The following is a 42734-nucleotide window of genomic DNA, read 5'->3' as shown; positions in this document are numbered from 1 at the left end:
GGTCGTTTTCGGTGGGGTGGGGGGTTGGGGGTTCGTTGGCGGTGCGCAGCGGGATCTCCTTGATGAACCAGGCCAGCACCGGCACCGCCACGGTGCACAGCACCGCCCACCAGAAGACGTGCGAGATGGCGTCGGCGAGGCCGCCGAGCACCAACTCGCGGGCCTGCGCCGGCAGCTGCTTGAGCTGCGCCAGGTCCATCCCGACCCCGGCCTCACCACCGCCGCCGGTGAAGGCGCCGCCGGCCGGGGAGTCGGCCAGCCGGTTGGCGAAGATCGCGCCGAACAGCGAGATGCCGAACGAGCCGCCGATCGAGCGGAAGAAGGTGGCCGCGCCACTCGCCGCGCCCAGGTCCTTCTGCTCCACGCTGTTCTGCGCGATGAGCATCGAGGTCTGCATGAGGAAGCCCATGCCGACGCCGAGCACGACCATGTAGAACGAGGACTCCAGCTTGCCGGTGTGCACGTCGAGCAGGGTCAGCAGGGCCATGCCCGCGACCATCACCGCGCCACCGATGATCGGGTAGCTGCGGTACCGCCCGGTCCGGGTGATCGCCCGGCCGACCAGCAGCGAGACCACCAGCATGCCGAACATCAGCGGGAGCAGCAGCAACCCGGAGTTGGTCGCCGAGGCGCCCTGCACGGTCTGCTGGTAGAGCGGCAGGAAGTTCATCGCGCCGAACATCGCGAAGCCGAGCAGGAAGCCGATCACCGAGATCAGCGCGAAGTTGCGGTTGGCGAAGAGCCCCAGCGGCAGGATCGGCTCGGCGGCCCGCCGCTCGACCACGCCGAAGGCCGCCAGCGCCAGCACGGCGAGCACGGCCAGGCCGAGGATCTGCGGCGAGGTCCAGTCGTACTCGTTGCCACCCCAGGTGGTGATGAGCACGATCGCGGTGATGCCGACCGACAGCAGCCCGGCGCCGAGCCAGTCGATCCGGTGCTCGGTCCGGTACCTGGGCAGGTGCATGGTGGTGGCGAGGACCAGCAGCGCGACGCCGCCCAGCGGCAGGTTGACGTAGAACGCCCACCGCCAGGAGAGGTGGTCGGTGATGAAGCCGCCGACCAGCGGGCCGGCCACCATGGCGATCGCCATGATGCCGGCGATCATGCCCTGGTAGCGGCCCCGCTCCCGGGGCGGCACCAGGTCGCCGATGATCGCCATCACGCCGACCATCAGGCCACCCGCGCCGAGGCCCTGGACGGCCCGGAAGGCGATCAGCTCGACCATGCCGTCGCCGGGACCGCCGAACATCTCGGAGCCGGCCATGCCGCAGAGCGCCGAACCGACCAGGAAGATCACCACGGAGGTGAGGAAGACCGACTTGCGGCCGTAGAGGTCACCGAGCTTGCCCCAGATCGGGGTGGAGACGGTGGTACCCAGCACGTACGCGGTGACCACCCAGGTGAAGTGGTCCAGCCCGCCGAACTCGCCCACGATCCGCGGCAGCGCGGTGCTGACGATCATGTTGTCGAGCATCGCCAGCATCATGGCGATCATCAGACCGAAGAGCACGACCCGCACGTTGGGTCGTCGCACGGCCTGGGTGGCCTGAGTCATGGGTAAGCTCCCCCCGAGAAGTGACGCACTTACTTGCCGACCGGCTAGCTACCTTACTAGCCGGACGGTAAGTTGGGCAGAGCAGCCGGTCAAGCGGATTGAGGTGTGTTGGTGAGGGAGAGCACAGGCGGCACGCGGGAGCGGATCAAGGCCGTCGCACTGGAGCTCTTCACCGAGCAGGGGTACGAGAAGACCTCGCTGCGGGAGATCGCCGAGCGGCTCGAGGTGACCAAGGCTGCGCTCTACTACCACTTCAAGAGCAAGGACGAGATCGTCACCAGCTTCGTCGAGGACCGGCTGGAGCTGATCGACGAGCTCATCGCCTGGGCCGAGGCCCAGCCCGCCACCCTGGAGACCCGGCGGGCGCTGATCGCCCGCTACGCCGACGCGATGTTCGCCAGCGAGAAGCCCTCGGTGATGCGGTTCTTCGAGCAGAACCAGACGGTGCTCAAGAGCCTCTCCGCCGGGCAGCAGATGCGCGGCCGGATGATGAAGCTGGCCGAGGCGCTGTTCCGGGGCGACGACTCACCGGCGGCGCAGCTGCGCGCGGCGCTGTCGCTCTTCGCCGTGCACAGCAGCTGGTTCGCCGTCCGCACCCCGCACATCAGCGACGAGGAGCGGCGGCGGATCGCCCTGGAGGTCGCCGACGAGCTGCTCGCCCCCATCGGCCAGCCGGCCGGACCCGCCCGGTAGCCCCGGGCCGGGCCGCCTGCCGGCCAGCCGGACAGCCGCCGGCGCGGTCCAGCCCCTGCGAAGCCGCCGGGAGCGCGGGTCAGTCGGCCGGGGTGAGGTCGAGGCGCAGGCCGAGCAGTTCCACCCCGGGCACCGGCGACCAGTCCAGCTGGGGCGTCCGGACGAAGCCGCGCCGCTGGTAGAGGCGGTGAGCCGCGGTGGCGAAGCCGCTGCGTACGCAGATCACCACGGCCGAGCAGCTCAGCTCGGTCGCCCGCGCCACGCAGGCGTCGACCAGGGCGAGCCCGACGCCGCGCCCCTGGGCGGCCGGGTCCACGGCGAGCATCCGGAACTCCGCCTCGCCCGGGGCGGACAGCTCGGCGTACCGGGTGCCGGGCAGCACGAAGGTCACCGAGCCGAGCGTCTCGCCGGTGGCCTCGTCGACGGCGACCAGCACCTCGCCGTGCTCCGCCCGGGTCGCCACGTCGGCCAGCGTCGCGGCGTAGCCGTGCTCGCCCTTGAGCTGCCCGTCCGCCTCGTACGCGGCCACCGTCAGCCGGGCCACCGCCGGGAAGTCGGCCGGGGTGGCCCGGCGGACCAGCAGGCCACTCAATCGATCACCGCGATCAGGTCGCCGTCCTGCACCACGTCACCCTCGTTCACGGCGAGCTGCCGCACCACGCCGTCGGACTCCGCTACGACCGGGATCTCCATCTTCATCGACTCCAGGATGACCAGGGTGTCCCCCTCGGACACGGTGTCCCCGGCCGACGCGACGACCTTCCAGACGTTCGCCACCATCTCGGCGCGGATCTCCTCGGCCATCTCCGGCCCTCCCTCTCGCGGGTTACCTGCCGACGTATCCAATCATGAGCGCGGCGCCCGCGGGCGCGGAGCGGGCGGCTGACGGCGGGGCGTACCGCTGCCGCCCCGGGCGACGGCGGTGGGTGCCCGCCGCACTAGCATCAGCAGGTCGGACCTGGCGCCGGGCGGACCGGTGCGTGCACCGGCGCCGAGGTCGTGCGCAGGCGGATCCGACCATCACGAGGAGGTCACCATGGCGAAGAAGGCCCGGAAGAAGAAGGCCCGCAAGAAGAGCAACGCCAACCACGGCAAGCGCCCCAACTCCTGAGCGGCGTGCCGGCGGGGTTGGGGCGGCGAACCGCACCGGCCCGATGCCGGAGACACCGGTGGCCCGGGTCGATCTCGACCCGGGCCACCGGTTTTCCGTCGTCACGCCGAGCTCAGTCGGTCAGTTCCCGCGACTCGCTGCTCTCGAAGACCACCAGCTCGGAGATCCGGACCCGGAGCCGCTCGCGCAACTGCTCGGGCGCGGTCTCGTTGCCGCAGCAGCGGGCGACCAGCGCCCGGACCTCCTGCTCGATGCCGTACTCGCGCAGGCAGGGTCCACACTCGTCGAGGTGGTAGCGGATCAGCGTGCGCCGCTCCTCGGCGCACTCGAGGTCGAGGTAGAGGTAGACCTCCTCGAGCACCTCGCGGCAGTCCGTCTCGTGCGGCTTCCCACAGCTCACGTCACACCTCCCGGCCGGCGGCCGCGGTCGAGCCCTTCGACGACGAGGCGGCGCTGAAGCCGCGCTCGGCCGCGTACTGCTCGAGCAGCTTGCGCAGATTACGACGGCCGCGGTGCAGGCGCGACATCACCGTGCCGATCGGCGTGCCCATGATGTCGGCGACCTCCTTGTAGGAGAAGCCCTCGACGTCGGTGAGGTAGACCGCCAGGCGGAACTCCTCCGGCAACTGCTGGAGGGCCTCCTTGACGTCGCTGTCCGGCAGCCGGTCCAGCGCCTCGGTCTCGGCCGAGCGCAGCCCGCTGGAGGTGTGCGACTCGGCCTCGGCGAGCTGCCAGTCGGTGATCTCCTCGGTCGGCGCCTGGATCGGCTGGCGCTGCCGCTTGCGGTAGGAGTTGATGTAGGTGTTGGTCAGGATCCGGTAGAGCCAGGCCTTCAGGTTGGTGCCCTGCTCGAACTGGTGGAAGGCGGCGTACGCCTTCAGGTAGGTCTCCTGGACCAGGTCCTCGGCATCCGCCGGGTTGCGGGTCATCCGCAGTCCGGCAGCGTAGAGCTGATCGACGAAGGGCATCGCGTCCCGCTCGAAGCGGGCCCTGCGCTCGTCCGTCTTCTCGGTGGTCAACCGCACATCCCCTCGCGTCGGATGCTTTCCCGCCGAGGATACGCGTCCCGACGGGGTGGCAGATCCACTTCCGTCGGGTGTGCCGGTGCTCACCGCCGAACCGGCCGGCGGCACCGCCGCGGGCCAGTCCGGACCGTCCAGCAGTTGACGCAGCCGCCGTGCTTCCCGCTCGTCCCGTTCCCGGGCCCGTGTCTCGGTCGGCACCGGTCACCCCCCTCGCCAGAAATGTCGTCCGCGGGGTGCAACGCGAACCGCCGGCCCGATCATTCCGGCTCCGGCCCCCGTTCCTGGTCCCGGCCCCGGTCGGGACCGGCGCTGGGACCAGGAAGGGCCTGGGAGGACCGGTGCCGCCGCCCGAACCGGGCGAACGGCACCAACCGGTGCAACGACCCGGCTCCGCCGACGGAAACGGCCCGCCCGGCGCGCCGGGTCGCCCGGGTCAGGTCACCGCCCAGCCCCGCTCGCGCAGCCAGCCGAGCACCACGGCGGCCGTACCGGCCGGATCGCCGCGCAGGTCGTGCCGCTGCCCCGGTCGGGTCACCACGCGCACCGCCGCCCCCGGCTCGGGCACCCCGAACGGGTCACGGTCGCCGTTGACCACCAGCGTCGGCAGGCCGGTCGCCAGCTCCGCCGCCCGGGACCGCTCCGGCCGCCCGGGCGGGTGCAGCGGGAACGCCAGCGCCAGCACGCCGGCGGCGCCCGTCGCACGCGCGGTGCGGCAGGCCACCCGCGCGCCGCTGGACCGGCCACCCACCAGCAGCGGTACGCCGGGATGCCGGTCCCGCAGCACGGCCAGCACCGCGGTCCACGCCTCGTCGAGGTGCCCGGCCGGAGCGGGCGCGCGGCGACCGGCGACCCGATAGGGCTGGGTCACCCGGCACACCACCAGCCCGGCGCCGACCGCCGCGTCGCGGACCGCCAGTAGGTCCGGCGCGTCAACCGCGCCGCCCGCGCCGTGCCCGAGCACCAGCAGGGCGGCCGGCGGCCCGGCGGGCAGGTCGGTGTCCACCCGGGCGGGGCCCCGTGGCGTGGCGATGTCGTCGCTGGTCGGCACCGGCTCATTCTGCGCCCCGCGCCGCGGGTCCGGCCGCGGAGTCCCGGCGGGCCCGCCGCCCGACCGGGGTGGACCCGACGCCGGACGACCCACGACGAACGACCGGCCCGTGATCCACGGGCCGGTCGCGGTCGACTCAGTCGGCGGTCAGCTCAGCGGCACCAGGGTGAGCAGGCGGTCCCGTACCGGCGGCCCGGCCTCGTCGGCGGCGTCCGGATCGGGCTGCACCTCGGAGCGCCAGGCGACCAGCATCGCCCGCCGTTCGCGCGGGGTGGTGCCGCCCCACACCCCGTGGCAGTCGCCCACCTCCAGCGCCCAGGCCAGGCAGGAGCCCTGCACGTCACAGCTGCGGCAGAGCGCGATCGCGGCGTCCGCCGGCTCGTTCGGCGCCGGAAAGAACGTTTCCGGGTCGACGCTCTGGCAGGTTCCTCTGGTCCGCCATGCCTCGTCCTGGCGCCGCTCCCGCAACGCACGCAGCAGTCGCGGATCTCGTCGTGCGGCGGCCACCTCGTGCGGGCGGGGCATACGTGCCCGTGTCATCCACCCACCTCCCCCGTGGGACCGGCAAGATCGATGGCCGTCGTCCACCCCGTGCGGATCGACAGCCACCACCGGCGCTGTGTTGTATCGCACTTCCGGAGGCCGGGACAAGACTCTGCCGTAAAGTTGGCGGAATATTCGGGCGACGATTCACCCGCAACACTGGCAAATCAGTCGGCGACAATGTGCCGACGGCGTCAGAACAGCGTCAATTCCTCCGGCTCGGCGGATCGCGCCAGCGGCACCCGGGCGGTCAGCTCCGGGCCGTCGTTGCGGACGTCGCCGACCGCCAGGCCCACCGGGCGGATCTCCAGCCCACCGAGCCAGTCCAGCGGCGGCGGGCTGAGCAGCGCGTCCGGCTCGCCGCCCGGGGCCAGCCACCCCGCCCACCGCTCGCGCGGCAGCAGCAGCGGCATCCGGTCGTGCACCTCGGCCAGCTCGCCGAGCGCGGCGGTGGTCAGCACGCTGCAGGTCAGCAACGGCCCGGCCGAGCCCTCCCAGACCGACCAGATGCCGGCGAAGGCGAGCACCGAGCCGTCCAGCGGGGTCATGTAGTAGGCCTGCTTGCCGCCGCCCGCCAGGCGAACCCACTCGTACCAGCCGTCGGCCGGGACGAGACAGCGGCGGCGGGCGAACGCGCCCGCGTACGCCCGGCTGGTGGCGACGGTCTCGGACCGCGCGTTGATCATGCGAGCAGCGCCGGCCGGCGACCGGGACCACGCCGGCACCAGCCCCCAGCGGCCGACGGACAGCGCGCGGTGCCCGTCGGGGGTGACCCGGACCAGCGGCACCGGATCGGTCGGCGCCACGTTGTGGTCGGGAGCGAGCCGGCCGTCGGTGTCGTCGTACGACTCGAACAGCGCGCTCAGGTCGCCCGCGCTCCGGGTCGTCGCGTACCTCCCGCACATGTCGCACACGCTATCCCGCCGGCCGCCGCTCGGCTGTCCCGCCGGCCGCCGCTCGGCTGTCCCGCCAACCGGGAGCGCACGGATCGGCCGGCGCCACCGGTCGGCCGACACGGCAGAATGTAACCGTGGGGAACCTGACAGCGACCCGGCCGCCGCAGCCGTGGACCGCACCGACCGCCTCCGATCCGGTCGCGGCCAGCGTGCGGCTGCCCGGCTCCAAGTCGATGACCGCCCGTGCCCTGGTGCTCAGCGCGCTGGCCAGCGGGCCGTCGACGCTGGCCGGGCCGCTGCGCGCCCGGGACACCGAGCTGATGGCCGCCGGGCTGCGGGCGATGGGCGCGCACATGTCGATCAGCGACGACGACCGCTGGCTGGTCCGGCCGCACCGGCTGGTCGGCCCGGCCCACGTCGACGTCGGCCTGGCCGGCACGGTGATGCGCTTCGTCCCGCCGGTGGCCGGGCTGGCCGACGGGCGGATCACCTTCGACGGCGACCCGCAGGCCCGGATCCGCCCGCTCGGGCCGCTGATCGGCGCGCTGCGCTCGCTCGGCGTACGGATCGACACCCCGCCCTCCGGCAGCCTGCCGCTGACCGTGCTCGGCGCCGGGCGGGTCGCCGGGGGTGAGGTGGTCATCGACGCCTCCGCCTCCAGCCAGCTGGTCTCCGGGCTGCTGCTGGCCGCCCCGCGCTTCGACCGGGGGGTGGTGGTCCGGCACGTCGGCCCGCCGGTGCCCTCCGCGCCGCACCTGCGGATGACCGTGCAGATGCTGCGCGCCGCCGGCGCGGCGGTGGACGACACCACCCCCGACGTCTGGACGGTCGAGCCGGGCCCGCTCACCGGGCGCGGCTGGACGATCGAGCCCGACCTCTCCGGCGCGGTGCCGTTCTTCGCCGCCGCCCTGGTCACCGGCGGCGAGGTGACGTTGCAGGGCTGGCCGCGCAGCAGCGCCCAGCCGGTGGAGCGGCTGCGCGAACTGCTCCAGCTGATGGGGGGCGAGGTGACCCTCTCCACCGCCGGGCTGACCGTGCGGGGCACCGGCGTCGTGCACGGCCTGGCCGCCGACCTCTCCGACGTCAGCGAGCTGACCCCGGCGCTGGCCGCGCTGGCCCTGCTGGCCGACTCGCCGTCCCGGTTCACCGGGGTGGCGCACATCCGGGGCCACGAGACCGACCGGATCGCCGCGCTGGCCCGGGAGTTCAGCGCGCTCGGCGCCGACCTCACCGAGTCCCACGACGGGCTGGAGATCCGCCCCCGCCCGCTGCGCGGCGGGGTGTTCCGCACCTACGCCGACCACCGGATGGCGCACGCCGCCGCGGTGGCCGGGCTCGCCGTGCCCGGCATCGAACTCGACGACGTGGCGTGTACCTCGAAGACCATGCCCGAGTTCCCGGCACTATGGTCAGCAATGGTGACCGGCAAGAGCTGACGGGTAGAGGGGACGGGTCCTGGCGACCAGGCGGCGGGAGTACGACGAGGACGACGTACGGGTCCGGCCCGGGAAGTCCTCGCGCCCGCGTACCCGCACCCGACCCCGGCACGCCGACGCGGTGGACGGCTTCGTCATCGCCGTCGACCGGGGCCGCTACACCTGCGTGCTGCCCGACGCCGGGCCGGACGCACCGACGGTCACCGCGATGCGGGCCCGCGAGCTGGGCCGCAAGTCGGTGGTGGTCGGCGACCGGGTCGGCCTGGTCGGGGACACCTCCGGGGCGGCCGGCGCGCTGGCCCGGATCGTCCGGATCGCCGAGCGGCGCTCGGTGCTGCGGCGCACCGCCGAGGACGACGCGACCACCGCCGAGGGGCGGCTGGAGCGGGTGGTGGTGGCCAACGCCGACCAGTTGGTGATCGTCAGCGCGCTGGCCGACCCGCCGCCGCGCACCGGGTTCATCGACCGTTGCCTGGTGGCCGCGTACGACGCCGACATCGAGCCGCTGCTCTGCCTGACCAAGGCCGACCTGGCCGGCCCGGAGGCGGTGCTCGGCTACTACACCGAGCTGGAGCTGCCGTATGTGCTGATCCAGCCGGACGCCGAGCTGGACGCCCTGCGCAGCCTGCTCGCCGGGCGGGTCTCGGTCATGGTCGGGCACTCCGGGGTGGGCAAGTCGACGCTGGTCAACCGGCTGGTGCCGGAGGCCGCCCGGGCGGTCGGCGAGGTCAGCGCGATCGGCCGGGGGCGGCACACCTCGACCAGCGCGGTGGCGCTGCGGCTGCCACCGGCACCGGCCGGCGACGCCGACGGCGACCCGGGCTGGATCATCGACACTCCCGGGGTGCGCAGCTTCGGGCTGGCGCACGTCTCCGCCGACAGCCTGCTGCACGGCTTCCCCGACCTGGTGGAGGGCACCGTCGACTGCCCGGCCAACTGCCCGCACACCGCCGAGGCGCCGGACTGCGGCCTCGACGCCTGGGTGGCCGCCGGCAAGGCCGACCCGCGCCGACTGGCGTCGTACCGCCGGCTGCTGACCTCGCGGGCCGGTGAGGGCGACCCGCGCGGCGAGCCCGAGCAGCGTGGCGAGCCGCCGACCGGCGGCTGACGCCGGATCGGCTAGGTTGCCCACATGACCGGGTACGCCGACGACCTCGCCCTCGCCCACCTGCTCGCGGACGCCGCCGACGCGGTGTCGACGGCCCGGTTCGGCGCGCTCGACCTGCGGGTCGAGGCGAAGCCCGACCTGACTCCGGTCTCCGACGCGGACACCGCCACGGAGCGGGCGATCCGGGCGCTGCTCGCCGAGCACCGCCCAACCGACGGGCTGCTCGGTGAGGAGTACGGCGTGGCGCCGGCCACCGGCCCGGACGACCGGCAGTGGGTGGTCGACCCGATCGACGGCACCAAGAACTACATCCGCGGGGTGCCGATCTGGGCCACCCTGATCGCCCTGCTGGAGGGGGGCCGGCCGGTGGTCGGGCTGGTCTCCGCTCCGGCGCTGGGTCGTCGCTGGTGGGCCGCCCGCGGGGCGGGGGCGTACGCCGGACCGGACGCCGCCGGCGGTGTCCCGATCCGGGTCTCCGGGGTGAGCGCGCTCGCCGACGCCAGCTTCTGCTACTCGTCACTCGACGGCTGGACGGCCAACGGGCGGCTGGACGGGATGCTCGGGATCATGCGGGACAGCTGGCGCAGCCGGGCGTACGGCGACTTCTACGGGTACGTGCTGCTCGCCGAGGGCGCACTGGACGTGATGGTGGAGCCGGAGCTGTCGCTGTGGGACGTCGCCGCGCTGGTGCCGATCGTCACCGAGGCCGGCGGCACGATCACCGACCTGCACGGCGCGCCGTCCCCCGCGGTGGGCACCGACGCCGACCAGAGCGTGGTGGCCAGCAACGGCGCGCTGCACGCCGACATCCTCGCCCGGCTGGGTCGGCCCACCGCGCGCTGACCCCGGCCAGCCTCTATCCTCGCCAGGTGTCCACCTCCGGCTGGTGCTTCCTCGCGTCGATGATCGTCGCCTACGGCATCGCCAACCTGCTCCAGTCGGTCGCGGCCGCCCGCACCACGGTGCACCACACCTTCGATCCCGGCCTGCTGCTGCGGCTGGCCGGCCACCGCACGTACCTGGTCGGGCTGCTCTGCCAGGTGGTCGGGTTCGTGCTCGCCTTCCTGGCCCGGCGGGACCTGCCGCTGTTCCTGGTCCAGGCCAGCGTGGCCGCCGGGCTCGGGGTGACCGCGCTGCTCGGCGTACTGCTGCTGAAGTGGCGACTACCGGTGGCCGAGGTGGTGCTGCTGGTGCTGCTCTTCGGCGGGATCACGGCGCTGGTGCTGGCCGCCCGGCCGGCGCCGTCCCGACAGCTCGGTACGGCCGGCACGGTGGCCCTGCTGGTGGCGCTCCTCGGGATCGCGGTACTGGGCTTCTTCGCGGTGCGGCTGCACGGCGCGCCCGGTTCGGTGGCGCTCGGCTCGCTCGCCGGGCTGGCGTTCTCCGCCGCCGCGGTCGCGGCCCGGCCACTGGCGTCCGCGCCGACCGCCGAGGCGTTCCTCGGCAACCCGCTGCTCTACCTGCTGATCGCGCACTCCGTGGTCGGCCAGCTGCTGCTCGGCCTGGCCATGCAGCGCGGCTCCACCACGGCGGCGGTGGCGGCGATGGACGCGGCCGGGGCGGTGCCTGCGGCGATCATCGGCCTGCTGCTGCTCAACGACAAGATCTGGCCGGGCCGGGAGTGGCTGGCCGCGGTGGGTTTCCTGGTCACCCTGGCCGCGGTGATCGGGCTGACCCGGTACGCCGAGCCGCAGCACCACCACGCGGTCGCCGGGGAGCGGAAGCGGGCCCTGGTCGGGGCCACCCGGGTCGGCTGAGCCGCAGCGCCACCGGCGGTCGGAACCGCCGCGCCGGGACGGGTGGTCAGGCCGCTTCGACCGGCTTGCGGCGGCGGACCACCCGCTCGTAGAGCCGCTCCAAGGCGCCGGCTGTCCGCTCCCAGGTGTAGCTGCACCGCACCCGGTCGACAGCGGCGTGCCCGTACGCGAACCGGCCGGCGTTGTCGGCGAGCAGCCGGCGCAGCGTCACGCCCAGCGTCCGCACGTCGCCGGGCGGGACCAGCCGGCCGGTGACCTCGTCGACCACCGCGTCGGCGATGCCGCCCATCGCGTACCCGACCACCGGCACGCCGCAGGCCATCGCCTCCAGCGACACCCGGCCCGCCGAGGAGTAGTGCGGGGTGCAGGCCACCACGTCGGCCGAGCGGTACCAGGTGGCCATCTGGTCGTGCGGCACCGCGCCGACCAGCTTCACCTGCTCGGCCACCCCGTTCTGTTCGGCCAGCTCGCGCAGCCGGCGGGCCTCGGCGTGGTTGGCCAACTGCTCGGCCGGCGGCCCGCCGGCGATCACCAGTTCGGCGTCGCCGACCAGCCGCATGGCGCGGATCAGGTCGTCCTGGCCGTGGCCGGGCGAGAGGCCGCCGACGGAGAGGATCCGGGCCCGCTGGTCACGCGGAGCGGCCTCCCCGTCGGGGTGGAACTGCTCGGTGTCGACCCCGGCCGGCACCATCGCCACCGCGGTGCGTTGCAGGCCCATCCGGGTCAGCTCGTCGACCTCGTCGTTGCACTGGGCGACCGCGATGTCCACCGCCCGGGTCAGCGCGCGCTCCAGCGGGATCCGCTCGCCGGGGCCGCCGTACTGCTGGCCGAGGTGGCGGAGCTGCTCCACGCCGAGCGAGTGGAAGGTCTGCACCACCGGGATGTCCGTTTCGCGTACCGCGTGCGCGGCGGCCAGCCCGCCGATCCAGTAGTGCCCGTGCACCACGTCCGGGGTCCACTCGCCCGACCAGCGGTCGGCCAGCCAGCGGCCGAACTCGGCCACGTACGGGACCAGTTCGGCGGTGGGCAGCACGGCGGCCGGCCCGACCGGGACCCGCTCCACCCGGTAGCCGTGCACGTCGGCGGTTTCCGGCAGCCCCGGGTCGTCCCGGCGTTCGTACACCCGGACGTCATGACCTCGTGCGGCCAGTTCCGCGGCGACCCGCGCGATGTGCTGGTGGGTGCCGACGGCCGGGCCGTCGGGGTGGCTGGACGGGCCGGCGTGCGCGCAGACGAGGCCGACGCGCATGGGTCACCTCCATGCGATCTTCTCCAGCGGTGGTCCTCCGGTCAGAGGGTCCCATTAACCCAGCGCTCGGGAGCCGAAACCTGGCAGATCGGGAAGAGGCCGGCGGGTAGTTGCGCGGTGGCAAGTGTTGTTCCGGCCTCAGCGGGCCACCCGTCACCCGCACCGGCAACCCCGCGGGCGCCACCGGGTGTAGCGCAGCCGGCGGCCCGACCTGCGTCGAGGATCCGACCGGTGCCGGTCGCATGACCCCCGGCCAGCCGGGGTACCGGCCAGGAATGCCGCTCACCCGCAGCCTCACCGACGCCACCGTGGTGATCACCGGAGCCTCCAGCGGGATCGGGACCGCGACCGCGTACGCCCTCGCCCGCCGGGGCACCGCCGTGGTGCTGGCCGCCCGCAGCGAGACCGCCCTGCGCGAGGTGGCCCGCAACTGCCGTGACCTGGGTGGCCGGGCGCTGGTCGTGCCGACCGACGTCACCGACCCGGCAGCGATGGAGCGGTTGGCCGCCCGGGCGGTGGAGGAGTTCGGCCGGATCGACGGCTGGGTCAACAACGCGGCGGTCAGCGTGGTGGGCCTGTTCGACGAGATCCCGGTGCAGGAGTTCCGCCGGGTGCTGGAGGTGAACCTGCTCGGCGCCGTGTACGGCACCCGGGCCGCGCTGCCCCACCTGACGGCGGCCGGCGGCGGGGTGCTGGTCAACAACGCCTCGGTGCTGGCCGAGGTGGCGATGCCGTACCAGTCGGCGTACAACGCCACCAAACACGGCATCCGCGGGCTGGCCGACACGGTCCGCCAGGAACTGCGGGTCACCGGCCGGGGCAACATCTCGATCTGCACCGTCCTCCCGGCGACCATCGACACCCCGTTCTACCGGCACGCGGCCAACCACAGCGGGCGGGAACTGGTGCCACCGCCACCGGTCTACCCGCCGGAGGTGGTCGCCCAGACGATCGTCCGGATGCTGCGCCGTCCGCGCCGGGAGGCGTACGCCGGCGGCGCCGCCCGACTGATCGGCCTGCAGTGGCGGCTCGCCCCGGCCCTGGTCGAGCGGACGCTCGGCTGGTACGCCCACCGCACCCAGTTCGGGCCGGCGCCCCGGCTGGACACCGCCGGAAACGTCTTCGATCCGGACGCCGCGGCCCAGCGCGACGGAGGCTGGCACGGCCGGCGGCGGCAGCTGGTGCGGATGACGGCGGCCTTCGGCCTGGCGGCCGCCGGGACGGCGGTGGGCACGGTCGCCGCGATGGCCCGACGAACCCGGACGGACCGCTGATGGGTCCGGCCGGCCGGTCGGATGCGGGGTCCGCGTCGGGCAGGCAGAATAGGGCGATCATGCCGACCGACGTGCGTTGCCTGGTGGAGACGGACCGGTCGTCCGCCGTGATCCGGGTGACCGGGGTGCTGGACCCGGCCGGGGTCGGCCCGGTGCGCGACGCGCTGCTCGCCCGGCTCAGCGACCGGCCCGGCCCGGTCGTGGTGGACCTCTCCGGGTTGCGGGTGGCCGAGCCCGCGGCCGCCCGGGTCTTCGCCGAGGTGCGCCGGGAGGTCCTCGACTGGCCCGCCGCCGACCTGCTGCTGCACGACCCGTCCGGCACGGTCGCCGGGGTGCCCGCCTGGCCGACCCTGGACGAGGCGATGGCCGCGCTGGCCGCCGCGCCGATGGCCGCCGTGCTGACCGCCGACCTGCCGCCGACGGTCGGCGCCGCCCGGCACGCCCGGCAGCTGGTCACCGACGGCTGCCAGCGGTGGGGGGTGCCGCGGCTGGCCGAGCCGGGCTGCATCGCGGTCACCGAGATGGTCAACAACGTGGTCGCCCACGCGCACACCCCGATGACGGTCCGGCTGGCGCCCCGCGACAGCGAGTTGCACCTGGCCGTCCGGGACCACTCCGCGCGCCAGCCGGCGTACGCCGGGCTGGCCCCGCTGACCTCGACCGGCGGCCGGGGCCTGCTGCTCATCGACACGGTGGCCCGGCGCTGGGGCAGCAGCCCGATCCCGGACGGCAAGGTCGTCTGGTGCGTGCTGCACCCGGACGACGAGGCCGCCGCCCGGGGCTGACGCCCAACCGGAGCGGTACGCGCGGGGCGGGGCCGCCCAGCCGGCGGGGTGCGCGGGGTCCGGGCTACCGTTGCGCAGTGGGCGGGCGGTGTGTGGTCGGCCGTCCCCGATCCGACCCGAAGACCGGCTGCGCGGCCGGTGGTGGCGGTTATGGGGGTGCCGGGAGTGGGTAGTGACCGGTCATGCGCGACGACGAGTACCCGACCCCCGTGTCCGATCCCGAGGCGGAGGGGCTGCCCGACACCGCCGACGACGACTCGACCGCCAAAGACGACGTCCTGACCGGGCGCGAGGCGGACGGTCCGGAGCCGGCGCAGCTGCCCGCCGACCGGGACCCGGTGGCGGTGGACCGGTTCGGGACCACCGCCGAGGAACAGCTCGACGGCGAGTCGCTCGACTACAAGCTGGCCCGGGAGTCGTTCGAACGCCCGGTCGACGATCCGTTGGCCGGCCCGATCGACCCGGACATCGCCGCCGAGGCGGACAGCCGGGAGCAGGCGGCACAGGCGCAGCTCGACGCGGACGTCATCGACCCGGGCCCGACCTCGGACCCGAAGTCGCCGGTCTCCATCTACGACCACGGCCAGTTGGGCAGCGTCGCCGACGCCCAGGTGGGGCGGCTGGTCGAACCGGACGAGGGGGCGCACACCGACCAGGAGACCGACTCGGTCGCGTACGACGCGGGCTCGGCCGGCGGTGGCGCCACCGCTGAAGAGCTGGCCATCCACGAGACCCGTCCGCCGCACTCGGTCTGACTCAGTCGTCCAGTCCGCGCTCGATTGCGTACCGGGTCAGCTCGACCCGGTTGTGCAGCTGGAGCTTGCCCAGCGTGTTCTGCACGTGGTTCTGCACGGTCCGGTGGGACAGCCCGAGCCGCTCGGCGATCTGCTTGTACGACATCCCCTTGGCGACCAGGCGCAGCACCTCGGTCTCCCGGTCGGTGAGCCGGGGTGCCGCGCCGTCCCGGCTCCGCGGACCGGCGCCCGCCGGCGCGGCCCCGGCCGGTTCGGCCGCCAGCCGCCGGTACTCGCCGAGCACCAGCCCGGCCAGGCCGGGGGTGAAGACCGGTTCGCCCGCGGCGGTACGCCGCACGGCGTCCAGGAACTCGGCCGGGGCGGCGGACTTCACCAGGTATCCGGTGGCGCCGGCCTTCACCGCGTCCAGCACGCCCTGCGCCTCGCCGCTGGCCGAGAGCATCAGCACCCGCACCTCGGGTAGCGCCGCGCGCAGCCCCCGGATCACCTCGACGCCGGAGATGTCCGGCAGTTGCAGGTCGAGCACCACCACGTCCGGCCGGGTGGCCGCCGCGACCCGGACCGCCTGCCGCCCCTCGCCGCTGGTGGCCACCACCTGGTGGCCGGCCTCGGTCAGGTCGCGGGCCACCCCCTCGCGCCACATCGGGTGGTCGTCCACCACCATCACCCGCGCCACGGTTTCCCCCTGTCCACGCTCACGGTGACCCCTCCCGTTCCCGACTGCGCGGCTCGCGGACCCGACCCACTCCGCGCGCTCACCGCGGCGGCCGGGGCACTGTCAACTCCACCTCGGTGCCGGCGCCGGGCATCGAGGTGATCCGTACGGTGCCGCCGAGGTCGGCGAGGCGGCCCCGGATGGACCGGGCGACCCCGAGCCGCCCCTGGGCCGCCGCCTCGGCCAGCCGGCCGTCGGGGAACCCCGGTCCGGAGTCGCGGACCGACACCGTCACCGTCGCCCCCTCGTCCTCGACCAGCACCCAGGCCCGGCCGTCCGCGTGCCGCTCGACGTTGTCCAGCGCGGCGGCGGTGGCGGCGGCCAGCTCGTGGGCCACCGGCCCGGGCAGCGGCACCGGGGTGGCTGGCGCCGAGAGCGACACCGTCGCCGAGGCGTACCGGCCGAGCAGGGCGCGCAGGTCCACCGGGCCGCCGTCGGTGGCGACCGGGCCGGTACCGGCGATCAGGGCTCGCAGCGCCGCCTCCTGCTCGCCGGCGAGGCGGGCCAGCTCGCCGGCCTCGCCGTCCAGGTGCGCGCCGCGCCGCTGCACCAGCGCCAGCACCTGGAGCACCGAGTCGTGGATGTCCCGGGCCAGCCGCTCCCGCTCCCGGGTCGCGGCCTCCAGCTCGACCGCCCGGTGCAGCCGCTCCTCGGCGGTCACCGCGAGCCGGGCCACGTGCCCCACCACCACGCCGGCGAGCAGCAACAGGATGGTGCCGTTGAGCGCCGACGGGGAGACCATCCCCCGGGTCGCCAGGTCGGCGGCGCCGAGCACCAGGGCGGCGACCGCGCCCCGGCGCCGCCCGCCGGAGACCGCCCAGGCCAGCACCGGCCCGCCCAGCCAGGCCACGGCCAGGGTGGTCACCCCGGCGGCGAGCGCCGCGCGCCCGACCACCCACGGGGTGACCAGCAGGATCGCGAGGACGACCCCGAGGTCGGCCAGGAGCAGCGGCCAACCCCGCCATCGCGGCCGGGCGTACCCGGCCGCGGTCACCCCGGTCCAGGCCGCCATCGCCAGGACCACCGCGCCCGCCGCGAGCGGGTGGGCGTAGCGATCCGCATCGCGGAGCACCACCACGCAGACGTACGCCAGGGAGGCGACCCGGAACACCGCGACGGCCCGCCAGAGCGGGACCTCGAAACCACCGGGCGGGGACGGCACGCAGGCCACGATGCCACAGCGCCCCGCGCAGCCGGTCACCCCGCCCGGTGCGGGCGCGCCAACCGTGACGTACGGTGGAAATACCGCGAACAACTCCGAGATCCGCTGGCGGGACGGGGCCATGACGAACGCTGATCCCCCGGCACCGCGTACGGTTGTGCCCATCGAACCCTCCCTCCTGATCGCCGAAGCCTTCGACCAGGCTCAGGTGACCGAGCTACGCCACTCGGTCACCTCCTGTGTGCGTGCCGCCGGGCTGACCGGGCAGCGGCTGGACGACTTCGTGCTCGCGGTCAACGAGTTGATCACCAACGCGGTCCGGCACGGTGGCGGGCAGGGCTGGCTGCGGCTGTGGCGGCAGGCCGGCCACCTGCTCTGCGAGGTCGCGGACCACGGCCCTGGGATCAGCGCCCGGCGGCTGGACGACCGGACCCGGCCGGCGCCGGACACCGCCGGCGGCTGGGGGCTCTGGCTGGCCCGCGAGCTCAGCGACAGCATGGAGGTCGAGACCGGTGCCGCCGGCACGACCGTCCGGATCAGCGCGGGTGTCGGCGCCCACGAGCACATCGGCCGGCACCGCCGCGACTGACCGCGACCGGCGGTCGAGCCGGCCGCGACCGGCCAGGGCGGGACGGTGGCGCGACAGTGCGGCGCAGCAGTGCTCGGCGGCGCGACAGCGTCCGGCGACGCGACAGCGCCCGGCGGCGTCACCGGGCCCGGCGGCTCCGGGACCCGCCGCGCTGGTCCCGGTCAGGCGAAGAGGGCGCTGACCGACTCACCGTTGTGGATCCGGCGCATCGCCTCGGCCAGCGCCGGCGCCACCGACAGCACCTTCAGCTTCGGCACCCGCTTGTCGACCGGGATCGGCACCGTGTTGGTGCAGACGATCTCCAACACGCCCTCCTGCTCGCTGAGCCGGTCCAGCGCGCCGCTGGAGAAGAGGCCGTGCGTGCAGGCCAGCCGGATCGAGCGGACCTTCAGCTCGCGCAGGTGCTCCATCAGCTCGATCACCGTGCTGCCCTTGGCGATCTCGTCGTCCAGCACGATCACGTCCCGGTCCGCCACGTCGCCGATCACCGCGCTGATCTTGACCCGATCGTCGCTGAACCGCTGCTTCGCCCCGGCCGCCACCGGGGTGCCGAGCCGCCGGGCGAAGGCCGCCGCCTCCTTGGCGTTTCCCAGGTCCGGCGAGACCACCACTGTGTTGCCCAGGTCGTACCGGCTGAAGTGCTCGGCCAGCTCGCGCAGCGCGTGCAGGTGGTCCACCGGCACGCTGAAGAAGCCGTGCACCTGCGGCGAGTGCAGGGTCATCGCCAGCACCCGGTCGGCGCCGGCCGAGGTGAGCAGGTCGGCCACCAGCCGACCGCCGATGGAGATCCGCGGCGCGTCCTTCTTGTCCGACCGGGCGTACGCGTAGTGCGGCAGCACCACGGTGATCCGGCCGGCCGAGGCGCCCCGGGCGGCATCGATCATGAGCAGCAGCTCCACCAGGTGCTCCTGCACCGGCGGCACCAGCGGCTGGATCAGGAAGACGTCCCGCTCCCGGCAGTTGGCCTGCAACTGCACTTCCAGGCAGTCGTTGGCGAACCGGGACACCTGCACCGGGTGCAGGGGCACCCCGAGGTGGGCGCAGATCTCGGCGGCGAGTTCGGGATGGGCGGTTCCGCTGAACACGGCGATGTCACGCACGTCTGCACATCGTACGGATCACCGACGGGACCGGGGCCGGACGGGGCCCCGGGGCCCGGCGCCGGGCGGCGCACCGCCGCCGGGCCGGGTACGGTGCTGCCGTGACCGGAGAGTACGTCGCCGCCATCGACCAGGGCACCACCTCGTCGCGGTGCATCGTCTTCGACCGGGCCGGGGAGATCGTCTCCGTGGCGCAGCGCGAGCACCGGCAGCTCTTCCCGCAACCGGGCTGGGTGGAGCACGACGCCGAGGAGATCTGGCGCAACGTCGAGCAGGTGGTCCGGGAGGCGCTGGACGCGGCCGGCACCGACCCGGCCGGGCTGGCCGCGGTCGGGATCACCAACCAGCGGGAGACCACGCTGGTCTGGGACCGGGCCACCGGCCGCCCGGTGGCCAACGCGATCGTCTGGCAGGACACCCGCACCGGCCCGCTGCTGCGCGAGCTGGCGCAGGCGTACGGCGAGGAGCTGTTCCGTACCCGCACCGGCCTGCCGCTGGCCACCTACTTCGCCGGGCCGAAGCTGCGCTGGCTGCTCGACCACGTCGAGGGCCTGCGGGCGCGCGCCGAGGCCGGCGAGGTGCTCTTCGGCACCATGGACAGTTGGCTGATCTGGAAGCTGACCGGCCGGCACGTCACCGACGTGACCAACGCCAGCCGCACCATGCTGATGGATCTGTCCACCCTCGACTGGGATCCGCAACTGCTGGACGCGATGGGCGTGCCGGCCGCCATGCTGCCGGAGATCCGCAGCTCCGCCGAGGTATACGGGGAGGCCACCGGGCTGCTCGCCGGGGTGCCGGTGGCCAGCGCGCTCGGCGACCAGCAGGCGGCGCTGTTCGGGCAGACCTGCTTCCAGCCGGGCGAGGCCAAGTGCACCTACGGCACGGGCAGCTTCCTGCTGCTCAACACCGGCGCCAGCCCGGTCTCCTCGGCGCACGGCCTGCTCACCACCGTCGCCTACCGGATCGACGGCCAACCCGCCGCGTACGCCCTGGAGGGGGCGATCGCGGTGACCGGCTCGCTGGTGCAGTGGCTGCGCGACAACCTCGGGCTGATCTCCACCGCGGCCCAGGTGGAGGAGCTGGCCGGCACCGTCGCCGACAACGGCGGCTGCTATGTGGTGCCCGCCTTCTCCGGGCTGTTCGCCCCGCACTGGCGCAGCGACGCCCGGGGCGTGATCGCCGGGCTGACCGGCTACATCACCAAGGGGCACCTGGCCCGGGCGGTGCTGGAGGCGTCGGCCTGGCAGACCCGCGAGGTGGTCGACGCGATGAACGCCGACTCCGACGTCGCGCTGCGCCGGCTGCGGGTGGACGGCGGGATGACCGCGAACGGGCTGCTCATGCAGTTCCTCGCCGACGTGCTCGACGTGCCGGTGGTGCGGTCCCGGATCACCGAGACCACCTGCCTCGGCGCCGCGTACGCGGCCGGCCTGGCGGTCGGCTTCTGGCCGGACCTGGCGACCCTGCGCGAGCAGTGGAGCTCGGACGCCCAGTGGACCCCGGCGATGACCACCGAGCACCGCGACCGGGAGCTGCGCAACTGGCGCAAGGCGGTCGAGCGCACGTTGAACTGGGTGGACTGACGGCGGCCCGGCCGACGGCGCCGAAGGGAGACCGATGCCGACCCTGCTGCTGGCGATCATGACGGTGCTGGGCCTGTCCGGGGCGAGCTACGCGGTCGTCCGGTTCCGGCGGGACCTCGACCTGCTGCGCCGGGGTGCCCGGGTGCCGGGTGAGGTGGTGGAACTGCGACCCGTCACGTTCGGCTACGGCCCCCGGACGTACCACCCGGTGGTGCGCTTCCGGACGGCCGACGGCCGGGAGGTGACCACGACGCCGGGACGCTGGCGGCAGACCCCGCTGTCGGCGGCTCCCGGGCCGGTCACCGTGGTGCACGAACCGTCCCGGCCGTCCCGGATCCTGGTCGAGGCGCCGGGGATCGGCACCTCCTCGGTGGTCGTCCCCTTCGTCACGCTGCTCGGCGTCAGCGTGATCGTGCTGGTCGTCGGCGTCGCGGTCTTCCTGCGCCTGAGCTGAGGGCCGGCGCCCGCCCGCCGACCAGCGACCAGCGACCAGCGGCCGGCGACCAGCGGCCGGCGACCGGCGACCGGCGACCCTCCATGGTGGTCGTTGGCGGGTGGGGGCTACGGTCGGCCCCGCAGCACCGACGGACGACACGGGAATGGGGGCACGATGACCGGGCCGAACGGGAACGCGCCGACGGGCGACGTGATGGCGCAACTGATGGAGCGGATGCGGGAACAGCTGAGCCGCGGCGAGGAGCTGCGCACCCGGTTGGCCGGCCTGACCGGACGGGCGGAGAGCGAGGACGGGCTGGTCCGGGTCGCCTGCACCGCCGAGGATCCCGCCCACGAGCTGCACCTCGACCCGCGTGCGCTGCGCCTGCCGGCGACGGACCTGGCGGAGCTGATCGCTGACCTGCTCCGCAAGGCCCGGGCCGACCTGCAGCGCGAGACCAGCGAGGCGCTGCGCGAGCTGACCGGCCCGGCCGGCCCGGAGGCGCTGGTGCACGACCCGGCGGCGGCGCAGGCCAAGCTGGCGCAGCTCAACGACCTGGTCAGCGGGCCGCTGCGGGAGAGCACCCAGATGTTGGAGCGGCTGCGGCGCCAGCTGGGCGTCTGACGGGACCGGCCCGGAGCGGGTCAGCGGCCGCGCCGCGCCCGCTTCGCGGCCGCCCGGAGGAACACGACGGCGAGCGCCACCAGCACCGCCAGCAGCGCGGAACCGACGAGCAGCGGGGCGACGAGCCAGCTCATCAGGTTCACCGTGGCCCGGGTGTCGTTGCCCCAGCCGGCGACCTGCTCGCCCTCGCGTACCGAGCCGCCGCCGACCGGGCCCTGGACCACCGTGCCGTCGGAGAGCTGCCAGCTGCCGCGACACCGCTCGGTCGCCTTCGGACCGTCGAGCTCGCAGGACTCGACCCGGATGGTCACCCGCTCGGCGCCGATCGCGTTGCGTCCCAGGCCGATCGGAAGTGCCAGCGCCACGGCGACCAGGACGACCGGCACCAGCAGCCGCTGCCAGCGCGGCCGGCGGGCCATCCGGGACACGTAGTCGTCGGGCGGCGTCGGGGCGGATCGTCCGGACGGCATGGCTCGGAGGCTACCAGCGCGGGGCATCCCACCCCAGCCATGATCCGGTAGGCTGTCCGCGCTCCACAACGGACGTCGATCGCGCCAACGGGGAGGGCCGATGATCGAGGTGGACCCGCCGGCGATCCGTGCGCTCGGCGAGACGATCGAGCGTGAGGTCGGCCCGGCCCTGGACGCCTGCGCCGACCTGCTGGAGTCCGCCCGCGCCATCACCCACAGCAACTTCACCTCGGTGGTGCCCCACCTGGCGGTCGCCTACGTCGGCGCCGTCGAGTTCGTCGAGGAGGAGCTGCGCAGCAAGCGCGAGCACCTCACCGAGATCCGGTCGCGGCTGTCCAGCACGGCGGACAACTGGGAGGCCACCGAGACCGCCAGCACCATCGCCACCCGCTGAGGACGCCGGAGAAACCCATGGCAGACCCGACCTACCCCGCGATCGCCGCCAAGGCCGCGCTGGTGGAGATCTCCGTGGCCGCGGCGGTCATCCCGGCCGCCTGGCCGGTCGCCCAGATCGTCTACTTCAACCAGTGCGACCCCGAGACGATCATGCGCAAGGGCGGCGACTGGCTCTCGATGTACGACCAGCTCGGCACCGCCCGCGACAACCTCGACTCGGCCGTCGGCACGCTGACCGCCGCCCAGTGGAGCGGCCGCGACCGGGACGCGTTCGGCGTGCACGTCCGCAAGTACGACGTCCAGGTCGTCGGCACCCAGGTGCTCGCCGTCACGGTGGGCGTCACCATGCTCTGCGTCGGCGCCATCCTGCTCTGCCTGGTGGTGGCGTACACGGTGGTCTCCACCATCCTGTTCGCCTTCGCCACCTTCATCGCGGCCGCCGCGGCGACCGTCGTCGGATCGCCCGCCGCGGCCTCCGCCCTGGCCACCGCGAACTCCTTCGCCGCCTCGGCGCTCGGGTTCCTGAAGGGGATCGAGGCGATGGCCGAGGCCGTCGCCACCGGCGGGGCGGCGGCGATCGCCGCGGCCGGTGCGTTCGACGTCGGCATGCAACTGGGCACCGGCCGCACCGACGTGCTGAAGGACCTGGTCCAGGCCACCGTTGACGGGCTCGACAACGTGGCCGCCGGGTTCCTCTCCAAGTGGGAGCGGGACTTCGTCGGCTACGGCATCCACAGCAGCGGCCGGCACATCGCCGGCTCCCCCAACGGACCGGGCTACCTGATCTACGGCGGGATGACGCAGGTGGCGCCGGCCGGCGCGGACGCCGACGGCGACACCGTCTGGGGCACCTCGGGTGTGGTGGACAACGTCTGGTCGCGGGTCTTCGGCGGGGACGCCTGGAACCACTGAGCCGGTCGTCGGGGTCGACGTCGCCGGGCGCGGCCGCCCAACTGCCGCCCAACTGCCGCGCAACTGCCGGCCGGCGGCGCGCCGCCACCGGGCCGCCTGCCGCGATCAGCTCCAGCGGTTGCCGGTGAGCCGCTCGTAGACGTCCACGTAGCGGGCCCGGGTCGCCTCGACCACCTCGGCCGGCACCTCGGGGGCGGGTGCCTGCTTGTCCCAGCCGCTGTCGGTGGCCCAGTCCCGGACGTACTGCTTGTCGTAGGAGAACTGGACCCGCCCCGGCTGGTACGACTCGGCCGGCCAGAACCGGGACGAGTCCGAGGTGAGCAGCTCGTCGCCGAGCATCAGCGTGCCGTCCGCCGCCCAGCCGAGCTCGATCTTGGTGTCGGCGACCAGGATGCCCCGGTCCGCGGCGAGTTCGGCGCCCCGCCGGTAGACGTCAAGGGTGATCTGCCGCAGCCGCTCGGCGGTCTCGGCGCCCACCTTGTCCACCACCTCGGCGAAGGTGATCGGCTCGTCGTGCTCCCCCACCGGCGCCTTGGTGGACGGGGTGAAGATCGGCTCGGGCAGGATCGACGCCTCCACCAGGCCGCGCGGCAGCGGGACGCCGGAGACCGCGCCGGTGCGCTGGTACTCCCGCAGGCCGCCGCCGGTCAGGTAGCCCCGGGCGACGCACTCCACCGGGACCATCTCCAGCCGCCGGCAGCGGATCGCCCGGCCGGCGAACTCGTCCGGCACGTCGGTGGCGGAGAGGACGTGGTTGGGCACCAGGTCGGAAAGCTGCTCGAACCACCACAGCGAGAGCGCGGTGAGCAGCTTGCCCTTGTCCGGGATCGGCGTGGGCAGCACCACGTCGTAGATCGAGATCCGGTCGGAGGCGACCAGGATCAGGTCGTCGCCGTCGGCGTAGACGTCCCGGACCTTGCCCGAGTGCAGAAGTTCCACGTGCCCTAGTACACCACGCGCCCGGCGTACGCCCGGTCGCCGGTGCTGCCGGCGGACCCCCACATCCGGGCGGGACCGGGTGTGGCCGGACGGCCGTTGACACCCTCCGGCGGCGCCTGCGTGAATGATCCGACCCGCCCGCCCGGTACCCAGGAGGCCCCCGTGCCCGCCGTCCGCGCCACTCCGCACCGTGCCGGCGCGGATCCGGGTCGACGCCGGGTGCTCGCCGCGCTGCTGGGCGCTCCGGTTCTCGGGCTGGCCGGGTGCACCGCGGAGGCGGCCGCCCCGACCGACGACGGGCCGGTCGAGCTGTCGGTCTTCTGGTGGGGTGGCACCGCCCGGGCCGAGCGGACCGAGAAGGCGCTGCGGCTCTACTCCGAGCGCAATCCCCGGGTCACCTTCCGGGTCACCTGGCAGGGCAGCGACGGCTACTACGACCGGCTGGCCACCCAAGCCGCCGGTGGCAACGTGCCCGACCTGTTCCAACTCGACGACGGCGTGCTCACCGAGTACGCGGAGCGCCAGATCGTCCTCGACCTCGGCCGGTACGTCGCCGACAAGCGGCTGGACCTGAGCGCCCTGCCTCCGGGCCTGGTCCGGTACGGCGAGGTGGCCGGGCAGCCGGTCGGCGTCCCCGCCGGGCAGACCGTGGCCGCGCTGGTGTTCAACCGCGACCTGCTGCGCCGGCTGCGGGTGGCGGAGCCCCGTACCGGGATGAGCTGGGACCAGTACGTCGCCTGGGCGCAGCAGGTCACCCGCGCCGGGGGCGGCCGGGTCGCCGGCACCATGGACCCGTCCGGCGACTACCGGGCGCTCTGGCTCTGGGTGCGGGCCCGGGGTGGCGAGTTCTACCGCGGCCGGCAGCTCGGCTTCGCGGCCGACGCGCTAACCGAGTGGTTCGCACTGTGGGAGCGGGCCCGGGCGGGCCGGGCCACGCCGAGCGCCACCCTGGTGGAGCAGGCCGACAGCGGCGAGCCGGCCCGGCAGCTCGTGGTCACCGGGGCCACCGCCGCCTCGTTCGCCTGGTCGCACCAGCTACCGGAACTGCAACGGCTGGCCCGGGACGAACTGGCGCTGGCGGCCCTGCCGGGCCCGCCGGCGGCCCAGTGGCCCCGCGCGTCGATGTACTGGGCGGCCTTCCGCGGCACCCGGCATCCGGCAGTGGTGGTGGACGTGCTGAACTTCCTGACCACCAACGGCGAGGCTGGCGCCGTGCTCGGGCACGACCGGGGCCTCAGCGCCAGCCTGGCCGTCCGCCGCTACACCGAGGGTGGCCTCGCCGACCCGGTGGAACAGCGCGCCGCCGCCTTCGGCGCCACGCTGGCCAACAGCCTCGGTCCGGCACCGCACCCGCCCCCGGCGGGCCACCCCCGGGTCCGCGCACTGCTACTCGACGCCGCCGAGAGCGTCCGGGCCGGCCGGGCCGACGCCCGGGCCGCCGCGACCCGGTTCCTGGCCCAGGCCAACGCCGCGTTGGCCTGACGAGTCACCGACACCCGGACGGCACCGCGGCGGACGGATCAGCGCGGGGGGCCACCCCGGCGGTTGCGGGTCATCCGGAACACCAGGTAGACGATGACCGCGACCACCACCAGGCAGCAGAGCAGCCCGAAGAACCCGAAGCCGCCGCCGCGCCGCCGCCGCGCGGCCTCCACGACCAGCTCACCCGTGCCGGTCGACGCCCAGGCCGCCACGGGCACGAAGACGGACAGCACCACCGCACCGAGGACCGCGCTCAGCCGGCCCCACCACTTGCCGAAAGCAGACATGTCCCCATCCTCGCCGAGAACCGCAACCCGGGCAGGACGGTCGACCGTGAATCGCCGTCGGGGGGAAGTGTCGGCACCCGGAAACGCCGAAGGGCCCCGGAGATCATCCGGGGCCCTTCGGGACAGTAGCGGGGACAGGATTTGAACCTGCGACCTCTGGGTTATGAGCCCAGCGAGCTACCGAGCTGCTCCACCCCGCGTCGGCCTCACCACTCTATCGCATCCGCGCCGGGATGATCAGCCGCCCCCCGGATCCCCGTCGTCGCGGGACCGCCGACCAGGCCACACCGCCGGTGGGACGGCTGTGGCGCCGGGAGGGAGCTGAGACAGCCGGTGTGCACGGAACTGTCCGAAGCCGGCCGGCCGCAGGGGCCGAGACACGGATCGGCCCCGAGAGAGAACTCTCTCGGGGCCGATCCGATGTGGTAGCGGGGACAGGATTTGAACCTGCGACCTCTGGGTTATGAGCCCAGCGAGCTACCGAGCTGCTCCACCCCGCGTCGGTCCGTCAACCGTAGCGCACCACCCCGGGGTGCCGCAAAACGACCCCTCGGCTCACCCCAGCCAGTCCTCGATGGCGGCCACCGCCCGGCGGCTGTCGGCGTCGACCTGGGACCGCTCGCTGGAGGTGTTCTCCCAGCCCTGCTCCCACAGCACGGTGACCACGTCACCGACCCGGATTGCCCGGACCAGCCGCACCTCGTCGCCGCCGGTCGGGTCGCCGTTGACGTCCTGCGCCGTCGCCCGCATCTCGAACAGCACGGACTCGTCGCCGTAGCCGCTGTCCGGCAGCAGCCGCTGCCGCGAGGTGGCCGGCGTGTTGTTGCTCTGCGCGTCCTGCTCCGGGCAGTCGCGCACCGCCTGGCGCAGTTCCCGCAGGACGTCGTCGGCCCGACCGGACCGGTAGATGGTGATGGAGTGCGCGTAGCTGCCGTCCGGGACGTACCCTTCGGGGGTGCCGGCCAGCCGGTAGGCGACGTTGCGGCTGCGGCTCTGCACGATTGCGGCGTCGCTGGGGTAGCGGGCGTCGCAGAGCTTCGGGCGAGCGGTGCCGTCCCGGATCACCGTATTCAGCCCGGTGCGGTTCGCCTTCGCCACGGTGAAGAACGCCCGGTCGGGAATCGAGGTGGGTGTGCGGGGCGCCGCACTCGTCGGCGGACTCCCCGGGCCGGCGCCCGGCGTGGTGGACGTGGCCGGCGGTGTCGACGGCGTCGCCGACGGGGTCGGGGACGGCATGGGCACCGTCGGGGTCGGCGTCGGTGTCGTCGCGGGTGGGGGCGCGGGGGCCGGGTTCGCGGTGAGGGTCAACCGGGCACCGGTCACCACTCCGCCGACCAGCACCGCCACCGCGAGCGCGCCGCCCGCGGCCCGGAGGCGGGCCCGTCGGTCGGCCCGGCGCCGGAGCGCCTCGGGAAGCGCGAGCTGCCCGCGGTCGGCGTCCTCGGCGAGCGAACGGTAGAGATCGGACACGTCACGCGACATCGTTGGCCTCCAGCTCCGGGGCGGAGTAGTCGGGCAGCAGCGCCGCCAGCCGGGCTCGGCCCCGGGAGAGCCAGGACTTGACGGTGCCGGTCGGCACCCCTGTCTCCCGGGCGATCTCCGCCACCGACATGTCGAAGAGGTAGTGCAGGGCGAGGGCCTGCCGCTGGGCGGCGGGCAGCTGGCGTAGCGCGCCCACCAGCAGCACGCTGTCCTCGGTGGGGGCGGGCACCGGCGGCGGCGGACCGTTGCGGCTGAGCACGCCGCGCAGGCCGTGCAGGCGGCGCCGCCGGTCGGTGGCCAGCCGGGCCACCACCAGCCGCAGCCAGGCCTCGGGAGCCGGATGGCCGACCAGCTTCCCCCACTGCCGCCAGGCTCGGGCGAACGCCTCCTGCACCAGGTCCTGGGCCTCGGTGTAGTCGCCCGCGACCGCGTAGCCGTACCGGAGCATCCGCCGGGAAGTGCTCCGGTAGAACTCGTCGAAACTCTGCGCGTCCCTCATGACCCAACCACGCATCCCCCCGGTCCCTCGCCCTGTCTTGCAGACAGGACGGCGCACCCGGTGAGCAGGTTGCACGCCCCGGCCGGGAATTCGGTCGGTTGGACGACACGGCCCCCGGCGCCGGGACCGGGGTCGGTCCGCGAGGCCGGGGGCCGCGTCGTGGTACGGCGGGTCAGCCGCCGCTCGGGGTGGGTGGCGCGCTGCCGCTCGGGCTCGCCGCCGGGCTGCCGCCCGGGGTCGGGGTGGCCGCCGGGGCGGCCGCCTGCTGCGCCTGCTGGAACGCGGTCAGCGCCTCGTCGAGCGCCTTCAGCGCGCGGCCGTACCGCTCGAAGTCGCCGGACGCCTGGGCGGCCCGCACCTCGGTGATCGCGGCCTGGACCCGGTTGGCGGCCTCGGCCAGCTCGCCGGTGAGCGCCGGCGGGGTGGTCGGCGTCCCGGGCGGCGGCGGGGTGCCGCCGGTGGGCGGCGGCGGGGCGCCCTGGGCGGCCCGCTTGCCCTGCTCGACGAGCTGCTTGATGCCGTCGGTGAGGTTGTCGGCCAACGCCACGTAGGAACCGCCGTCGCCGTACGACAGCAGCACCTTCTGCAGCAGCGGGTACGCGTCCTGCTGGTTGCTCTTGACGTAGACCGGCTCGACGTAGAGCATCCCGTCGCCGAACGGCAGCGACAGCAGGTTGCCGTACTGCACCTGGGCCTGGTTTGAGGAGAGCAGGTTCAGCTGCTGGCGGATGTTGGCGTTGTTGGTCATCTGCTGGTGCACCTGCACCGGGCCGGAGATCCGGGTCTGGTCCGGCAGCTCCAGCACCTCCAGCCGCGGCTGCCCGTCGACGTACGACCCGGAGATCAGCGCGGCCAGGTTCTGCCGCCCGTTCGGGGTGACCGCCGAGGTGAGCTGGAACCGGGGCGTTTCCTGCCCCGGGAACTGGGTGAACAGGTAGTACGGCGGCTGCTTCTGCCCGCTGTCCGGCGCGTCCGGCACGTTCGGCACCTGCCAGAAGTCCTGCGCGGAGTAGAAGTCGCCGGGGTTGGTCACGTGGAACTTGGTCAGCAGGTTGCGCTGCACCTTGAACAGGTCGGCCGGGTAGCGGAAGTGCTCGGCCAGCTCCGCCGGGATCTGCGCCTTGGGCAGCACCAGGTCACCGCCGAACGCCTTGTTCCAGGCCTTGAGCACCGGGTCGGTCTCGTCGAACTCGTAGAGCTTGACGGTGCCGTCGTACGCGTCGACGGTGGCCTTGACCGAGTTGCGGATGTAGTTGACGTTCTCCCGGGCGAGCTGGAACGTGCCCCGCCCGGTCAGCTCGTCGGTGGTCTCCTGCTGGAGGTTGACCCGCTCGGCGTACGGGTAGGTCGCCGAGGTGGTGTAGCCGTCCACGATCCACTGCACCCGACCGTCGATCACCGCCGGGTACGGGTCGCCGTCGAGGGTGAGGAACGGCGCGACCTTCTCCACCCGGTCCCGCGGGTTGCGCACGTAGAGCAGCTTGGAGTTGTCGTTGACCGCCTCGGAGAGCAGGAAGTTGGACTCCTGCTCCTTGATGGCGTAGAGCAGCCGGCGCATGAACGAGCCGATCTCGACGCCGCCCTCACCGGTGTAGGTGTAGTAGGCCTCGCCGGCCTCGCCGCCCTCACCGACCGGCCGGTCGAACTCGGCCGGCTCGCCGTCCGAGTCGGCCTTGCCGACGATCGCGTAGTCGCCGGCCTCCATCCGCTCGCCGTAGTAGATCCGCGGCTGGCTGGCCGGGATCTGCTCGGTCTGCGAGGAGCAGGCCTCCTGCGCCTTCTCGCCGAGGAAACCGGAGACGAAGAACGGCTGGCCGCCGCAGACCACCTGGTTGGCCGGCGCGGCCACCAGCCCGTAGCCGTGGGTGTAGACGGTGTGCCGGTTGATCCAGTTGGCCTGCTGGGCGGTCAGCTCGCCGTAGTTGATCTCCCGGACGCCGACCACGTAGTCGGAGGTCTTGCCGTTCACCCCGTACCGGTCGATGTCCAGCTTGGGGCCGAAGTCGTAGAAGCCGCGGACCTGCTGGAGCTGGGTGTAGGTCTCGCTGACCAGTTGCGGGTCGAGCAGCCGGACGTTCGGCACCACCGAGGTGTCGGTGGCCAGGCTCGGCGGCGGGGTGAGGTTCGCCGCCGCGTACGGCGTGGTCTTGGTGACGTCCAACCCGAACGCGGCCCGGGTGGCGTCGATGCTGCGCTGGATGTACGGCGCCTCCTTGTCCCGGGCGCTCGGCTTGACCTCGAAGGTCTGCACCGCCCACGGGTAGATGCCGCCGATCGCGACCGCGGAGACGCCGAGCAGGGCCAGCGAGATGCCCGGCCAGACCAGGTTCCGCATCCACGCGTTGGAGAACACGATGATCGCGATGGCCACCACGACCGAGATGTAGGCGAGGATCTCCTTGGCCGGCAGCAGCGCGTTGACGTCGGCGTAGCCGGCGCCGTAGACGTTGGCGCCGTCGTTGTACTCCAGCAGCATGGCCCGCCGGTCCAGCACGTACGCGACCGCCTTGAGCAGCACGAAGACGGCGACCAGGGTGCTCAGGTGGGCCCGGGCGGCGTTGCTCATCCGGTCGCCCACGCCCTGCAGCCGGACCCCGCCGAAGATGTAGTGCACGGCCAGCGCGCCGATCAGGGAGAGCACCACCGCGGTGAAACCGACCCCGAGCAGGTAGCGCCAGAACGGCAGCTCGAAGACGTAGAAGCCGACGTCCACCCCGAACTCCGGGTCCTTGACGCCGAAGTCACCGCCGTTGCGGAACAACAGCCACTGGTTCCACCGGCTCTGCGCGCTCAGCCCGGCGAAGAGGCCGATGACCGCCGCGACCAGCGCGATCCACAGCCCGAGCCGGGGGCTCAGCAGCATCCGGTAACGCTCCAGGGTGGCCTGCTCGGGCGAGTGCGGACGCATCCGCGGGCGCAGCCGGTGGGCGAGCCAGAGGTTGCCACCCACGATCACCGCCATGCCCAGCCCGACGGAGAGGAAGAGCAGCAGCCGGGTGGACAGCACACCGGTGAAGACCTGGGTGTAGCTGACCTCGTCGAACCACAGCCAGTCCGTCCACGCCTGTACACCCCAGCCCAGCAGGGTGAAGAGCACGAACACCCCGACCAGGACGCCGATCGTGACGCGTCCGCGTCGGCTCATCCTCGGCAGGGGGCTGCTGCTACGCATGACCACTGTTGGCTCCGCACGCTCGATGTGATCGGCTCCGACCAGGCACCCAGAGTACGGGGTCTTCCTGAACGTGTCGGGTCACGGTCGCGCGGCAGCCGCGTGCCGCCCGTCGCGGCCCGCCCGGCGCGCCGCTCGGCGACCCGTTGCACGCCGCTCTCCGGGCTGCTCAGCGGCCCGTCCCGCGCCGTTGTACGGGCTGCTCGGCGAGCCTGCCCGGGCCGCCCACGCCGGGCGGGGCGACCGGATCGGAACGGCCGGTGCCGGCCCGGCCGGCCGGCGGTCAGCAGTGGGTGGGCTGACCGCCCGCGCGCAGCGTCTCCAGGGCGGCGAGCGCCTCGTCCAGCGAACCCACCCTGACCAACGGCAGACCGGGCTGCGGGTTGCGGACGGCCTCCGCGCAGTTGTCCGCCGGCACCAGGAACGCCGTCGCGCCGGCCTCCTTGGCCCCGACCAGCTTCTGGGCGATGCCGCCGATCGGACCGACCCGGCCCTCGTCGTCGATCGTCCCGGTGCCGGCGATGACCCGGCCGCCGGTCAGGTCCTCCGGGGTCAGCTTGTCCACGATGCCGAGGGCGAACATCAGGCCGGCGCTCGGGCCGCCGATGTCCTCCAGGTCGATCTTGATGGTGAACGGGTGCGGCTGCTGCTGCTCGATCTCGATCCCGATCCGGGGCCGGCCGTCCTGCTCGCGGCTGGTCACCGACGCGGTGGTCGCCGCGCCGTCCCGGGTGTAGCCGATCGCAAGCCGGCTCCCGGCCGGCTTCGCCCGGATCAGTTCGGTGAGCTTCGCCGCCACCGGCACCGGCTGCCCGTCCACCGAGGTCACCACGTCGCCGGGCTTGAGCACCCCGGCCGACGGCCCGTCGGCGGCGACCGTCTTGACCACCACCCGCACCGGGAAGCCCAGTTCGCGCAGCGCCGCTGTCTCCGCGCTGGTCTGCGAGACCTTGAAGTCCTCGGCGTTGCGCTCCTCGACCTCCTGCTGGGTCTCCCCCGGCGGGTAGACCAGCTCGCGCGGCACCACCGCCTCGTCGTCGGAGAACCAGCCGGCCAGCGCCGACCGCAGCTTGACCGAGGGCTGGACGCCGACCGTGGTCAGCCGCAGCTGCCCGGCGGAGGTCGAGGTCTCCCGGCCGGTCACCTCGATGACGTCCTTGCCGTCCTCCTTGCCCAGCGTGTTCACGGTCGGGCCGGGACCGAGCACCACGTACGGGATGGGTGCGCCGAGCACGCCGATGCTGAGCAGGGTGGTGAGCAGAGCACCGAGCAGGACGGTCACGCCGCGACGTCTCATGCGGCAGAGCGTACCGACCGGGGTGGGGCGTCCCGGCGGGCGAACCGCGACTTCGCCCTCAGCGCAACGCCAGCGGGGGTGACCCGGGGCGTGGCACGCGTACCGTAGACGTCGTGCCTGATATTCCGTTCGGTTTCGCGCTCCCGGGTGGGCAACCACCAGACCCCAACGACCCCGCGCAGATGCAGCAGTTCATGTCGCAGTTGCAGCACCTGCTCTCCGCGTCGGGCAGCGGGCCGGTCAACTGGGACCTGGCCCGGCAGGTGGCCGCCAGCCAGCTCGCCGCCGCGGGCGACCCGGCGGTCTCGCCCTTCGAGCGCAACGCGGTGGAGGAGGCGCTGCGGCTCGCCGACCTCTGGCTGGAGCCCGCCTCCGCGCTGCCCTCGGGCATCCAGACCTCGCTGGCCTGGAACCGCAACGAGTGGATCTACAAGACCCTGGACGTCTGGCGCAAGCTCTGCGACCCGGTGGCCAGCCGGATGGTCGGCGCGATGGGCGACCTGGTGCCGCCGGAGGCGCGCGCCCAGCTCGGCCCGATGCAGTCGATGGTGGCCACCCTCGGTGGCGCGCTCTTCGGCGGCCAGCTCGGCCAGGCGCTCGGCTCGCTCGCCGCGGAGGTGCTCTCCGCCGGCGACATCGGGCTGCCGCTCGGCCCGGCCGGCACGGCCGCGCTGATCCCGGCCAACATCCGGGCGTACGGCGAGGGCCTGGAACTGCCCGAGGACGAGGTCCGCCTCTACGTGGCCCTGCGCGAGGCCGCCCACCAGCGGCTCTTCCAGCACGTGCCGTGGTTGCGCGGGCACGTGCTGAGCGCGGTGGAGACGTACGCCGCCGGCATCCGGGTCAACCGGGAGGCGATCGAGGAGGCGATGGGCCGGGTCGACCCGACCGACCCGGAGTCGATGCAGGCGATCGCGCTGGAGGGCATCTTCACCCCGGAGGACAGCCCGGCGCAGAAGGCGTCCCTGGCCCGGCTGGAGACCGCGTTGGCCCTGGTCGAGGGCTGGGTCTGCCACGTGGTGGACAGCGCCGCGGGCGGCCGGCTGCCGAACGTGGTCCGGCTCGGCGAGGCGTTCCGCCGGCGCCGCGCCGCGGGCGGCCCGGCCGAGCAGACGTTCGCCGCACTGGTCGGGCTGGAGCTGCGGCCGCGCCGGCTGCGCGAGGCGGCGGCGCTCTGGGCGGCGCTCACCGAGCACCGCGGGATCGCCGGCCGGGACGCCCTCTGGGGTCACCCCGACCTGCTCCCGTCGGACGACGACTTCGCCGATCCGGTGGCCTTCGCGATGGCCGAGTTCGACCTCAGCGAGCTGGAGAACTTCGACTTCTCCGCCCCCGGCGGGCCGGAGGAGCAGCCGCCGGGCGGCCCGGAGCGGCGCACCGACGACTCCGACGGCGACGACGACCGGCGCTGACCACCGCCACCGGGCCGGCCGGCGGCCCACCACCCCGCCGGCCCGGGCCACGTCGCGGCCCTGACGCCGGCCACGCCTCACCTTGACCTGGACCACGCCTCGACACCGCCTGGGTCACGCCCCGTCGCGCCCGGGCCAGCTCAGCCATCGCACGGCCCGGAGTCCGGTCCGACGCCCGGATCGATCGGTCGGGCGCACGTCCGGTCGGGTCGGTGGGGAACGCGCGGGTCTGCTCAGCCGGGGTGGCCGGCACCGGAGAGCAGCGCGCGGGTGGCCTCCCAGCCCTCCACCGCCGGGTCGAGCCGGCTCAGGTCGCCGGGGCCGCGGAGCCGGTGCCAGCCGGGGGTCACGGCCAGGTCGCCGGGGCTCGGCGCCGCCGTGCGTACGGCCGCCGGCTGCCCGCGTTCCAGGTCCACCGCCGGCAGCCACGCCGGTACGGGCAGCCGGGCCGCCACCCCGAGCAGCCCGGGACCGCCCTCGACCGGCGCGACCGCCAGCGGCCGGCTGGTCAGCGGCCGGAGCAGCTTGCCGATGATCAGTCCGGGCAGGTCCGGGGCGTCGCCGGCGATGACGGCCGCCTGGTCGTAGCCGTCGAGGGCGGCGAACACCGCGTTCGGGGTGGGCTCGGGCACCTCGTGCACCTCGGTGCCGGGCCAGACCACCGCGTCGGCGAGCCACCGGTCGGCCGGGGTCACCGCCACCGCGGTGTGCACCTCGTTGAGCGTGGCGAGCAGGTCGACCACGTCCTCGGCGAGCGCGGTCCGCCAGGCCGTCCGGTCGATGCCCGGCGGCGCCCAGCTCACCGGGCCGAGCAGCGCCACCACCACACGTCGTGCCACGCACCGACCCTACGCGGACCCGGGGCACCCCACCGACCCCACCGCCCCGCCCTGGTCGACACCAAGCCGGCCGCGTCGCCGCGTCGCGGTGTTTCCCGCGGTTGATCCACTCCGCTTCCGGGAGGTCGCGGTATCGACGACGCTCCGATGCCCCCATGCACGGGAACCGGTGGATCACGAGGCACATCCGGACGTCGCGGTGGCGGCGTCGGAGCGCAGGGTCCACGGGAGCGGCGTGGCGGCGCAGCGCGGCGTCGGGGTGCGGTGGTGGGGTCGGTACGGCGGAACCGCGACCGTGCCGAGCGGGCGGTGGCACCGGGGCGGGACACCCGACCAGCCGGCCGGGCCGCGTCCGCTCCAGCGCGGGCGGCGTGGCGTCCGGCCGGGGGGTCAGTCGGCCAGCGGTGTGCCGGCGGCGGCCGCGACGCCCTCCAGGTAGCCCCGGGCCCGCTCGGTCTTCGGGTACCGGCCGACCAGCGCCCAGAACCGGGCGTTGTGGCTGGGCACGATGAGGTGGGCCAACTCGTGCAGCAGCACGTAGTCGATGACCCAGTCGGGCATGTCCTGGACCCGGTGGGAGAGCCGGATGGTGCCGTCGGCGGGGGTGCAGGAACCCCACCGACCGTTCTGGTTGGTGACCCAGCGGACGCTCGCCGGTATGGCCTGCGCGCCGTGCTCGGACAGATAGAGCTTGATCAACCGGGTGGCCCGGACCAGCAGCTCGTCGTCGGAACGGGCCAGCCGCCCCTCCCGGGCGGCCAGCCGGGCGAGCATCCGGTCGACCCACTCGCTCTCCTCGGCCCGGGAGAACTGGTCGGGAATGAGGACGACCACCCGCTCACCGTCGCGGTAGGCGGACACCGTGCGTCGCCGGCGCTGGCTGCGCCGTACCTCGACGACCGGCTTCCGCACCCCTGCCATCAGCGGGCCGCGCAGCCTCGGATTCCTGCCACGAAGGAAAGCTACTGCGTAGTGACCAGGGGTCCGCAAGAGTCAACCCCTCGACACGCGCCCGGAAAATGGGGATTGGTCGCCAGGAGTCCCGAAAAATTCTTAGCCGGACTCTCGCGGCGCACCACCGTCACCCTTCGTGGCGGACGGCGGGCCGCGTACACCGGCTCCCCTCCACCGTAGGTGATCACCGGTCCGGGCGCCGCTCGGGGGGCCGACAACGGCTTTCGGGGCGGTTCGGTCGGCGTGTCCTCGCCAAACTGACTTATCCGACGTAATTCGCCATGCACACTCTCGACGTCGACTTCCTCACAGTGTCGATGCACAGCTGACATGGAACCGCCCACACCTGGGTAGGGTCCGCGGACCAGCGGTCACGTGGGTGGCCGCGGAGAACGACCCAGCGCCGGTGCCCCGCGTGGCCCGCCGCCGGGACAACCGCCGGTAGGCAGTGACCGGCGGACGAGACGAGGAGGGCACCGTGGCCGACCAGGCCCAGACCTACAACGGTTACTGCGTCAAGTGCAAGGAGAAGCGGGACTTCGAGGGACGCATCGAGGTCAGCAAGACCGGGATGAACATGGCCAAGGGCAAGTGTCCGGTGTGCGGCACAACAGTGAACCGCATTCTGGGCAAGGCGAAGGTCTGACCCGGATCGGGTGTGCGGGAGGGGTGGCCGAGGGCCGCCCCTTCCGCTTTTCGCGCCTGCTGTCGGGTGCCTGACACCGGTTACCGGCCGGTTGTGGATATCTCGCCAATTCCTGTGGACAGCCCTGGACAAGGTGCCGCGCACCTGTGGACAACGATCGACGGACAGCAGGGGAACGGTCACGATCCGTCGCATGACCCGCCCTCCGCAGCCCCGGAACGCCCCGCTGCCCCGGCCCACCCTGCTACCCGGGATCACCCGGCTCTGGCGTGACCGGCACACCCTCCAGCTCGGGGTCGAACCGGGCCGGGCCGTCCTGCTCGAGGTCGCCGACCCGCGCGCGGCCCGGCTGCTCGACCTGCTCGACGGCAGTCGCAGCGAACGCCGCGTGCTGGCGTACGCGGCCGACGCCGACGTCCGGCCCGACCACGCCCGTACGCTGCTCGACGCGCTGCGGGCGGCGGGCCTGGTGGTGCCCGCGCACACCCTGCTGCCCCGGGAACTGGCCGGACCGGCCCGGGCCCGGCTCGGGGCGGAGGCCGGCGCGCTGGCCCTGGCCGCCGCCCGACTGCCCGGCACCCCCGCCCAGGTGCTGCGCCGCCGGCTGGCCGCCCGGGTGGTGGTCAGCGGGGCCGGGCCGCTCGGTGCCGCGGTCGCCGTCGCGCTCGCCCAGGCCGGCGTCGGGCACGTGCACCCGGACCTGGCCGGCCCGGTCCGACCGGCGGACCTGGTCGGTGCCGGCATCCCGGCCGCCGAGGTCGGCCGCCCGCTCGCCACGGCGGTACGCGACGCCGTCGACCGGGCCGCCCCCGGCACCCGCACCGGACCGCTCCGACGGGGCCGGGTCGACCTGGTGATCCGGCTCGGCGCCGACCGGCCGGCCGCGCTGCTCGCCGCCGGGTACGCCCAGCGGCGCCAGCCGCACCTGCTGGTCGCCCTGCGCGAGGGCGTACCGGTGATCGGGCCACTGGTCCGACCCCCGGTCGGGCCCTGCCTCAACTGCCTCGACCTGCACCGGACCGACCGTGACCCGGACTGGCCGGCGCTCGCCGCGCAACTCGCCGCCGAGCGGCCGGAGCCGGCGTGCGCCGCCGCGACGCTGCTGGCAGCCGGCGGGTACGCGGCCGGCGAGGCGCTGGCCCAGCTCGACGGCGGCACCCCGGAGACGCTCGGTTGTGCGGTGGAGGTGGCCGGACCGGGCCGGTTCCGGCGCCGGGTCTGGCCGCCGCACGCCTCCTGTGGGTGTTCCGGAGGGCGGCGGTGAGCACCGAGGGCGGCGCAGAGCAGCAGCGGGACCCTCGCGTCGGTAACAATGACCGGGTGACCGACATCCCGCGCCGGGCCGTGTCCCGGACCGCAAAGCTCGCCGCTCTGCCGCTCGGCTTCGCCGGTCGGACCGTCCTCGGCATGGGTAAGCGCGTCACCGGGCTCGCCTCCGACGTGATCTCCGCAGAGATCCAGCAGCGCACCGCCGAGCAGCTGTTCAGCGTGTTGGGGCAGCTCAAGGGCGGGGCGATGAAGTTCGGCCAGGCGCTGTCGGTCTTCGAGGCGGCGCTGCCCGAGGAGATCGCCGCGCCCTACCGGCAGGCGCTGACCAAGCTTCAAGAGGCCGCGCCGCCGCTGCCGGCGGCCAGCGTGCACAAGGTGCTCACCGAACAGCTCGGGCCGGACTGGCGCGACCGGTTCGTGGAGTTCGACGACACCCCCGCCGCCGCGGCCAGCATCGGCCAGGTGCACCGGGCGATCTGGCGGGAGCCGGGGTACGGCCCCTCCGGCGCCCCGAACACCCGGGACGTCGCCGTCAAGATCCAGTACCCGGGCGCTGGCGACGCCCTGCTCGCCGACCTCAAGCAGCTGTCCCGACTCGGTGGGATGTTCCGGGCGATCCAGCCCGGACTGGACGTCAAGCCGCTCCTGGTGGAACTGCGGGAACGGATCACCGAGGAACTGGACTACGAACTGGAGGCGGAGTCGCAGCGCGCCTTCGCGTCCGCGTACTCCGACGACCCGGAGATCTACGTCCCGTCGGTGGTCTCCGCCTCGCCGCGGGTCCTGGTCACCGAGTGGGTCGAGGGCACCCCGCTGGCCGACATCATCCGGTCCGGCAGCGAGGAGCAGCGTGACGAGGCGGGCCGGCTGATGGCCATCCTGCACCTGTCCGCGCCGCAGCGGGCCGGCCTGTTGCACGCCGACCCGCACCCGGGGAACTTCCGGCTGCTGCCGGACGGCCGGCTCGGCGTGATCGACTTCGGCGCGGTGGCCCGGATGCCGGAGGGCACGCCCGAGCCGATCGGCCGGATCGCCGCGCTGGCCCTGCGCGGCAACGCCGACGAGGTGGTGTCGGGCCTGCGGGCGGAGGGCTTCATCGGCTCCACCGAGGAGATCGACGCCCAGGCGGTGCTCGACTTCCTCCGGCCGATGCTGGCGCCCATCGCCGCCGAGGAGTTCCGGTTCACCCGGGCCTGGCTGCGCGCCGAGGCGGCCCGGCTGGCCAGCCCCCGCTCCCCCGCCTACCAGCTCAGCCGGCAGCTCAACCTGCCGCCGTCGTACCTGCTGATCCACCGGGTGACGCTGGGCTCGATCGGCGTGCTCTGCCAACTGGAGGCGAAGGCGCCCTACCGGGGCATTCTGGAGCGCTGGCTGCCCGGTTTCGCCCCGGTCGCCTGAACCGGAGCAGACGCCGAGGGGCGGGCGGCCGGGAAACCGGCCACCCGCCCCTCGTCATCGGTGGATCAGAGAGCGCCCAGGTCGCGCGCCGACTGCTTGCGGCTGTTCATGGCGACGCTACGGGCGGATCGGGTTGCCTCAGTGCTCGTGGTGGTACGACCGGCCTGAGGCCGGCGCATTCGAGCCCGGGACAACGCTTCATGGAGTAGTTGCATCTCGAAGGCTCCGTTCGGAACGTGCAGCATGGTGGTCAGCTCTCTCGTCGCCGGCATGGCACCGGCGGGGTGGATACGGATCGGGTTCATGTCAGGCCGCCAGCCGGACCGCGTTCTGCGCCCCGGACAGCCCACTGGCCGCCAGGCGCGCCTCGGCCTCGACCCGGAGCGCGGCGTCCCGGGCGACGTCCTCCTTGCGCGGACGGCCACGGGGCCGCTTGCGCGGAACGACCGCGCCACGCTCGAAGATCTCGCCACCCCAGACGCCCCAGGGCTCGGACCGCTCGACCGCACCCGCGAGGCACTCGACGCGCAGCGGGCAGTCCCCGCAGAGCGACTTGGCCAGCTCGAGCTCGGCGGGCGAGTCGGAGAACCACAGGTCGGGGTCGAACTTCCGGCAGGGCAGGTTCGCCTCCAGCTCAACGCTCACGTCGAGCGGGGCCAACGCCAGACTCATCGCCCGGTCACCTCTCTCTCACTTCGATCTCGTGGATCGCATTTCCGACGTACTTCGGCGGGACAAAAAACTGAGGCCGCGGATCCCGGTATGCGGGTTCCGCGGCCTCGAGGTGAGCCGGTGGTCTGGTGGTCAGACCGGTCTACCTCGAGGTGGAACGCCGCGGACATCCGTGCGCTTCTTGGCGCCATCGATGCCCATGCCGGTGAAGCCACTGGTCCCCTGGACTCCGTTCGGCACGGTGGCGAGGATCAGCTCGGCCTGAGCCTCGACCTGGTGCACCTGCGGAGCCGACGGTCGCGTGGCCGCGACGGCAACCCGGACAGCCGACAGCGGTGCGACGGCAGCGGGCAGCGCCGCCGGACGCTCGTTGGTGTAGAAGATCTCCATTGGTGCCACCTCCCTGACGTTCACTCGTGATCGGCTCGGTCTCAGCCTCTTGAGCAGCCCGAATGGCGCCGCTCGCGAGGTGTGCCATGAGGCTATTCCTCGGCCCCCGGCGAGGGCAAACGATTTACGGCCAGATTTCAAAAGTTTTCTTCGGGCAGAACGTCGTCGACCGTCGCCCCGCCCACCAGCGCCAGCACCGACTCCCCGTAGAGGCCCAGTTTGCGCGGCCCGATCCCGGCGATCGCGATGAGTTCCTCGGGGCGGCCCGGCCGGCGTTCGGCGAGCGCGGTCAGGGTGGCGTCGGTGAAGACCACGTACGCCGGGACCTTCTGCGCGCCGGCCACCCGTGACCGCCACTCGTGCAGCCGAGCGTGCAGCTCCTCGTCGATGTCGGACGGACAGGTGGCGCAGCGGCCGAGCTTGCGATCCGGGCCGGCGAGCAGGGTGGCGCCGCAGATCCGGCAGGAGACGATCTGGGTCCGGCGTCGCTCCGTACGCCGGGCCGGGCGGGCACCGGCCCGCTCGGCGCCGCCGCCGGAGCGGTCCAGCTGGGGCAGGAACCGGGACGGCCGCCGGGCCCGTCCGCCCGGCGAGCGGGCCGCGGCGTACGACAGCCAGAGCCACTCCCGGGCCCGGGTGATGCCGACGTAGAGCAGCCGGCGCTCCTCCTCGACCTGCTCGACCGTCTTGGCGTACGTGGTGGGCAGGGTGCCCTCGGCGAGCCCGACCAGGAAGACCGCGTCCCACTCCAGGCCCTTGGCCGAGTGCAGGGAGGCCAGGGTCACCCCGTCCACGGTCGGCACGTGCTGGGCAGCGGCCCGCCGGGCCAGCTCGTCGTTGAAGTCCGCCAGGGTGACCGGGCGCTCCACCGCGGCGGCCGGGCCGATCGGCAGCACCTCGGGGGTGGCCGCGTACTCCTCGGCGAGCTGGACCAGCGCGGCGAGCGCCTCCCACCGCTCCCGGGCCGCGCCGCCGGCCGGGGCGGCGTCGGGCGCCCAGCCGACCGCGCCGAGCGCCTCGACCACGGCCGCCGGCAGCGGCGTCTCCCCCGGGATCGCACGGGTGGCGGCGCGCAGCGCCACCATCGCCTGCCGCACCTCGGCCCGCTCGAAGAACCGCTCCGCCCCCTGCACCTGGTACGGCACGCCCGCCTCGGTCAGCGCCTTCTCGTACGCCTCGGACTGCGCGTTGGTGCGGAACAGCACGGCGATCTCGCGGGCCGGGGTGCCCGTGTCGACCAGCGCCCGGCAGCGGGCCGCCACCGCGGCGGCCTCGGCCGGCTCGTCGGTGAAGATCCGCAGCTCCGGTTCCGGGCCGGGCGGGCGCTGGCCGACCAGCTCCAGGCGCAGCCGCGCCTCGGCGCCGCGCGCCTGGGAGATCACCGCGTTGGCCAGCCCGACCACCTGCGGGGTGGACCGGTAGTCGCGGACCAGCCGGACCACCGTCGCCCCCCGGTAGCGGCGGGGGAAGTCGACCAGGTAGCCGGAGGTGGCCCCGGTGAAGGAGTAGATGGTCTGGCTGGCGTCGCCGACCACTGTCAGGTCGTCGCGGCCACCCAGCCAGGCCTCCAGCAGCCGCTGCTGGAGCGGGTTGACGTCCTGGTACTCGTCGACCACGAAGTGCCGGTACTGGCCGCGGACCTGCTCGGCGACGTCGGCGTGCTCCTCGATTCCCCAGACCGCGGCGCGCAGCATGTCCTCGAAGTCGATCACCCCGTTGCCCCGCTTGAGCCGTTCGTACGCGGCGAAGACGTCGGCCACCTTCGCCGGCTCGTGCGGGGTGTCGCGCAGCGCCTTGGCCGCCGCCACCACGTACTCGGCGGGCTCGACCAGCGACGACTTGGCCCACTCGATCTCACCGGCGAGGTCCCGCGCGGCGGCCCGGTCGGTGCGCAGACCCACCTTGGCGGCGGCGAGGGTGACCAGTCGGACCTTGCTGTCCAGCAGCTCGGGCATGGCCCGGCCCTCCAGCAGCCGGGGCGCGAAGTAGCGCACCTGGCGCAGCGCCGCCGCGTGGAAGGTCCTCGCCTGGACTCCGCTCACTCCGAGCGCGGTGAGCCGGGCGCGCATCTCGGCGGCGGCCCGGGCGGTGAAGGTGACCGCCAGCACGTGTCGGGCCGGGATCTCGCCGGCGAGGGCCCGGTAGGCGATCCGGGAGGTGACGGCCCTCGTCTTGCCGGTGCCGGCGCCGGCCAGGATGCAGACCGGGCCGGCCGGCGCGGTCACCGCGGACCGCTGTTCCGGATCCAGGCCGGCGAGCACCCGTTCGGTCGCTGAGTGAACCCCCACAGCCCGGAATTCTCGCAGCCGCGCCGGACGTTACAGCGGATAGCCCGGGCTTGATCGGCAAGCCGTGGCCGACTGTTGGAGGATCTGACCATGTTGACGATGTATTCCACCCCCTGGTGCGGCTACTGCCACCGGCTGAAGTCGCAGCTCGACCGGGAGGGCATCGGATACGAGGTGGTCGACATCGAGCAGGACCCGAAGGCCGCGGAGTTCGTGATGAGCGTCAACGGCGGCAACCAGACCGTGCCGACGCTCCGCTTCGCCGATGGCAGCGCCCTGACCAACCCCTCGATCAACCAGGTCAAGCAGCACCTGGCCAACCTCGCCAGCTGACCCACCCACCCCCCCTCCCCGGAGCGGCCGCCCAACAGGCGGCCGCTCCGCGCGTTTCCCCCTCGCCCCCGGTGATCATGAAGTTAGTGGCCGCGCCGCCGGCGTGTCGTGGCGACAACTTCATGATCGACCGGGCGGCGCGGGGTGGGG

At 73.9% G+C, this 42734-nt stretch carries 43 protein-coding genes, 2 tRNA genes and 2 pseudogenes; 21 read left to right on the top strand and 26 right to left on the bottom strand.

Annotated features, from left to right (window positions below):
- A partial coding sequence (locus DLJ47_RS26630; RefSeq protein WP_109903913.1) for an MDR family MFS transporter occupies positions 1–1555 on the bottom strand: 1555 nt, incomplete at its 3' end.
- Between the two features lie 111 nt (positions 1556–1666).
- On the opposite strand from DLJ47_RS26630, the gene DLJ47_RS26625 reads away from it, so the two are divergent.
- Entirely contained in the window at positions 1667–2248 is a 582-nt protein-coding gene (locus DLJ47_RS26625; RefSeq protein WP_109903911.1) for a TetR/AcrR family transcriptional regulator, read from the top strand.
- A gap of 79 nt (positions 2249–2327) precedes the next feature.
- Here the strand turns inward: DLJ47_RS26625 and DLJ47_RS26620 are convergent, their stop codons facing one another.
- Complete coding sequence (locus tag DLJ47_RS26620; RefSeq protein WP_109903903.1) at positions 2328–2840, bottom strand: GNAT family N-acetyltransferase; 513 nt, start codon at positions 2838–2840, stop codon at positions 2328–2330.
- Complete coding sequence (locus tag DLJ47_RS26615; RefSeq protein ID WP_088992101.1) at positions 2837–3052, bottom strand: biotin/lipoyl-binding carrier protein; 216 nt, start codon at positions 3050–3052, stop codon at positions 2837–2839. The genes DLJ47_RS26620 and DLJ47_RS26615 overlap by 4 nt, the downstream gene beginning before the upstream one ends.
- Before the next feature lie 232 nt (positions 3053–3284).
- Here DLJ47_RS26615 and DLJ47_RS37925 point away from each other — a divergent pair, with 232 nt between their 5' ends.
- The gene (locus DLJ47_RS37925; RefSeq protein WP_373292824.1) at positions 3285–3359 is read left to right on the top strand and encodes a 50S ribosomal protein bL37; all 75 of its coding nucleotides are present in this window, start codon (positions 3285–3287) and stop codon (positions 3357–3359) included.
- Between the two features lie 112 nt (positions 3360–3471).
- Here the strand turns inward: DLJ47_RS37925 and rsrA are convergent, their stop codons facing one another.
- The 5 genes from rsrA to DLJ47_RS26590 all read right to left on the bottom strand — a co-directional run bounded on the left by rsrA (position 3472) and on the right by DLJ47_RS26590 (position 6880).
- Entirely contained in the window at positions 3472–3759 is a 288-nt protein-coding gene (rsrA, locus tag DLJ47_RS26610) for a mycothiol system anti-sigma-R factor (protein WP_088992100.1), read from the bottom strand.
- A gap of 1 nt (position 3760) precedes the next feature.
- Positions 3761–4582 carry a sigma-70 family RNA polymerase sigma factor gene (locus tag DLJ47_RS26605; RefSeq protein ID WP_109903901.1) on the bottom strand — a complete coding sequence of 274 codons (822 nt, stop codon included), beginning with the start codon at positions 4580–4582 and terminating at the stop codon, positions 3761–3763.
- A gap of 235 nt (positions 4583–4817) precedes the next feature.
- The gene (locus DLJ47_RS26600; protein ID WP_109903899.1) at positions 4818–5432 is read right to left on the bottom strand and encodes an alpha/beta hydrolase family protein; all 615 of its coding nucleotides are present in this window, start codon (positions 5430–5432) and stop codon (positions 4818–4820) included.
- Between the two features lie 147 nt (positions 5433–5579).
- On the bottom strand, positions 5580–5972 hold the full coding sequence (locus DLJ47_RS26595) for a WhiB family transcriptional regulator (RefSeq protein ID WP_088992097.1): 393 nt from the start codon (positions 5970–5972) through the stop codon (positions 5580–5582).
- Positions 5973–6169: 197 nt separating this feature from the next.
- Positions 6170–6880 (bottom strand): SOS response-associated peptidase, encoded by a 711-nt coding sequence (locus DLJ47_RS26590; protein WP_109903897.1) that lies wholly within the window; start codon positions 6878–6880, stop codon positions 6170–6172.
- Between the two features lie 125 nt (positions 6881–7005).
- Between DLJ47_RS26590 and aroA the strand changes: the two genes are divergently transcribed.
- The 4 genes and pseudogenes from aroA to DLJ47_RS26570 all read left to right on the top strand — a co-directional run bounded on the left by aroA (position 7006) and on the right by DLJ47_RS26570 (position 11264).
- The gene (aroA, locus tag DLJ47_RS26585; RefSeq protein WP_109903895.1) at positions 7006–8307 is read left to right on the top strand and encodes a 3-phosphoshikimate 1-carboxyvinyltransferase; all 1302 of its coding nucleotides are present in this window, start codon (positions 7006–7008) and stop codon (positions 8305–8307) included.
- 121 nt (positions 8308–8428) lie between these two features.
- On the top strand, positions 8429–9415 hold the full coding sequence (gene rsgA, locus DLJ47_RS26580) for a ribosome small subunit-dependent GTPase A (protein WP_233258031.1): 987 nt from the start codon (positions 8429–8431) through the stop codon (positions 9413–9415).
- 24 nt (positions 9416–9439) lie between these two features.
- Positions 9440–10258 (top strand): histidinol-phosphatase, encoded by an 819-nt coding sequence (gene hisN, locus DLJ47_RS26575; RefSeq protein ID WP_109903891.1) that lies wholly within the window; start codon positions 9440–9442, stop codon positions 10256–10258.
- Between the two features lie 59 nt (positions 10259–10317).
- Positions 10318–11264: pseudogene (locus tag DLJ47_RS26570) on the top strand (hypothetical protein).
- Here DLJ47_RS26570 and DLJ47_RS26565 read toward each other — a convergent pair.
- Positions 11219–12421, bottom strand: a complete 1203-nt coding sequence (locus DLJ47_RS26565) for a glycosyltransferase (protein ID WP_109903887.1) — start codon at positions 12419–12421, stop codon at positions 11219–11221. The pseudogene DLJ47_RS26570 and the gene DLJ47_RS26565 overlap by 46 nt on opposite strands.
- A 275-nt stretch (positions 12422–12696) precedes the next feature.
- Between DLJ47_RS26565 and DLJ47_RS26560 the strand changes: the two genes are divergently transcribed.
- From DLJ47_RS26560 to DLJ47_RS26550, 3 genes are all read left to right on the top strand, one after another.
- Positions 12697–13695, top strand: a complete 999-nt coding sequence (locus tag DLJ47_RS26560; RefSeq protein WP_109903885.1) for an SDR family oxidoreductase — start codon at positions 12697–12699, stop codon at positions 13693–13695.
- Positions 13696–13754: 59 nt separating this feature from the next.
- On the top strand, positions 13755–14480 hold the full coding sequence (locus DLJ47_RS26555) for an ATP-binding protein (protein ID WP_233258030.1): 726 nt from the start codon (positions 13755–13757) through the stop codon (positions 14478–14480).
- Between the two features lie 182 nt (positions 14481–14662).
- Positions 14663–15235, top strand: a complete 573-nt coding sequence (locus tag DLJ47_RS26550; protein WP_109903881.1) for a DUF5709 domain-containing protein — start codon at positions 14663–14665, stop codon at positions 15233–15235.
- A 1-nt stretch (position 15236) separates the two neighbouring features.
- Here DLJ47_RS26550 and DLJ47_RS26545 read toward each other — a convergent pair whose 3' ends face one another.
- On the bottom strand, positions 15237–15899 hold the full coding sequence (locus DLJ47_RS26545; RefSeq protein WP_088997416.1) for a response regulator: 663 nt from the start codon (positions 15897–15899) through the stop codon (positions 15237–15239).
- Positions 15900–15990: 91 nt separating this feature from the next.
- Entirely contained in the window at positions 15991–17112 is a 1122-nt protein-coding gene (macS, locus tag DLJ47_RS26540) for a MacS family sensor histidine kinase (RefSeq protein ID WP_233258029.1), read from the bottom strand.
- A gap of 121 nt (positions 17113–17233) precedes the next feature.
- Here macS and DLJ47_RS26535 point away from each other — a divergent pair, with 121 nt between their 5' ends.
- On the top strand, positions 17234–17701 hold the full coding sequence (locus DLJ47_RS26535; protein ID WP_109903877.1) for an ATP-binding protein: 468 nt from the start codon (positions 17234–17236) through the stop codon (positions 17699–17701).
- A gap of 161 nt (positions 17702–17862) precedes the next feature.
- Here DLJ47_RS26535 and DLJ47_RS26530 read toward each other — a convergent pair whose 3' ends face one another.
- Positions 17863–18801 (bottom strand): ribose-phosphate diphosphokinase, encoded by a 939-nt coding sequence (locus tag DLJ47_RS26530; RefSeq protein WP_088992085.1) that lies wholly within the window; start codon positions 18799–18801, stop codon positions 17863–17865.
- 101 nt (positions 18802–18902) lie between these two features.
- Here DLJ47_RS26530 and glpK point away from each other — a divergent pair, with 101 nt between their 5' ends.
- From glpK to DLJ47_RS26515, 3 genes are all read left to right on the top strand, one after another.
- Entirely contained in the window at positions 18903–20387 is a 1485-nt protein-coding gene (gene glpK / locus DLJ47_RS26525) for a glycerol kinase GlpK (RefSeq protein ID WP_109903875.1), read from the top strand.
- Positions 20388–20421: 34 nt separating this feature from the next.
- Positions 20422–20841: a DUF3592 domain-containing protein gene (locus DLJ47_RS26520; RefSeq protein WP_109903873.1), complete on the top strand. Its 420-nt coding sequence runs from the start codon at positions 20422–20424 to the stop codon at positions 20839–20841.
- Between the two features lie 156 nt (positions 20842–20997).
- Complete coding sequence (locus DLJ47_RS26515; RefSeq protein ID WP_109903871.1) at positions 20998–21447, top strand: YbaB/EbfC family nucleoid-associated protein; 450 nt, start codon at positions 20998–21000, stop codon at positions 21445–21447.
- A gap of 20 nt (positions 21448–21467) precedes the next feature.
- On the opposite strand, the gene DLJ47_RS26510 is transcribed toward DLJ47_RS26515, so the two are convergent.
- Positions 21468–21917 (bottom strand): hypothetical protein, encoded by a 450-nt coding sequence (locus tag DLJ47_RS26510; protein ID WP_146228202.1) that lies wholly within the window; start codon positions 21915–21917, stop codon positions 21468–21470.
- Between the two features lie 100 nt (positions 21918–22017).
- Between DLJ47_RS26510 and DLJ47_RS26505 the strand changes: the two genes are divergently transcribed.
- Positions 22018–22311, top strand: coding sequence for a hypothetical protein (locus tag DLJ47_RS26505; RefSeq protein WP_109903867.1), 294 nt, complete (start codon positions 22018–22020; stop codon positions 22309–22311).
- Between the two features lie 17 nt (positions 22312–22328).
- Complete coding sequence (locus tag DLJ47_RS26500; RefSeq protein ID WP_109903865.1) at positions 22329–23225, top strand: hypothetical protein; 897 nt, start codon at positions 22329–22331, stop codon at positions 23223–23225.
- A 105-nt stretch (positions 23226–23330) separates the two neighbouring features.
- Here DLJ47_RS26500 and DLJ47_RS26495 read toward each other — a convergent pair whose 3' ends face one another.
- Positions 23331–24164 (bottom strand): phosphoribosylaminoimidazolesuccinocarboxamide synthase, encoded by an 834-nt coding sequence (locus tag DLJ47_RS26495; RefSeq protein WP_109903863.1) that lies wholly within the window; start codon positions 24162–24164, stop codon positions 23331–23333.
- A gap of 162 nt (positions 24165–24326) precedes the next feature.
- Between DLJ47_RS26495 and DLJ47_RS26490 the strand changes: the two genes are divergently transcribed.
- Positions 24327–25646 carry an ABC transporter substrate-binding protein gene (locus tag DLJ47_RS26490; protein ID WP_109903861.1) on the top strand — a complete coding sequence of 440 codons (1320 nt, stop codon included), beginning with the start codon at positions 24327–24329 and terminating at the stop codon, positions 25644–25646.
- Positions 25647–25684: 38 nt separating this feature from the next.
- Here DLJ47_RS26490 and DLJ47_RS26485 read toward each other — a convergent pair whose 3' ends face one another.
- The 7 genes from DLJ47_RS26485 to DLJ47_RS26455 form a co-directional block, all read right to left on the bottom strand.
- Complete coding sequence (locus tag DLJ47_RS26485; protein ID WP_088992075.1) at positions 25685–25933, bottom strand: hypothetical protein; 249 nt, start codon at positions 25931–25933, stop codon at positions 25685–25687.
- A gap of 126 nt (positions 25934–26059) precedes the next feature.
- Positions 26060–26133: transfer RNA gene (locus DLJ47_RS26480), tRNA-Met, on the bottom strand.
- Between the two features lie 223 nt (positions 26134–26356).
- Positions 26357–26433: transfer RNA gene (locus DLJ47_RS26475), tRNA-Met, on the bottom strand.
- Between the two features lie 55 nt (positions 26434–26488).
- Positions 26489–27415 (bottom strand): hypothetical protein, encoded by a 927-nt coding sequence (locus DLJ47_RS26470; RefSeq protein WP_109903859.1) that lies wholly within the window; start codon positions 27413–27415, stop codon positions 26489–26491.
- Positions 27405–27914: an RNA polymerase sigma factor gene (locus tag DLJ47_RS26465; protein WP_109903909.1), complete on the bottom strand. Its 510-nt coding sequence runs from the start codon at positions 27912–27914 to the stop codon at positions 27405–27407. The genes DLJ47_RS26470 and DLJ47_RS26465 overlap by 11 nt, the downstream gene beginning before the upstream one ends.
- 172 nt (positions 27915–28086) lie before the next feature.
- Complete coding sequence (locus DLJ47_RS26460; protein ID WP_109903857.1) at positions 28087–31086, bottom strand: UPF0182 family membrane protein; 3000 nt, start codon at positions 31084–31086, stop codon at positions 28087–28089.
- Positions 31087–31369: 283 nt separating this feature from the next.
- Entirely contained in the window at positions 31370–32383 is a 1014-nt protein-coding gene (locus DLJ47_RS26455) for a YlbL family protein (RefSeq protein ID WP_109903855.1), read from the bottom strand.
- A 113-nt stretch (positions 32384–32496) separates the two neighbouring features.
- Between DLJ47_RS26455 and DLJ47_RS26450 the strand changes: the two genes are divergently transcribed.
- Positions 32497–33795: a zinc-dependent metalloprotease gene (locus DLJ47_RS26450; protein WP_199236011.1), complete on the top strand. Its 1299-nt coding sequence runs from the start codon at positions 32497–32499 to the stop codon at positions 33793–33795.
- A gap of 233 nt (positions 33796–34028) precedes the next feature.
- Here the strand turns inward: DLJ47_RS26450 and DLJ47_RS26445 are convergent, their stop codons facing one another.
- Positions 34029–34634 (bottom strand): hypothetical protein, encoded by a 606-nt coding sequence (locus DLJ47_RS26445; RefSeq protein WP_109903851.1) that lies wholly within the window; start codon positions 34632–34634, stop codon positions 34029–34031.
- A 390-nt stretch (positions 34635–35024) separates the two neighbouring features.
- Positions 35025–35555, bottom strand: coding sequence for a M48 metallopeptidase family protein (locus DLJ47_RS26440; RefSeq protein ID WP_109903849.1), 531 nt, complete (start codon positions 35553–35555; stop codon positions 35025–35027).
- A gap of 511 nt (positions 35556–36066) precedes the next feature.
- Here DLJ47_RS26440 and DLJ47_RS26435 point away from each other — a divergent pair.
- The 3 genes from DLJ47_RS26435 (at position 36067) to DLJ47_RS26425 (ending at position 38901) form a co-directional block, all read left to right on the top strand.
- Positions 36067–36234 (top strand): DUF5679 domain-containing protein, encoded by a 168-nt coding sequence (locus DLJ47_RS26435; RefSeq protein WP_165945332.1) that lies wholly within the window; start codon positions 36067–36069, stop codon positions 36232–36234.
- Between the two features lie 193 nt (positions 36235–36427).
- A complete protein-coding gene (locus tag DLJ47_RS26430) occupies positions 36428–37498 on the top strand; it encodes a ThiF family adenylyltransferase (RefSeq protein ID WP_109903845.1) in 1071 nt (356 codons plus the stop codon).
- A gap of 56 nt (positions 37499–37554) precedes the next feature.
- On the top strand, positions 37555–38901 hold the full coding sequence (locus DLJ47_RS26425) for an ABC1 kinase family protein (protein ID WP_109903907.1): 1347 nt from the start codon (positions 37555–37557) through the stop codon (positions 38899–38901).
- Positions 38902–39207: 306 nt separating this feature from the next.
- Here the strand turns inward: DLJ47_RS26425 and DLJ47_RS26415 are convergent, their stop codons facing one another.
- The 3 genes and pseudogenes from DLJ47_RS26415 to DLJ47_RS26405 form a co-directional block, all read right to left on the bottom strand.
- Positions 39208–39573 (bottom strand): WhiB family transcriptional regulator, encoded by a 366-nt coding sequence (locus DLJ47_RS26415; RefSeq protein ID WP_109903843.1) that lies wholly within the window; start codon positions 39571–39573, stop codon positions 39208–39210.
- A 132-nt stretch (positions 39574–39705) separates the two neighbouring features.
- The gene (locus DLJ47_RS26410) at positions 39706–39963 is read right to left on the bottom strand and encodes a hypothetical protein (RefSeq protein WP_109903841.1); all 258 of its coding nucleotides are present in this window, start codon (positions 39961–39963) and stop codon (positions 39706–39708) included.
- Between the two features lie 124 nt (positions 39964–40087).
- Positions 40088–42251, bottom strand: a pseudogene (locus DLJ47_RS26405) (ATP-dependent DNA helicase UvrD2).
- Between the two features lie 90 nt (positions 42252–42341).
- On the opposite strand from DLJ47_RS26405, the gene DLJ47_RS26400 reads away from it, so the two are divergent.
- Positions 42342–42584 carry a mycoredoxin gene (locus DLJ47_RS26400; protein ID WP_109903837.1) on the top strand — a complete coding sequence of 81 codons (243 nt, stop codon included), beginning with the start codon at positions 42342–42344 and terminating at the stop codon, positions 42582–42584.
- Positions 42585–42734: the final 150 nt, after the last annotated feature.

The sequence above is a fragment of the Micromonospora sp. S4605 genome, assembly GCF_003176715.1.
GTDB lineage: Bacteria > Actinomycetota > Actinomycetes > Mycobacteriales > Micromonosporaceae > Micromonospora > Micromonospora echinaurantiaca.
Note: the sequence above shows the minus strand (reverse complement) of the source record. Positions and strands in the feature narration are given on the sequence as shown.

Excerpts from the sequence above, each read along its gene's own strand:
- DLJ47_RS26545 (WP_088997416.1), bottom strand. The coding sequence starts at position 15,899 with ATGGTGGTGGACGACCACCCGATGTGGCGCGAGGGGGTGGCCCGCGAC.
- DLJ47_RS26505 (WP_109903867.1), top strand. The coding sequence starts at position 22,018 with ATGATCGAGGTGGACCCGCCGGCGATCCGTGCGCTCGGCGAGACGATC.
- DLJ47_RS26500 (WP_109903865.1), top strand. The coding sequence starts at position 22,329 with ATGGCAGACCCGACCTACCCCGCGATCGCCGCCAAGGCCGCGCTGGTG.
- DLJ47_RS26550 (WP_109903881.1), top strand. The coding sequence starts at position 14,663 with ATGCGCGACGACGAGTACCCGACCCCCGTGTCCGATCCCGAGGCGGAG.
- DLJ47_RS26440 (WP_109903849.1), bottom strand. The coding sequence starts at position 35,555 with ATGGCAGGGGTGCGGAAGCCGGTCGTCGAGGTACGGCGCAGCCAGCGC.
- DLJ47_RS26615 (WP_088992101.1), bottom strand. The coding sequence starts at position 3,052 with ATGGCCGAGGAGATCCGCGCCGAGATGGTGGCGAACGTCTGGAAGGTC.
- DLJ47_RS26595 (WP_088992097.1), bottom strand. The coding sequence starts at position 5,972 with ATGACACGGGCACGTATGCCCCGCCCGCACGAGGTGGCCGCCGCACGA.
- DLJ47_RS26460 (WP_109903857.1), bottom strand. The coding sequence starts at position 31,086 with ATGCGTAGCAGCAGCCCCCTGCCGAGGATGAGCCGACGCGGACGCGTC.
- DLJ47_RS26555 (WP_233258030.1), top strand. The coding sequence starts at position 13,755 with ATGCCGACCGACGTGCGTTGCCTGGTGGAGACGGACCGGTCGTCCGCC.
- DLJ47_RS26485 (WP_088992075.1), bottom strand. The coding sequence starts at position 25,933 with ATGTCTGCTTTCGGCAAGTGGTGGGGCCGGCTGAGCGCGGTCCTCGGT.
- DLJ47_RS26535 (WP_109903877.1), top strand. The coding sequence starts at position 17,234 with ATGACGAACGCTGATCCCCCGGCACCGCGTACGGTTGTGCCCATCGAA.
- DLJ47_RS26565 (WP_109903887.1), bottom strand. The coding sequence starts at position 12,421 with ATGCGCGTCGGCCTCGTCTGCGCGCACGCCGGCCCGTCCAGCCACCCC.
- DLJ47_RS26430 (WP_109903845.1), top strand. The coding sequence starts at position 36,428 with ATGACCCGCCCTCCGCAGCCCCGGAACGCCCCGCTGCCCCGGCCCACC.
- DLJ47_RS26400 (WP_109903837.1), top strand. The coding sequence starts at position 42,342 with ATGTTGACGATGTATTCCACCCCCTGGTGCGGCTACTGCCACCGGCTG.
- DLJ47_RS26560 (WP_109903885.1), top strand. The coding sequence starts at position 12,697 with ATGCCGCTCACCCGCAGCCTCACCGACGCCACCGTGGTGATCACCGGA.
- DLJ47_RS26520 (WP_109903873.1), top strand. The coding sequence starts at position 20,422 with ATGCCGACCCTGCTGCTGGCGATCATGACGGTGCTGGGCCTGTCCGGG.
- DLJ47_RS26510 (WP_146228202.1), bottom strand. The coding sequence starts at position 21,917 with ATGCCGTCCGGACGATCCGCCCCGACGCCGCCCGACGACTACGTGTCC.
- DLJ47_RS26455 (WP_109903855.1), bottom strand. The coding sequence starts at position 32,383 with ATGAGACGTCGCGGCGTGACCGTCCTGCTCGGTGCTCTGCTCACCACC.
- DLJ47_RS26470 (WP_109903859.1), bottom strand. The coding sequence starts at position 27,415 with ATGTCGCGTGACGTGTCCGATCTCTACCGTTCGCTCGCCGAGGACGCC.
- DLJ47_RS26515 (WP_109903871.1), top strand. The coding sequence starts at position 20,998 with ATGACCGGGCCGAACGGGAACGCGCCGACGGGCGACGTGATGGCGCAA.
- hisN (WP_109903891.1), top strand. The coding sequence starts at position 9,440 with ATGACCGGGTACGCCGACGACCTCGCCCTCGCCCACCTGCTCGCGGAC.
- DLJ47_RS26410 (WP_109903841.1), bottom strand. The coding sequence starts at position 39,963 with ATGGAGATCTTCTACACCAACGAGCGTCCGGCGGCGCTGCCCGCTGCC.
- DLJ47_RS26415 (WP_109903843.1), bottom strand. The coding sequence starts at position 39,573 with ATGAGTCTGGCGTTGGCCCCGCTCGACGTGAGCGTTGAGCTGGAGGCG.
- DLJ47_RS26590 (WP_109903897.1), bottom strand. The coding sequence starts at position 6,880 with ATGTGCGGGAGGTACGCGACGACCCGGAGCGCGGGCGACCTGAGCGCG.
- DLJ47_RS26465 (WP_109903909.1), bottom strand. The coding sequence starts at position 27,914 with ATGAGGGACGCGCAGAGTTTCGACGAGTTCTACCGGAGCACTTCCCGG.